The following is a 56,369-nucleotide window of genomic DNA, read 5'->3' as shown; positions in this document are numbered from 1 at the left end:
CGCGTACGGGGCGACGCTCGCGTCGCGGCTCGCGGACGTCGCGATGGTGCACACGGGGCTGACGCCCGACGCGACCCGCGACGCGATCACGACGATCGTCGGCGCGATGGATTCGCGCTCGCACCTGTATTTCTGCGGACCGGCGCCGTTCATGGCGGCCGTCGACGCGATCGCGCGCCCGGCGCTCGGCGATGCGCGGCTTCATCACGAGTATTTTTCCGCGCCAGCCGCGCAGCCTGCCGACGGCGAGGCGGACGCGTTCCGGATCGAGCTCGTGCGCTCGCAGCGCACGCTGCTCGTGCCGCCGGGGCAGTCGATCACCGATGTGCTGTACGAGCACGGCATCGCGGTCGCCACGTCGTGCGAGGCGGGCGTGTGCGGCGCATGCCGGACGACCGTGCTCGAGGGCACGCCCGATCATCGGGACGCGTTCCTGAGTGCGGCGGAAAAGGCCCGCAACGATTGCATGATGCCGTGCGTGTCGCGATGCTGCGGCGAACGGCTGGTGCTGGATCTCTGAGCCGTCGCGGGGGCTGGGTGAGGCCGGTGGCTCGTCGATCCCGATCAAGACGCTGGCAAACTGGGTTGGCGCGACGCGATCGGGCCCGCGCAACGCATGCAGGCGTGCGCGCCGGGGTTCCCGATCATGCCGAGGAATTACCATCGTGCGGGCGATCTACGTGCTCAAGATCACGGGCTCGGCCTCACAATGGCACCGCCCCTGCTGGATGCGGTTGCGGGCGGCGCCGCGCGCCGCGTCGATCAGCGATTCACGACCGAGTACACGAGCGTGCCGGAGAACATCAACAGCACGAGCGACGCGACGCGCAGCAGCGTCGACGTGCGGGCGCCCCAGACGCGTTGCGAAGTGACGAGCCCGCCGAGGGACGACCAGCCCACACCGATCGGCGCGAGCACGACCAGAAATACGAGGAGCGCCCAGGCGAAATAGTGCGCTGACCGGAACGCCTCCAACGGAAACAGCGTGCTCGAGAACAGCAGCGCCTTCGGGTTCATCATCGTCGCGACGAACACATCGCGAAAGCTCACCGGCGCGCTCGATACGTCCTGCAGTACGCGGCTGCGCGTCCACATCTTCAGCGCGAGGAAAAAGATGTAGACGGAACTCGCGAGCTTGACCACGTCATAAAGCCAGGGCCGGCCGGCAGCGAACGCGGACAGGAAGAATCCCCATACGGAAATCGCGATCGCGTAGCCGAGCGCCTCGGCGACGACAAGCGGCCAGGTGCCGCGCAGGCCGACCTTCAACCCGGACGACAGCAGCAGCGTATTGGTCGGCCCCGGCACGATCAGCACCAGCGAGACATACATCGACATCTTCAGCAAGGCTTCCTGGATGGGCACGCGGCCTCCTCGATTCGTCCGTGTCGCGGTCGCGTCCGGTCAAAGCCGGCGCGCCGCTGAAATGCTTCGGTACAAAAGCGATCCGATTTTCCGCGAACTTGCCCGTCTTCATCGCATGGCCTTGGTGTCCGCCTGGGCACATGATGACGAATTTCTCCGCTGACGAGTCGGATTATTTTTGGGTCGATATCACGATCGTCGAAATGTGAAAAGGTCGACATCTTTGTTTTTGAAGTGATGAATTCTTTGTTTCTTTCATGTGAATTCTGTCTGCCATTTCAAATATTGTTGAGCGGAAGAATCATCAGTTTGTGCGCTTCAAATGAAATAATCAATTTTGTTGTTTAAAAAAATCAAATCGTCCGTTGTGGGATATTTCGTCGATATTCTCCGGGATTTAGAATTTCTCTGAATCGCCTGGGATCGATATGAAATTTTTTTGAGATATGTCATCGCGAACACTGCTAAGGTGTGTCGGAGAGGTCAGGCGCACGGTATGCCAATCCTGGAAACAATGAGTGAAATCGAACATATCAATGAGCTAATAGCGATAATCGAATCGTAAATTCAATTTATCGACGTGGAATCCATTGCGCGGTGTGCCGCCGCGTGCGATGGGGACTTCGCATTGTTGCTTGACTTCGCTGCGATTCACTACGCCTTGCCGGTGTCATTTTCGTGATGAACCAAACACGTGATGACGCGTTACCGGACGAGTTGCCGCTTCAAATCGACAAGGCGGCACTATTCATTCAGGTTTTAAATCCCATGGGAAGCGTTCATGAGTAATCCGATCAAGAATATTGTCATCGTGGGCGGCGGCACGGCGGGCTGGATGTCCGCCTCGTACCTCGTCCGGGCGCTCCAGCAGCAGGCGAACATCACGCTCGTCGAATCCGCGGCGATTCCCCGGATCGGCGTGGGCGAGGCGACCATTCCGAGTTTGCAGAAGGTGTTCTTCGATTTCCTCGGGATCCCGGAGCGGGAGTGGATGCCCCAGGTGAACGGCGCGTTCAAATCCGCCATCCGGTTCGTGAACTGGAGGAAGTCTCCCGACGGTTCGCGCGGCGATCACTTTTACCATTTGTTCGGCAACGTGCCGAACTGCGACGGCGTGCCGCTGACCCACTACTGGCTGCGCAAGCGTGAACAGGGCTTCCAGCAGCCAATGGCGTACGCGTGCTACCCGCAGACGGAGGCGCTCGACGCCAAGCTGGCGCCGTGCCTGCCCGACGGCACCCGCCAGATGTCCCACGCGTGGCACTTCGACGCGCACCTGGTGGCCGACTTCCTGAAGCGCTGGGCCACCGAACGCGGGGTGAAGCGCGTGGTCGACGAGGTCGAGCAGGTTCACCTGAACGACCGCGGCTACATCTCCAGCCTGTCCACCAAGGAAGGGCGCACGCTCGAAGCGGACCTGTTCATCGATTGCTCCGGCATGCGCGGGCTTTTGATCAACCAGGCGCTGAAGGAGCCCTTCATCGACATGTCCGACTATCTGCTGTGCGACAGCGCGGTCGCCAGCGCCGTGCCCGCCGACGACGCGCGCGACGGGATCGAGCCGTACACGTCGGCGATCGCGATGAACGCGGGGTGGACCTGGAAGATCCCGATGCTGGGCCGGTTCGGCAGCGGCTATGTGTTCTCGAGCAAGTTCACGTCGCGCGACCAGGCCACCGCCGACTTCCTCGACCTCTGGGGGCTGTCGGACAAGCAGCCGCTCAACCAGATCAAGTTTCGCGTCGGGCGCAACAAGCGGGCGTGGGTCAACAACTGCGTCGCGATCGGGCTGTCGTCGTGCTTTCTGGAGCCGCTGGAATCGACGGGCATCTACTTCATCTACGCGGCGCTGTACCAGCTCGTGAAGCACTTCCCCGATACGTCGTTCGACCCGCGCTTGAGCGACGCATTCAACGCCGAAATCGTCTACATGTTCGACGACTGCCGGGATTTCGTGCAGGCGCACTATTTCACCACGTCGCGCGACGACACGCCGTTCTGGCGCGCGAACCGGCACGACCTGCGGCTGTCGGACGCCATCAAGGAGAAGGTCGAACGTTACAAGGCGGGGCTGCCGCTGACCACCACGTCGTTCGACGATTCCACGTACTACGACACCTTCGACTACGAATTCAAGAACTTCTGGTTGAACGGAAACTACTATTGCATTTTTGCCGGCCTGGGGCTGCTGCCCGACCGGTCGCTGCCGCTCTTGCGGCACCGGCCGGAGTCGATCGACAAGGCCGAGGCGATGTTCGCGCGGATCCGGCGCGAGGCCGAGCGTCTGCGGACGACGCTGCCGACGAACCATGATTACCTGCGCTCGCTGCGTGACGGTGACGCGGAGCTGTCTCGCAGCCAGCCCGGGCCGACGCTCGCGACGCCGGAGATCCTGTAGTGGAGCGCGCCCCGGACCGGGTACGCGCGATCGCGGGCACGCACGCCGCCGTGGCGGCCTGCGATCCGCTGCAGGCGCGCGCGCTCGTCCTGCAACTGCCGGGCCTGAATCGTCAACGGGATGTGCCCGGCATCGTCGGCCTGTTGCGCAAGTTCCTCCCGGCGCGCGGCGTGCCCTCGGGCTGGGGCTTCGTCGAAGCTGCCGCCGCGATGCGGGACATCGGGTTCTTCCTCGGGTCGCTCAAGCGGCACGGACACGAGCCCGTCGACGCGGTGCCCGGGCTCGAGCCGGTGCTGCTCGACCTGGCGCGCGCGACCGGCCTGCCGCCGCGCGAGACGCTGCTGCATGTGACGGTCTGGAACCCCGCGGCGGCCGACGCGCAGCGCAGCTACACCGGGCTGTGCGACGAGGTGCACCTGCTCGAGAGCGTGCGCATCTCGATGGCGGCCCTCGAGGCGGCCATCGCGTTGACCGTCGAGCTGACCGACGTGCCGCTGCGCTCGCCCGCGTTCGCGCAAGGGTGCGATGCGCTGGCGGACTATCTGCAGAAAATGGTCGACTCGATCGTCTACGCGTATCGCTTCATCTCGGTGCAGGTGTTCTACGACGAGCTTCGTCCGTTCTACGAACCGATTCGAGTCGACGGCCAGAACTACCTCGGTCCCGGTGCGGTCGAAATGCCCCTTTTCGTGCTGGAGCACGTGCTGTGGGGCGCGCAATCGGACCACCAGGGTTATGTGGAATTCAAGGAGACGTACCTGCCCTACGTGCTTCCCGCGTTCAGGGCGATCTACGCGCGGTTCGCCGGGCGGCCGGCGCTCGTCGACCGCGTGCTCGGCGAAGCGCAAGCGGCGCGCGCGCGGGGCGAGCCCGTCAAGGCCGGATTGGCGGCACTCGACCGCGTATTCGAGGTTCTGCTGCGCTTTCGCGCGCCGCACGGCAAATTGGCCGAGCGCGCGTACGAAGTCGGGCGAAGCGGCCCCACGATCGGCAGCGGCGGGTACGCGCCCAGCATGCTCGGCGATCTGCTCACGCTCACGCGTGCGGTACGGTTCCGCGTTCGCGCCGCGCTCGACGCGCGCTAACGGCTTGGCGCGGGCGGCCATGTGTTCCATCTCACCAGGAGAGTTTGCCCCATGACTCAGCAGAGCCCCGAGAACGGGCGCGACAACAACCACTACGATGTGATCATCCTCGGCTCGGGTATGTCGGGCACCCAGATGGGGGCCATCCTGGCCAAGCAACGGTTTCGCGTGCTGATCATCGAGGAATCGTCGCACCCGCGCTTCACGATCGGCGAATCGTCGATCCCCGAGACGTCGCTGATGAATCGCATCATCGCCGATCGCTACGGCATTCCCGAGCTCGACCACATCACGTCGTTCTATGCGACGCAGCGTTACGTCGCGTCGAGCACGGGCATCAAGCGCAACTTCGGGTTCGTGTTCCACAAGCCCGGCGAGGAACACGACCCGAAGGAGTTCACGCAGTGCGTGATTCCCGAGCTGCCGTGGGGGCCGGAGAGCCACTACTACCGGCAGGACGTCGACGCGTACCTGTTGCAAGCCGCCATCAAGTACGGCTGCACGGTCCGCCAGAAGACGAGCGTGACCGAATACCACGCCGACAAGGATGGCGTCGCGGTGGTCACCGCCCAGGGCGAACGCTTCACTGGCCGCTACATGATCGACTGCGGAGGCCCGCGCGCGCCGCTCGCGACCAAGTTCGGGCTGCGCGAAGAGCCGTGCCGCTTCAAGACGCACTCGCGCAGCCTCTACACGCACATGCTCGGGGTCAAGCCGTTCGACGACATCTTCAAGGTCAAGGGGCAGCGCTGGCGTTGGCACGAGGGGACCCTGCACCACATGTTCGAGGGCGGCTGGCTCTGGGTGATTCCGTTCAACAATCACCCGAGGTCGACCAACAACCTGGTGAGCGTCGGCCTGCAGCTCGACCCGCGCGTCTACCCGAAGACGGACATCTCCGCGCAGCAGGAATTCGACGCATTCCTCGCGCGGTTCCCGAGCATCGCGGCGCAGTTCCGGGACGCCGTGCCGGTGCGCGACTGGGTCAAGACCGACCGCCTGCAGTTCTCGTCGAGTGCCTGCGTCGGCGACCGCTACTGCCTGATGCTGCACGCGAACGGGTTCATCGATCCGCTTTTCTCCCGTGGGCTCGAGAACACCGCGGTGACCATCCACGCGCTTGCGGCGCGCCTGATCAAGGCGCTGCGCGACGACGACTTCTCCCCCGAGCGCTTCGAGTACATCGAGCGCCTGCAGCAGAAGCTGCTGGACCACAACGACGACTTCGTCAGTTGCTGCTACACGGCGTTCTCGGACTTCCGCCTGTGGGACGCGTTCCACAGGCTGTGGGCGGTCGGCACGATTCTCGGGCAGTTCCGGCTCGTGCAAGCACACGCGCGGTTCCGCGCATCGCGCAACGAGCGCGACCTCGATCACCTCGACGACAACGCCCCGTACCTCGGGTTCCTGTGCGCGGACATGGAGGGGTACTACCAGTTGTTCAACGATGCCAAAGCCGAGGTCGAGGCCGTGAGCGCCGGGCACAAGTCGGCCGAGGAGGCCGCGGCGCGGATTCACGTCCTCATCAACGAACGGGAATTCGCGAAGCCGATGTTCGGCTTCGGGTACTGCATCACCGGCGCCAGACCGGAGCTCAACAACTCGAAGTACAGCCTGCTGCCGGCGATGAAGCTGCTGCACTGGACGCAGACCAGCGCGCCGGCGGAGGTGAAAAGGTACTTCGACTACAACCCGATGTTCGCGCTGCTCAGGGCGTACGTCACGACCCGCATCGGCCTGGCGCTGAAGTAGTCGACCGACCCCGGAATGAAAATGATAGATGACGTTCAATTGAATCAGGTGCATGCCAATGCGCATCCGTCGGCGGCGTACGACGCGACCACGCGCGTGGCCGCGAGCTGGTACGTCGCGATGCGCTCGGACGCCCTCAAGGACAAGCCGGCCGCGTTGACGCTCTTCGGCCGGCCGTGCGTCGCGTGGCGCGGCGCGACGGGGCGGGCCGTGGTGATGGACCGCCACTGCGCGCACCTCGGCGCGAACCTGGCCGATGGCCAGGTCGAGGACGGGTGCATCCAGTGCCCGTTTCACCACTGGCGGTACGACGAGCACGGCCAGTGCGTGCATATCCCCGGCCACAGCCAGGCGGTGTGCCGGCTCGAGCCCGTCCCGCGCGGGGCGCGCCAGCCGACGTGGGTCGCCGCCGAGCGGTACGGCTACGTGTGGGTCTGGTACGGCTCCCCGCAGCCGCTGCACCCGCTGCCTGAAATCGCCGCGGCCGACGTCGACAACGGCGACTTCATGCACCTGCACTTCGCGTTCGAGACGACGACGGCGGTCTTGCGGATCGTCGAGAACTTCTACGACGCGCAGCACGCGACCCCGGTCCACGCGCTCCCGATATCGGCCTTCGAGCTCAAGCTCTTCGACGACTGGCGCGAGTGGCCGGAGGTCGAGTCGCTGGCACGGGCGGGCGCGTGGTTCGGTGCGGGGATCGACTTCACCGTGAACCGGTACTTCGGACCCCTCGGCATGCTGTCGCGCGCGCTGGGCCTGAACATGTCGCAGATGAACCTGCACTTCGACGGCTACCCTGGCGGGTGCGTGATGACCGTCGCCCTGGACGGAGACGTCAAATACAAGCTGCTCCAGTGCGTGACGCCGGTGAGCGACGGCAAGAACGTCATGCACATGCTTATCTCGATCAAGAAGGTGGGCGGCGTCCTGCGCCGCGCGACCGACTACGTGCTGTTCGGGCTCCAGACCCGGCAGGCCGCGGGGTACGACGTCAAGATCTGGAACGGGATGAAGCCGGACGGCGGCGGCGCGTACAGCAAGTACGACAAGCTCGTGCTCAAGTACCGCGCGTTTTACCGCAGCTGGGTCGACCGCGTCGGCTCGAGCGAGCGGTAACGCGTGAGTCGGCAGCCCTGGCCGGCTCGGTGTCGGCCGCGTCGTTTCGTCCGGCGCTCGCGGCGCACTGAGCAACCGCGTGTCACTTTCGCGTGCTGCGGGTGGGCCGGACCAGCCGGGCTATTGCTTGCTTGATTGGCAGCGTCGGCCATGTCGCCTGGAGTGGAATCGGATGGCCGATCGCGTTGTCCATCGTATCCACCGGTCGCCATGGCCGAGACCGCGCGTCGATTGCCGCAATGATCGAATCAAACGGCCGGGGGAGTTCGATCGCAAACCTCGTTGCCGGTTCTCGTTTCCCGTTTCCCACAGGCGATGGCGTAGCAGGCAACCACGCTGCGCGAGGCAGTCGGGGTATTCAGGATCGGTCGCGCGCTCGCGCACTGACGGGCGCGGCCTCGGTGCTTCGCCGGAAGCCGACGCGAGCGGGCGCCGAGCCGCTCGCGCGGCGATGCTTTCGCCGCTCTTCAGGCGCGGATGACTGTTGACGCAAGTCTTCTACAGATTGCCGGCAGCGCGGCAGCAGGAGTGACGACGCGCCCGGACACGCGTGTCCGGAAATCCGACGCGGGCCGATGTCGAGGTTCGCCATGCGCGTGTACAGGGACTGGCGGCTGATGCCGAGCCGCTTCGCTGCTTCCGCGCGATTGTCGCCGGTGAGTTCCAGCATGCGCAGGAAACGGCCGCCTGGCTCAGCCGCTATATGGCGATCTGCGTCGAAGAAAAAACCTGTTTGAGCACCATGAAAGTCCGAATCTGACGCACGCCGGGCAGATAAAGAAGTTGCTCGGCATGGAGTCGGTTGAAGCTTTCGCTATCGCGGGTGCGCAGCATCATGAAGTAGTCGAACTCGCCGGTCACCACGTGGCATTCCATGCATCCGGATACGTTCTGGGCCGCTTTTTCAAACGCGGCAAAGGATTCGGGGGTCGATCGATCCAGCACGACCCCGATGATCACGACCATGCCCGCGTCGAGGGCAGGCGCGTTGAGCAACGCGACGATTCCTCGGATCAAACCCAGGCTCTTGAGCCGTTCGACGCGGCGCAAACAGGCCGGCGCACTCAAATTCACCTTCGCCGCCAGCGCGACGTTCGAGATCGATGCGTCCTTCTGAAGGGCTCGCAGGATCGCTTTGTCCGTACGGTCAAGTTCGACGTGGCTCGCGTCATCCGGGCGCGATTTGCCGAGAAATTTTGTTGTCGATTTCATCGATTCGAAAAAATATACATTCGTGGGGATGGTGAAGATTGTATTTCAAAGCGCGGCGATGCACAGATGTTTGCAACCACGTTTCGTCGGTATTTAACTAGAATTTCTTCGTACCCGGTCGCCCTGACGACATCAGGCGTCCGACCTACCGCCCACCTTTCGGAGAACTTCCGTGAACCTCGATCGCTTTCCTCGCCACAAGCTGACCTTCGGACCCACCCCCATCCATGAGTTGCCCCGCCTCAGCAAGGAACTGGGCGGCAAAGTTCACCTCTATGCGAAACGAGAAGACTGCAACAGCGGCCTCGCGTTCGGCGGCAACAAGACCCGGAAGCTCGAGTACATCGTTCCGGACGTTCTGGCGAGCGGAGCCGACACGCTGGTATCGATTGGCGGCATCCAGTCGAACCAGACGCGTCAGGTCGCAGCAGTCGCGGCTCATCTTGGCCTGAAATGCGTGCTGGTTCAAGAAAATTGGGTCAACTACTCGGACGCAGTGTATGACCGCGTCGGCAACATTCAGATGTCCCGCATGATGGGCGCCGACGTTCGGCTGGTCAGCGACGGCTTCGACATCGGCATTCGTCCGAGCTGGGAACAGGCAATGGAGAGTGTTCGCAACGCGGGAGGGACGCCGTATCCGATCCCCGCCGGTTGTTCCGAGCATCGGCTTGGCGGCCTGGGGTTCGTCGGTTTCGCGGAGGAAGTTCGCGCCCAGGAAGCTGAACTCGGATTCAAGTTCGACTACATCGTTGTTTGTTCGGTGACCGGAAGCACGCAGGCCGGCATGGTCGTCGGGTTCGCAGCGGACGGCCGCGCGGATCGCGTGATCGGTATCGATGCGTCGGCCAAGCCCGAGCAGACGCGTGAGCAGATTCTCCGCATCGCACGCCAAACCGCCGACCTCGTGGAACTCGATCGGCCGATCGAGGACGCGGATGTGGTGCTGGACACGCGTTACGGGGGCCCTGAATACGGCCTTCCGTCGGAAGGTACGCTCGAAGCGATTCGACTGAGCGCGAAGACCGAGGGAATGTTGACCGACCCGGTTTATGAAGGCAAGTCGATGCACGGAATGATCGATATGGTGCGCCGGGGCGAGTTTCCGGAAGGGTCCCGGGTTTTGTATGCGCACCTGGGCGGTGTCCCCGCATTGAATGCATACAGCTTCTTGTTCAAGAACGGTTAAGGCCTGGCCGCGTTCCGACTGCAAGGTGGAGTCGGAACCGGCGGGGCACGTGGCCAATTCGGAGTGCAAAGAATGGAAATGCCGAATCGACTTCCGATCAGCACGATGACGGATCCCGACCCGGAGGAGCTCTGGGAGTGGTGCGACGCGCTCGATGGCCTGTTGCATGCGTGGGGCGGCGATCAAGGCAAGGCACGTGCACGCCGTCTTCTCGACTCGTTGCTGGCGCATGCACAGGCCCGTCGCGTCGCGTGGAGGCCGCCCTTGGTCACGCCGTACGTCAATACCGTGGCGCCCGAGGAGCAGCCGGCCTATCCGGGCGATCTGCAAATCGAGCGACGGGTCGCGGCGTTGATACGGTGGAACGCCCTCGCGATGGTAGTCCGCGCCAACCGTGCGCAGGGTGAACTGGGCGGACACATTGCAAGCTATGCTTCCGCCGCGGACCTGTTCGAGGTCGGTTTCCAGCATTTTTTTCGCGGCCCGGATGCGGTGCACGGCGGCGATCTGGTGTTTTTCCAGGCGCATTCCGCGCCGGGCGTCTACGCTCGGGCGTTTCTCGAGGGACGACTGTCGGAAGAATCGCTGTCCCATTATCGTCAGGAGATTGTGGCGGAGGCTGGCGGCATCCCGGGATTGAGTTCATATCCTCATCCCTTTTTGATGCCGGACTTTTGGCAGTTTCCGACCGGATCGATGGGGCTGGGGCCGCTCAACGCCATTTATCAGGCGCGGTTCATGCGGTACATGGAAAATCGCGGCTTGAAGGAGCACGGCGACCGTCGCGTTTGGGGTTTTTTCGGCGATGGAGAAATGGACGAGCCCGAGTCGATCGCTGCGTTGACGCTTGCGGCTCGCGAGCGGCTCGACAATTGCATATTCGTCATCAACTGCAATCTCCAGCGACTGGATGGCCCCGTCCGCGGAAACGGCCGGGTCATCGACGAACTCGAGGCGTTGTTCGCCGGCGCCGGATGGAACATCATCAAATGCATCTGGGGCTCCGAGTGGGATGCGTTGCTCGGCCGTGATCATGAGGGTGTGCTCGAGCGCGCTTTCGCGAACACCGTCGATGGCGATTTTCAGACATTGTCGGCCAATGACGGCGCATTCAATCGCGAGACGTTCTTCAGTCGGACGCCGGAACTGCGAGCGCTGGTGGATTCGTTGTCCGACGACGACATCGCGATGCTTCGGCGCGGCGGGCACGATCCCGTGAAAATCCATGCCGCTTTTGCCGCGGCGACGGCCAGGAATGGTCGACCGTCGGTTGTGCTTGCCAAGACCATGAAGGGCTATGGCATGGGCACGATTGCGCAAGGGCGCATGACGACGCATCAGCAGAAAAAGCTGGAGAGGGACGACCTGATTGCATTTCGGGATCGATTCGCGCTCCCGCTTTCTGATGAAGAGGCATCGGAAGCGCGGTTTTATCGGCCGCCGCACGATAGCGATGAACTGCGGTACTTGCGCAAGCGTCGCGAGACGCTCGGCGGCTATCTCCCTCAGCGACGCGCGGCATCCGAGCGACTGGTGGTGCCCGAACTGGCGAGCGTCGCGAGCTTCTCCCTGAATGCGGACGGAAAGGTCATGAGTTCGACGACCGCCTTCGTCAGGCAGCTCGGTGCATTGCTCAAGGACGCCAACCTTGGCCCGCGATTGGTTCCGATCGTTGCAGACGAGGCCAGGACGTTCGGCATGGCGAATCTTTTCCGCCAGGTCGGAATCTATGCGCCGTTCGGTCAGTTGTACGATCCGGAAGACAATTCATCGATGCTCTCGTATCGTGAAGCGTCCGATGGTCAAATTCTCGAGGAAGGTATCACGGAGGCGGGGGCGATCTCGTCGTGGACGGCCGCTGCGACGAGTTACGCAGTGCACGGTATTCCGATGATGCCGTTCTATATTTACTACAGCATGTTCGGCTTTCAGCGTATCGGCGACTTGATCTGGGCGGCTGCAGATCAGCGAGCCAGAGGTTTCCTCGTCGGCGCCACGTCAGGTCGCACGACGCTGGGAGGAGAAGGATTGCAGCATCAGGATGGCTCGAGTCATCTTCTCGCGTCGACGATACCGACGTGTCGAGCGTACGATCCATCCTTTGCCGGCGAACTGGCGGTCCTGGTCGACTACGGGCTGCGGCGCATGCTGAGCGACGCGCACGACGAGTTCTATTACGTTACCGTGACCAATGAGAACGTCGCGCAACCGAGTATCGCCGACGCGTCGCATGAAGGTATCGTGAAAGGCATGTATCTGTTCCGACAAGGAGGCCGCTTTCGGCGGCGGATTCAGTTGTTCGGCAGCGGCGCGATCATGGGGGAGGTTCTCAAGGCGGCGGACGAACTCGAGCGGTTACATGAGGTGTCTGCGGACGTCTGGAGTATTACCAGCTATGTCGAGCTGGGCCGGGATGGCGCGCGATGCGAGCGGGAATGGCGGCTTGGTTCCGGGGACATCGGGGAATCGTGGATTTCTACCCAGCTGCGCACGACGGTTGGCCCGATTGTCGCTGCGTCGGACTATGTGAAGGCGCTTCCGGAAATGGTTCGTGCATATATTCCGGACGGACGGCGGTATATCACGCTTGGGACTGACGGCTTTGGTCGAAGCGATTCGCGGGCGCAGTTGCGGCGGTACTTTGAGGTGGATTCCCAAGCCATTGTGCAGGCAGGCTTGCGGGCCCTCGAGGGGCAGGAGACGGTCGATGAGGCCCGCGGACAGTCGGGGGCGTTCAATGTCATCGGGTTGGTGGCGCGCTAACGTGGATCATCCGGTCGAATAAGTTGCTGGGTCATTGTTTTGGGTGGTTCTCCACGCCTTTGTCGTTGAACCTGTTGTGCTAACGGTCTATTAGCGTCGCCCCTGCGCGGGGCGGCGGTCACTTTTCTTTGTCTTCCAAAGAAAAGTAACCAAAAGAAAGGCGCGTCCTTGGGCGGACGGCAAAGGTGGTTCTGCTCAGGTTCGTGGTCTCGTTGCTGCCGCAGGTCGTGGTATGTCGGGACTGGGGGGTGACAACAGGGACGAAGCCGCCGTGCATCTACTCGGCCGTATGCAACTGCTTGACCAATTCGGCAACGAAGTCGACCAATACGGTGGACAACACTCGGCCGGACAGGGTCTGGATCTGGATCGCGCGTAACGACATGCCCGGATGATCGATCGGTATTGCTACCAGGCCGTCCGTCGCCAGACGCGCCTGCACCGTCAGGCGGCTAGTCAGGGACACTACCCCCGACATTTGAGTGAATGCATACAGTGTGCTCGAGTTGTTGCAGGTCAGAACGGGTTCGAAGAGAAGATTCTCGAGGCTGGCCGTCGTATCGAAAAGTTGGCGGATCGTCGTGCCGCGGTCAAGCAGGGCAATCGGGAAATTCCGCAACTCGGCCATCGACACCGTCGCGTGCCCGGCCAGCGCGTGAGAGCGGGGCATGACGGCGCAAATGGGCGCGCTTTGCGTGTACTCGACGTTGATCTCCGGCGCTCGTACGACGCCGAAGGTCAGACCGATATCCGCTTCGCCACTCCGTACGTGTGCCGTCACCTCTCCAGGCGCAGTCACTGCCACCTCGAAACAGGTACCGGGCGACTTTTCCAGAAATTGCGTGATGGCGCGAGGGAGAACATCCCGGGCAAACGCTTCCGACGTCGAGACGCGGATAGTGCTTCGATCGAATGAGTTCAGCGCCTTGATCTCCTCGATCACCTGCTGACCTTCGAGCAGGGTTCTCCGGACATGCGCAGCCAACAGCTCCCCGGCCTTGTTGGGGACCATGCCACGCGCCTGACGCTCGAAAAGCGGGCAGCCGATCTCCTCCTCGAGCTTCGTAATCTGACGGCTGATCGCGGAGATCGAAACGTGCAGCTTCTCGGACGCCTCGCTCAACGAACCGGTGTTTGCAACGGCAAGGAAGTATCGGAGTGCAGCGTTGTGCATGACGGGCCGCCAAGTTTGCGTTATTGGAAAGCAGGGCACGCAAAAAAGTCAATTGTAGTGCGCGTTTTGGCTCCGTACGCTTGATCCATCAGGGTTGAACAAACCGCTCTTCCACGATACACGCGAGGATCACCATGACGCGCCACCAAGCGATCGACTCTGCCACAAACTATTTCGACTCGGGTGGATTTCTGAAAGATCTCGCGCGACGCGTTCAAATGATGACGGAAAGTCAGGATTCCGGACGAGCAAGCGAGCTTCGAGAATACCTCGTCGCCGAGATCGCTCCGTCGATTGACCGTATCGGTTTTGAGTCTCGTCTTGTCGAGAACCCCGTCGAGGGGAGCGCGCCGTTTTTGATTGCGACGCGTATCGAGGATCCCTCGCTTCCGACGATCCTGATGTACGGGCACGGTGATGTCGTCCGTGGCTATGACGGACAGTGGAAGGACCAGATGTCGCCATGGAACATTACGGTCGAAGGAGACCGATGGTTTGGGCGGGGCACCGCGGATAACAAAGGGCAACACACCATCAACCTGGCCGCGTTGGAGCAAGTCATCGAGGCCAGGAATCGACGTCTGGGTTTCAATGCGACGCTGCTGCTCGAGATGGGGGAAGAGACAGGATCGCCCGGGCTACGCACGGTCTGCGAGCAGAACAAGGCCCTTCTCGCCGCCGACATTCTGATCGCTTCAGATGGCCCGCGGGCCAGATCGCATGTCCCCTGTGTTTTTCTCGGGTCTCGCGGATTCGTCAACTTCACGCTTTCTGTTCGGCTCCGGTCAGGCGCACATCATTCCGGAAATTGGGGAGGGGCGCTCAGCAATGCCGGAACCGTACTCGCCAACGCGATTTCATCGCTCGTTGACGGGCGTGGGCGGATCCTCGTCGACGCGCTGTTACCGACGCATATTCCGGCTGCGGTACGAACGGCGCTGAAGAATATTAGCGTCGGTGGCGGTCCCAACGATCCTCACGTCGATGGCAATTGGGGCGAACCTGGCTTAACGGCCCAAGAGCGTGTCTATGCATGGAACGCGCTGGAAGTACTGGCCTTTACCACCGGTAACCCGAGCAGCCCGATCGGGGCGATTCCTCCCGTTGCGCACGCGCATTGCCAACTCAGATACGTCGTCGGTACGGATTGCGAGCGTATCGAAGAAGTTCTACGGCATCGCCTCGACGCATGCGGGTTCGATATGGTCGAGGTTGCAATCGGCGAGCGGATGGGTGCTACGCGCCTGCCGCCGGAAGATCCGTGGGTCGCATGGGCGCTCGATTCAATCGAGCAGACGACCGGAAAGCATCCGGATTTGCTTCCCAACCTTGGCGGGTCGCTGCCAAACGACGTCTTTTCCGAGGTTTTGGGCCTTCCGACGATCTGGATTCCGCACTCATACGGAGCCTGCTCCCAGCATGCGCCGAACGAACACCTGCTTGGAAGTGTCGCGCGTGAGGCGCTGCAGATCATGGCCGGCATATTTTGGGATCTCGGGGAGTCGGCATCTGCCGTCCGGGATCGACGCAAGGAAGGAGCGCTTGCCGTCCGAGCATAAGACGCCCGTTTTTAGTGCACTTGTTATCGTAAGTTAACGGAGAATGAGATGCGTACTATGGAAATGGTGGATGCCGCGCCGACAAGGGAACGAGCTCCAAACGTTTTGCGATTGGTGTCCGCCGCAACCGTCGGCAATGCTTTGGAGTGGTTCGACATACTGATTTACGGATTCTTCGCAATCTCGATTTCAAAGGCTTTCTTTCCGGCGTCGAGCAGCGGGGTATCCCTTCTTCTGACCTTCGGGACGTTCGCGATCTCGTATTTGGCCAGACCGATCGGAGCGCTCGTGCTCGGTTCGTATGCGGATCGTCGCGGTCGCAAGGCATCGATGATGGTTTCGATTGTCACGATGATGGTCGGCACGACGACGATCGCACTGACGCCGAGTTACGAGTCGATCGGCGTAACCGCGCCGATTCTGGTCATCTGCGCTCGACTGCTTCAGGGCTTTTCCGCGGGCGGCGAGTTCGGCAGTACGACTGCCTTTCTGGTGGAACAGTGTCCCGAACGCAAGGGATTGTTCGCCAGCTTCCAGTTCGCGAGTCAGGGATTGAGCTATATGCTCGCGGCCGGTTTTGGTGTTCTCCTCACCTTGACCCTCGATGGAGATGCCATCGACTCATGGGGTTGGCGCGTGCCGTTTCTCTTTGGTGTGTTGATCGGTCCCGTCGGCCTGTACTTGCGAAAGCACGTGCATGAAGCCGACGGCGCAACGCATGAACGGCGCGAATCGTTCCCGGTAAGGGAGGTGTTCGGCAATCAGAAAACCAGAATGTTGTTGGCGATCGGTACGCTCGTCCTTTCTACCGGCGCCAGTTACGTCATTCTTTATATTCCGACCTACGCGGTACGCGAGCTTCATCTGCCTGCCAGTTTCGGCTTCATTGCAACGATGCTGACCGGCGCCATCCTGACGTTCGTTACGCCGTTCGTTGGCTATCTCTCGGACAAGATCGGCCGCATCAGGCTGATGAGCTGGGCCGGGATAGCATTCATTCTGACCATTTATCCGGTTTTCAAATTGCTTGGAGCGCATCCCGATCTGGGAAGGCTCATTGTGATGATGGCCTGGATCGGGACGCTGAAGGCGGTCTATTTTGGCGCACTGCCGGCGCTGATGGCGGAAGTCTTCCCGACAGAAACCAGAGCGACCGGTATGGCTATCAGCTACAACATCGGCGTCACGCTTTTCGGCGGTTTCGCGCCGCTGATCGTCGCATCGTTGATCCATCAGACAGGCAATTTGGCATCGCCGGCGCTTTACCTAATGCTGCTCGGTGTGCTGAGTTTGATTGCATTGCGTGGATGTCGATCAATGTTGAATCTCCGATAAGGCAGCGCATCGAGAGAATTCCGCACAGCCGAGCGATTGCTTCGCCGGGTGCGGTCCGAGACTGTTTCGACGAAATACGAGGCGAGGTCGGAATGAGTGCAAGGAAATTGGACACGGTATCGTCGGGGGCCTCGACGTGGAATTGGCTATTACCGCCTTCGGAGAGGGCCCGCGTGTGTGTCGTCGTTGATCGAAGCCCTGGTGTGGCCGCGATTTCAGCGACCGTAGCCAGCTTCACGGCGGTGCCGGAAGTCGCGCTTCTCCAGATTGACGATCCCGGCGATGCGCACCGTGCATGGAGCGAGTCGCTCATGCCGGATAACCTTCCCGATGCGTCGAAGACGGGCGCGGATTGCCGATTGAGTCAATTGCCGAGAGGCGTGCCGTTGCTATTGTGGTCGACACGCCCGCAAGACCTCGACTGGCTCGGCGGCATCGAAGGGAACAGGGTGAGTGCCCTCGTTAGCTTCGAGGGCGACGAGGTCGAAATGCAGGTATCTCGTCTTCTCACGCTTGTTCTGAAGGAGTTGAAGCATGCGATCGCCGAGAATATATTGATCTATTAATACCCAAAAAATGGGCGTGCTTCGGCGGTGGAAGCAGCGGAGAGTGCGCTCAGGATCAGCGGCGTTTCCGCTTCCGGAATGTCGCGCTTGATGCCGCTGCCCGGGTAAGAAGGAAACGCGTAAGCGAGGAATCCACCGGCATGCTCCGACGCACTCGCCGGCGGCGCGGAATGCGACGCGCCAGCCCGTCTGAGCCCTCCCTCGATACCGGCGGATACGGGAAGGGCCGTGTTGAGCACGTCGCGCGTTGCTTGGCGGATGCGATCCGGTTTGCGCGCGGTGCGCGATCAATAAAAGCAATGCGGCCCCGCGCCCGCACCGTCACGCCGCGAGCGTGAAAGTTCCACCCCGGCGTGTTTTGACGTGGGGCTCAAGCAGGCTCGATGCACGCGCTAGGCAGCGGTAGTTCCAGCGGAGTTTGCATCCTGCCCCAGGCATTCGACCAGCAGTTCGGTCAGCGCCCGCACTTTTCGCGCCGGATGCTGGCCAGACGGGCGAACGACATAGATACCTGCTGGGGGAGGCGGATGGCGCTTCATGACAGGCACGAGCGCGCCGGACGCGATGTGCTCGTCGACAAGGTACTCGGGGAGCACCGCCACCCCGAGGCCGGCTACCGCGGCGCCGACGAGCGCCACGCCGCTGTCGGCCTTGAAGCGCCCCTGTGGACGGACGGTGACGACTTTGTCGCCATCCAGAAGTTGCCAGGATTCGGTGCCCTGCATGAGGGCCTGGTGGGTGAGCAGTTCCTGGGGTGTTTCCGGCGATCCATGCGTTCCGACATAGTTCGGACTGGCGACGAACTTGCCGAACAGCGGCCCCACACGCCTTGCGACCAGGTTCGAGTCCTGCAGCGTGCCGACCCTGATCGCGCAATCGAACCCCTCGGCGATCAGATCGACGAAGCGATCGCTGTAGGAGGCGTGAATATGAAGCCGCGGGTGGCGTCGTGCCAACTCCGCGAGTATCGGCGCGAAGTGAGTCGGGCCGAGGGACATCGGTGCGGCAACCCGCAAGCGGCCGCACAGGTCGCCGGTGGGCAGGATCGTCTCCTTGGCCAGGTCGATCTCGGCGCATGCCCTGGCCGCATAGTCCCGGAACGTGGCGCCGGCCTCTGTCAACGCAACCCTGCGGGTGGAGCGCGCAATCAACTGCACGCCGAGTTCCGCTTCGAGCCCGGCGAGCCGTCGACTGACGATCGACTTGGACAAGCCCTGTCGAAGCGCGGCAGGCGAAACGCCTCCCGCATCGGCAACTTCCACGAATGTCCGTAGCGCTTCGATATCCATTCGGTGTTCCTTTCTCCGCAACGTTGAGGGTCCCGGAATGGTACCGCCGTATCGGGCAGAAACAGAAGACGGTTCGTTGACGTTCGCCGTCGGCGTTCCAGTTTCCGCGACACAGCTCATCGAGAAACGGCACTATCGAACCGAAGAGGCGGACAGCACAATGCGGGTTCAGGGGATGAACGTGACAAGCGCTCGTTTCCTGAAAACGCGTCCTTCTTCCAACCGGCAACCAAGGAAATGTGCATGACTTTTCGAAATGGCGTCGATTCGCTTCTTCGTCCCGAAGATTCCGTACTCGTTCTGATCGATCACCAGCCTTACCAGCTTGCCAACCTCAACAGCCACGACCCGCAGATGGTCGTCAACAATACGACCGGCCTCGCCAAGGCGGCCAAGGTGTTCGGTGTCCCCACCGTTCTGACCAGCGTGATCGCGGCGCGCGGCGGCCTGCTGTTCCCGCAGATCACCGAGGTGTTCCCGGACCAGGAGGTGATCGACCGTACCTTCATCAACACCTGGGAGGACAGGAAGGTCGTGGACGCAGTCAAGGCGACCGGCCGCAAGCAACTGATCATCGCGGGCCTCTGGACCGAGATCTGCGTCGCGATGCCGGTCATTCAGGCGTTGGGCGAGGGCTGGGACGTGACCGTGGTTACCGATGCGTCGGGCGGCACCTCGCTCGAGGCGCACCAGGTCGCCATCCAGCGCATGATCGCTGCCGGCGCGAACGTGATGACCTGGGTGGCGGTGGCGGCCGAGTGGCAACGCGACTGGGCCCGCGCCGAGACGGCCGAGAAGCTCAATAAGGTGATCGGGCCGCATTCGGCCGGCAGCGGCATCGCCTATTTCTGGGAGCAGCAGCTTCTCAACACGCCGGTGGCTGGCTGATCCTGACGGATGAAGGGGGCCGCGCGATGGACTGCTATCGAACAGACAGGCTGCTGGCCCCATCATCTCCGTTCGCCATGCGCCACGGAATGATCTCGCACATCGACCGCTGAGTTGCCGAGTTCGCCGTTGTCGCCGACCTCTATCGAGCAGGCTGCGAGCTTCCTTGCGCTTGCTCTGCCATAACGGCCATGGCGGCCTTTCCAGTCTCGGCCTGGTAGAAAGGACAATTGAATGATCGATCTGAATGGCAAGCGTGCATTGGTTACCGGCGGGTCTCGAGGCATAGGCGCCGCGATCGCGTTGGCGCTGGCCGAAAACGGCGCCGATGTCGCGTTTACGTACCAACGCTCGACCGACAAAGCCGACGCGGTGGCCAAATCCATCGAGAACACCGGGCGTCGCGCAGCCGCCATCCTAGCCGATAGTGCCGATCCGGAAGCGATCACGCGTGCCGTCAGCGATGCCGTCGCGGCGCTTGGCGGCCTCGATATTCTCGTCAACAGCGCGGCGATCGGCCACGCCGGAACGATCGCCGACCTTGATGTGCACGACTATCAAACGTTGATGGACGTGAACGTCCGAGCGCCAGTGCTGTTCGCGAAGGCCGTCATTCCGCATCTTTCCGCAGGGGGGCGCATCGTCTCGATCGGATCGGGTCTGGGGGAACGGGTCCCGTTCCCCGGCATGACAGCTTATGCGATGTCCAAGGCGGCACTGATCGCATTTACCCGCGGACTGTCGCGCGAACTCGGTCCGAACGGCATTACGGTCAACCTCGTGCAGCCCGGATCGGTGAATACCGACGCCAATCCGGCGGACGGTGCGGCTGCCGACTTCCAGCGGAGCCTGACGTCGCTGGGGCGCTTCGGCGAACCGCGAGAAATCGCGAACGCCGTGGTTTTCCTGGCAAGTCCCGCAGCGAGCGTGATCACCGGCGCGATCCTGACCGCGGACGGTGGCGCAATCGCCTGACACGAACCCGGCCGTGCACGCTTGCCGTCCCGCCGGCTTCCGGGCCGTCCGCTGGCTGGCGGTTGACGGCGTCGATCGATCCAGCAAGAGGAGCAGGACAATGTCGCTCGATCACTTCCCGGTCGGACAGCAGATGCAGGTGGTCTATCCGGTATTCACCGTGCACCTGACGCTGCACTCCACCGAACGAATGACCTTCGAGATCAAGGACGGGCCGTACGCTTCGGTCGAAACCGTCGACATCGAGGTCGCGCCGCTGGGCCACGGCACCTTCGCGGTGAGCTGGAAGGAGTCGAACGGTGCGGCGGTCGTGAACATCCAGAATTACGACCTCGGCATCTTCCACTCGTTCGTCGCGTTGCCGGATGGAAATTTCTGGCGCATGAAAGGCCAAATGACGATGACGCATCCGGCTGCTCGTCAGGCGCGCGCGCATCAGGGCTGACGGGACGGGAATTCGTCGGCTGGCTCCGCAACCGCACGCCACGCTGACAGGCCGATTACCGTTTTGTCATCTACGCCGTTCGCGCCTGCACGGAGCGAAGCCGTGTCGCCGTTTCCGGGTAACATCGCCGGATGTCCCCACGAAAGCGACGGAGCCGGCGATGCGCATCCTGATAGTCGAAGACGAACCGAAGACGGGCGCGTACCTGAAGAAGGGGCTCGAGGAATCGGGCTTCAGCGTCGATCTCGCGAAGGACGGCGGCGAAGGGCTGACGCTCGCGCAGGAAGAGCGTTACGACGTGATCGTGCTCGACGTGATGCTGCCCGTGCTCGACGGCTGGGGCGTGCTCAAGCGGCTGCGCGACACGCACACGACGCCGGTGCTGTTCCTGACCGCGCGCGACGACGTGCAGGATCGCGTGCACGGCCTCGAACTCGGCGCCGACGACTACCTCGTGAAGCCGTTCGCGTTCGTCGAACTGCTCGCCCGCATCCGCACGCTCGCGCGTCGCGGGCCGCCGCGCGAGACCGAGCATCTGGCAGTCGGCGATCTGGAAATCGACGTGGTGCGCCGCCGCGTGAAGCGCGGCGCCACGCGGATCGACCTCACGCCGCGCGAATTCTCGCTGCTGCAACTGCTCGCGCGCCGGCAGGGCGAGGTGCTGAGCCGCACGCAGATCGCATCGTACGTGTGGGACATGAATTTCGACAGCGATACCAACGTGGTCGAGGTCGCGATCCGGCGCCTGCGCGCGAAGATCGACGACGCGTTTCCGGTCAAGCTGATCCATACCGTGCGCGGCGTCGGCTACGTGCTCGAACCGAAGGACGACGCATGACGCGCCCGCGCTCGCTGGCCGCGACGCTCGCGCTGGCCTTCGCCGCGACCACGCTGGCCGCGTTCGCGCTCGTCGGCACGTATGTGTATGCGGGCCTCGAGCGGCAGGTGAACACGCAGGACGATCTCGACATCGTGCTGGCCGCGCGCCACACGCGCCGGCTCGCGGGCGAGCTCGAGTCGCTCGATGCGGCTCGCGCGCACGCGGAGCGGCTGACGAGCCAGGTGCTGGGCAACGAGGCGCTGTCGATGGCCGCCGTCGATGCGCGGGGCGACGTGCTCGCGCGCCACAACGTCCGGCTCGCCGCGCTCGACGACGCGCCGGCGGCCGCCTCGGTTCCGCTGGCCGACGCGCAGCTGTTCGCGCCGCACGCGGTGCCGGTTCCCGCGAACGACCGGATCACGGCCGACCGGCTCGTCACGTGGCGCACCGGCGGCGGCACGCCGATGCGCGGCGTCGTGATCGAGGCCGCGCTCGGCGACCGCACGCCGATCCGTATCGCGATCGCGCGCAACATGCGCGACCGCGCCGATCTGCTCGACGGCTACCGCGACCGGCTCGAGATCGCCGGCGGGCTCGGCGCGCTATTCGCGCTGCTGCTCGGCTACTGGCTGATCCGCACGGCGCTCGCACCGCTGCGCGAGATCGTCGACAACACCGGCCGGATCACGGTCGACAAGCTCGACACGCGGCTCGATGCGTCGCGCGCCCCGCCCGAGCTGCGCACGCTCGTCGATGCGCAGAATGCGATGCTCGGCCGCCTGCAGCAGGCATTCGCGCATCTGTCGCAATTCAGCGCCGATCTCGCGCACGACCTGCGCACGCCGCTGAACAACATGCGCGGCGCCACCGAAGTCGCGCTCGCGCGGCCGCGTTCGGCCGACGAGTACCAGGCGCTGCTCGAATCGAATCTCGAGGAATACGATCGTCTCGCGCGGATGATCGAGAACGTGCTGTTTCTCGCGCGCGCCGAGCACCCGAGCTTCGTCACGCGGCAGCGTGCGTTCGACGTGCGCGACGAACTCGAGCGCATCGCGGAGTATTTCGAGGGGCTCGCCGACGAAGCGGGCTCGACGCTGCGTGTCGACGGGCACGGGCAACTGACCGCCGACGTCGAGCTGTTCCGCCGCGCCGTCGGCAACCTGCTCGCGAACGCGCTGCGTTACACGCCCGCCGGCGGTGTCATCACGCTGAGTGTCGACGAAACGGCCGATGCGGTACGCGTCGTCGTCGCGAATCCGGGCGAGCCGATCGATCCCGCGCTGCTGCCGCGAATCTTCGACCGGTTCGTGCGCGGCGACCCCGCGCGCAGCGGCGGCGCGCCGGGCGGCACGGCCGGGCTCGGCCTCGCGATCGTGCGCTCGGTGATGGAGCTGCACGGCGGCACCGCGCAGGTCGAAAGCGACGCGCGCGGCACGCGTTTCGTGCTCACGTTCAACCGGCTGCCGGCTGCGTGACGGCGGGGTCGGGCCGCACGGCGGCCGCGGGTTGCTTCGCGCCGGTGTTCGATTCCGCGTCTGAGCCTGCGTTCGCGCTCGCCTGCCAGCCGCCGCCCAGCGCCTTCAGCAACCCCACTTCGGCCCCGATCCTCGCGGGTCGAGCCGTCAGGCCTCCTCTCCAGGCCACCACGGTTTCGCCGCACGCTCGATCAGGTAATCGCCGAGATTCTTGCCTTCCAGCCATTTCGGTCCCGGCCCGAATCCAGACCATTGCTTATCAGAAGAGGGGGCGCAGTATTTCGCTTGCGCATGCGGTTTGCGCGATTTCCAGAAACCAGCCGCGCGCAGCAGTTCGTTCTCGGTGATGCCGTAGAGCGCCACGCGCTCCTGGACACCAGCCACATACGTCTGCTTCTCGTCCTTCTTCACGTCCGCGAGTCGAATATTCAGTTCGCGGAGCTGAGCCTGTAGGTCTTGTAGTTCAATCGTCAAGATCGTTGCCGAGTTATTGCAATAGGACGGAATGGTAATGGATGATCGGCGTGGCGCCGAATTTTCCGAGGAGTTGAAGGTTTGCTGGGCATCTGATTGCGATTAGCGGCGCTTGCCGCCATAATTCCTCGTAACACGATACGGAATGGGTGGCGTTACAGGATGGCAAAAGCACCTGTTATTGAGCTGCATCAGATTCGACGCGCACTCAAAGTTGCCGCCGTCACGGGGCAAGCGCCGCTGCGCGACGTGGCACTACTCTCGGTGCTCGACTCGACCGGTGTTACGCCGAACGAAGCCGCGAAACTGTTCGCCTCCGACTATCTTGCAGTGGATGGCTCCGTGCGCGTCGATTCGACGCGTAGGCCCGAAATAGCGTTCAACGGTAAGAGCCGTCCGCTCGTGTGGGCGAACGCCAAGGCTCGCGAAGCCGTGGACGACTACCTGCGCTATCGCCGTGAAGCAGGTCACGGCATCAGCACCGCACGCGCGGCGTACAGAGGCCTAGACTTGTAGAGCCCGCTGTTCCTGACCAGCGACGGTGCGTCGTTCACTTTTACGCGACCCATCACGCGTACAGGGGCGGCCAGTTACTCTTGCGAAACGCTGAACGAAATCATCCGCCGACTGCACACGCAAGCGGGCATCGAAAGCGGCAACGCCAATGCGACCCGGCGAACCTTCGCAGTGAACCTCCATCGTCAAGGCCGCTCGCCCAAACTCATCCAACAATTGATTGGAGTTTCCAGTCTCGCGGCCGTTAAACGTCTCGTGGACGGCGATCCAGTAACGCCCGCGTCTGTCGTGCGAGGGGTGATCTGATGACGAATGTGAGCGAACCTGGACCAAACCTAACAGAAGCAATGAAGAACTTGAACTACATGTAACGGGGGTTGCTTGTCATCACTTTTTCCCAGGCCCGGCATCGCAGCCGCGTTAGCCGACAAGATGGAGGGCTGTCTGAATTGGCTGCTGAACAGACAGGTCACGTTGTTTCCCACGCAAGGCGTCAGGCTGCGCGCTGACCGGATGCTGAACTGGAGCGCGGTCCTCGCGCCGCGCCTGGAGCGTCGGCTCCAGGCCGTGCGGCGACGGGCGCATCAGAAAGGATTCTGAGAAAATCTGTACGTCCGTGTGGACCCCGAGCACCGCGTCGTTTCGCTGTTTCTCGGCGTACATCCGGTCGGCATTTCGTTAAAGCATCAGTATCCCAAGACCACCGCTTCCGAAGGCGGTGCTGCGCTGGTCTTCTCCCAAGCGGTGACCGGCAACGTCGCCGTGTTCCTGTATCCGTACGACTCCGAGTTTATGCACCAGCCCGAAAAACTCATTGTCTGGCGCGTGTTCCGAAGCCCGACCGAGGTCACGCGGCGCACTATTGACGCGGCGCTGGTAGACGCGTTTCGCTACTGGCGCGTGTCTAGCGTGGTTGACGGCGGGTCATGGTGGGATCGCAGGCGCATCGGCATGTTGCGACGTCGCGACCGCTATGGGTCGGAAGACAAGGCGCTATCGACGAGGCCGAGCGTCATGCAAGAGTTCGTGAGCGAAATCCTCGCGTGGTGGCCGGTCGCCGCGATTATCGGCTTCAGCGCTATCGTGACGATCGTGACGGGCTGGCACGACTTTACCGACAAGGTAGGCCAGACGCTGCACTCACCCCCTACCGGAACTGGGCAAGTACCTGCAAGCGTATCGATCGTACAGCCTGCGCCGGTGGTCCAGACCAGGGATGTCTCGCGTGATCGGGCCAAAAACGGTTCATAATCGGTAGGAAAGCAAGGAAAACCAACTTGCACAAATTTTTCCCACATCTGATGCAACGCAAGCCTTTCTTCATTTGCGTCGCAGTTTCGGCAGTCTTCCTGTCCGCGTGCGGCGACAAGGAGAGCCATGCGACGGGACAAACCCCGGCGCAGGCGACCACCGCACCGGCCAAGGCTAAGGAATTGACTCCCGATATAGCTGCGGCATGGGCGCAGAACGTGAACAGCCACAAGACCGCAGACGGTTCGACGGTTTCGCAAGTTCTGGCCTATGTGCAGGCCAAACGGCCGGCGAAGTTCAAATACCGGGCACTCGAGGGCGGAGACGACATCGGGTATGACGGAGTCACGGGCGAGCCCCGCGCAGTGAGCATTACCTACTGGATTGGGACGAAGCGTCGGGAGGACGAAAACTATGTCGATATTGGCTATGACATGACGCCGCAAGGACAAGTGATTGCTCCTTCCGAGAAGGACGTGCCCGCGATGTTGGCACTCGAAGGCGGGAAGCAGTCGTTATTGAAGTGGCTTGACCGCGCCTACGAGGAAGATTGCCGCGACGTGGAAACACACAAATTTACTTGCTAGTTTGAGTCTGAAAACAATCTGCGCGCAAGGGCACTTACCAGCTGGATGCCGGGCTAAATCGAGAACGGATCCTATATGAAACTTGACGAAGTACGCACTCAACTGCCGGAGTTTGAGCGCGTGGTCGCGATTGTGGCGAAGGAGATGGGAGATCACAAGCCGAGTGAGATGATTTTCATGGAGGTCTTGCGCGAGATCGTCTGCTCTCAGGCTCGTGGGGCCTGTCACAAATTCTCAGCAGTGTTATATCTGCTTCTTGCAGAATTTGAGGCCCAATTGCCCGCCGATGAGGCACAGGAAGTCTGCTTGCGGATCGGTGTCGTCGCGTCTCGTTATGACTACAAGTTCGATCATTCATGGGTGCAATATGGCCCCGGCGTATATGACCCTACCGTCTGCCTACCGGGAGACGAGGGAGGCAAGACCGACGGTCCGGTCTTCGCCTCGCACGATTTACTTTCCGGAAAATTTGTACATCGGCTATATACGGAACTGGCGGCTGAACCACTCAGTGAGGTTGCGCAGCGTGTCTCCGAATGGTCTCTGGAGGAATATTCCGAGCACATCGCGGTGGATGGCATCCCGAGCCTGTGGGAAATTGCCGAGGAGATCGGCGCTCGGATTGGTTTTCCGCTCAACGCCGAGGCGCTGCGTGCAAGGTATGGAGCGATCCGCCGGATGCCCGCAGAGGTCTCATAGGAAAAATCAGGGAGAGTATGCAATGATGAGCGGGCGACCACTACCGCTGGTCGGTTCTACCGTCCATGTTCGAAAGACGGGCGAGCCGACTGGAATTTACGAGGTTGTGGGAAACAACAAATACAGGGATTCGAATGGAACGGTTTATGGACTGGACATCTTCCGGCCTGTGTACGAGAGCATATCGGTCATCGATCCCGTAACGGGCGCGGTTACCACGTACTGATCGGGAAACAACGAGAGAAGCAGATGAACGCGATCATCGAATGCCTCCGACTCGTACGTAGCTCACAGCTACGAGGGCTCCGAGCAAACGGTCCTCGATGTCATCGCTGATTGTCAGGGAGGAATGGAAGAAGAGCGCGAGGGGGCAATCGGTGCGTAGGAGCAACGCGAGCTCGATTACGCGCGAGTTGCAATCCGTGACGGCTTCCTCCGACTCGTGCTAGTCGCAGTCGAGAAGGCGCTGATCGCCAGTCAGTTACCGCGAGACGAATACGAGTACGGTCTGAACTACGGCCGGCCTCAATGACGCGGAAAGCCCCACCGGTGTTTGTACGAGGACAACATGAAAGTGGTCACGCCGCTTGATCGGGTATCGCTAGCTGCGATTCCGTCTGCTTTGCCGGGCAAGTTCTACAAAGGCGGCCCATACGAACTCGATGAATTGCTTCGGGAGCCGGAGGAATATGGCGACGAAGAGATCGATTGGCGCTCAATCCAAATCGCAGACGCACACAACGTCCCGATGCGTATCGCGCACGTTGAGATTGCGTGTAGTCAACACCAGGCGAACACGTGCGGCTCACCCGGGCTAGGAACCCGAGTTGAGTATGTACTGAGATACCTATATCGGGAGGACGCCAAGTCAGCGATCACGGGCGTGGTTCAGCTGAAAATTAGCCACAGAATTCTTGGACGGAAAAGGCTTTTCGAGGTTGATTGTGAAAAAGTCATCCAGACAGTGTATGTGGAACGTAGCAGCCGCGGAAGAGGTATAGCGCGCGTCTTGCTTGCGGAGGTCTTGGATGATGCGCCAGACGTTCGCGTTCACCCCCAGTTCTCAGATGACGGTGCGAAGCTCTTTGGTTTCGACAAGACCGGCAGGCGGAGTTCATACGAGAAGGTATAGGAAAAGGGAAATCATCGAATGCCACTTGCCGATCTTGCACGAGACGGATGGGAGCTCGACGATGCAGAACCAATTGCTCGCGAGCATCCAGCGACATTTTGGTTGCCTGAGCGTGAGCGGCGCGAGTCTCTTGTTCCAGGCGATATAGTAAAGTTGATTTTTCGCATACGGACCATCGATGATTTCGGTAACGAAGCCATCAACGTCGAGCGCATGTGGGTAACGACGGAGCGGGTCGAGGGAAGCTTCTACTATGGCAAGCTCGATAACGATCCGCTATGCACGCCTGACATTCGCGCGGGCTTTCGTGTAACGTTCGAGGCTCGCCACGTTATCGGCATTTGGGATTGAAAGAGGTAGGGAAGCGATATGAAAACGGGCCTGGGGTGGCTGGTGTTCTGCCTGCCGGTACAGGGATTCGCAAACCCTGTATGTACCGAGATACCTGAAGGAGCGCGGTTGCAACCCTACGTGATCGAAGACGTGGAATATAAGCCCCCCGGCTACCCTCGGGCAATCTATGCCGTGACGGACGGTGAGGTCCTATGGGTTCGGTTTGATACGCCCCCTCCATGGCCACGCCCCTACACGCCTGGACCGAAGGACGGGTCAGATCTTATTTTGAATTGGCATGCGTCGAAAGAATGTCTTATGGTCATGAAAGAAGGCCACTATGCGAATGGGAAGCGCGACGCGTTTACAACCTTTCCAGATGAGGTGTATCTCGCCCAGGATGGTCGCAGGACCCGCTTAGCCACCACGCCGTTTGAGATGCCGACGCCGAACTGGGCGACGCCCAACAAATCAAAATAGCCTCGGCAAACGAGGGGATGTGCGGCAGGGAATTTTGCGCTCTGTATCAGGTCGCCGACATCTATGGTAATGACGTCTGGACCGAGTTACTCGACGTGAGAGAGATCGGCAGCAGCACAAATAACTCATAGATCAGCGGAAAACGGGGAAGGGGCTATGAAGAGAGATTGGGATCTGCTACGAAAGCAACTGACGGACATGGAAGCAGGACATGATGTCCTCGCGGACATTCCAGATGTGCCGAAATGGACCGATGACCTGACGTGGGAAGCCTACGATGATCTCGCGAAAGGCCAAAGGGCCGTGGAAGAACGAATTGCTGGCCACTTGGAGCTTCTCATCGACAGTGGCTACGTGGAAGGCCTACAAGTACTCCGAGGTGCCGATAATCACTTCTCGTACGGCGTGTCTGCGCCGCGCCTCACCATGGCCGGACACGACCTGCTCGATACCATGCGATCTGCCACGATCTGGGAATCGATCAAGTCCACCGCGCGGACTAAGGGCATCGAACTGACGTTCGACGCCATCAAGGCACTCGCCGGTTACGCTTTGAAGCATGCGTTGGGCGCATAGGAAAACGACCGATGGGCGAGAACAAGGTGCGCAGGGTCCAGAGCGATCTGGTCGCTCACCCGTCCTCCGGATTGGCTGGTGGATGTATGGCACAGCACGGGGCAGTGTGGATGCTGTCGGGAAGAGATCTTCGAAACGATTTTCCATTTTTCGGCACAATCGGCTTTATCTTCGGCCTGATGCAATGGTTCGGTTACCGCTACTTCAACAAATCCAACGTTGGTACCGAACTCTTGATGGAGCACATCGCCTTTAACTCCCTACTAATGACCGTGATGGTCCTCTGGTTCGCCAAGTGGGGTGTTGAGCGGCTTTGCATCACGCGGGATAGACCGCTTCTCCGTGCACTAATAGCGCACGTCAGTACTCGCGCCGTAGCCTTGGCCTCGGTCGCGGCTACGACCGTCATCGGTTTCGGGGCGGCCGCCGCTGTATGCCGCAATATTGGCCCGGCCCTATGGACCTGGTATTTTTCGCTTTACCTCGTTGCGATGGCCGAGATCGCCGCGAATCCGTTCTTCGGGCCGAACCACTCCAGGCTGTATCGCTGCGCGATGGTCATCGTCATTGTTTCGCCCGTCGCCGCTTCATTCATGCGTTGAGGCGAGCCGTCGCCGAAGTGTTGGGCGACATCTGTAACGCGTGGCGCATCGACACCACGCTAGACCGTGGTGAGCGAGCCAATTGTGACAAGCGGCGGCGAAGCCATTCGCCTCGGACTTGAAGCAGTTGCTCCACTTTTCGGGATCGAAGGCACGTAGGAAAACAGGAGCATATCGGTGAAACGGATTCTTGTCATTGTCGGCACGACGTGTGGCATCGCTGGACTAGCGTTGGCGTACAACCCGATGACCGGAGTGGTGGATAACCCCTTTTTGGCGCTGTTGTTGCCCGCACTGATCCTCAATTTGTGGGGGATGTTCTACCCGGATTAACAACTCGGAAACCGCGATGCAAATCACTCGTGGCACCGCTAAGGTGGTCTACTGCAAGGCAATCGACCCGGGCGCAAGTGATGGAGAAGACATGGTTCGCGTGACTGACGGTGACATGTTGTGGGGTGACGTCAACGAGCCGTATTACCGACGTGCAGCCTTTCGTTCGCCGATCGAAGAGTTGGAATGGCGCTACGGCTGCGCGTCTCTCACGTTCAACCGGCCGCCGGCTGAGTGACGCCGGGCTCGGGCCGCACGGCCGCTGCGGGTTCCCTCTTGCCGGTGTTCGATTCCGCATCTGAGTCCGCGCTCGCGTTCGCCTGCCAGCCGCCGCCCAGCGCCTTCAGCAACCCGACTTCGGCCTCGATCCGGCGCGCGTCGATCTGATCGGCCGTGCGCCGGTTCGTCAGCGCGATCGTTTGCGCGGTCACCACGTCCAGATAGCTGACGGCGCCGGCGTTGAAGCGATTCGTCGTCAGCCGCAGCGACAGGTCGGCCGCGTCGGTCGCGCGCTGCTGGCTGCCGGCTTCGGACGCGAGCGCATCGAGCGCGGACAACTGATCCTCGACCTGCTGGAACGCGACGAGCACGGTTTGCCGGTAATCGGCGACCGCGCCGTCGTATTGCGCATGCGCGCCGCGCAGCGACGCGCTGCGGCGGCCACCGTCGAACAGCGTGCCGGCGAGTTGCGGGCCGAGCGACCAGAACAGGCTCGGCGCGGCGAGCCACGGCGCGAAGAACGAACTCTCGAGGCCGGCGCTCGCCGACAGCACCAGATCCGGGAAGAACGCGGCGCGCGCCTCGCCGATCTGCGCGTTCGCGGCCGCCACGCGACGCTCGGCCGCCGCGATGTCGGGCCGCCGCTCGAGCAGTTGCGACGGCACGCCGGCCGGAATGGCCGGCACGTGGAACGCCTGCACGCGCGGCGGCAGCGCGAACGTCGACGCGCTCTCGCCGACGAGCGTCGCGATTGCGTGCTGCAACTGCGCACGCGATGCATCGATGTCGGTGTCCTGCGTGCGCGTCGATTCGAGTTGCGTCTCGGCTTGCGCAACCGCCGACGCGTCGATCGCGCCGGCCGCGAGCTGCTGCTTGAGCAGCGTCAGCGCGTCCGCGTACGCGTGCACCGAGTCGTCGAGCAGTTGCTTCTGCGTATCGAGCGAGCGCAGCGCGAAATAGTCGGTCGCGAGTTCGGCCGTGACCGACAGTTTCACGGCCTGCAGGTCGGCCGCACTCGCGGCGGCGTTCGCCTGCGCGCCGATCACCGCGTCGCGCACGCGGCCGAACACGTCGGGTTCCCAGCTCGCGGCCACGCCGGCCTGGTAGTCGGGCGTCGTCTTGCCGGCGAGCGACGAACCGAGCCGGTTTTGCGACACGCGCGCGCGGCTCTGCGCGACGCCCGCCGTGATCGTCGGCAGGAACCCGGCGTGCTGATAGTCGACCATCGCGCGCGCCTGTTGCAGATCGGCGACGGCTTTCTTCACCGTCTGGTTCGACACGTCGACGCGCGCTTCGAGCGCGTTCAGATCGGCGTCGCCGAAGACGGTCCACCAGGCGCCGCGAGCGGCGGCGTCGGCTGGCATTGCGGCGCGCCAGCCGGCCTGTGCGGCCGGCGCGCCAGCGTAGTGCGCGGGCACCGCGACAGCGGGCGGCGAATAGGGCGGCAGCGTCGAGCAGGCGGTCAGTGCGGCGGCGGCGCCGAGCGCGACGATGCGGCGGGCGAACGGGAGCGGATGAGGAAGGCGCATGGTAGATATCTCGTGAGTCGTCGTCGATGGGTCAGCCGCGCGCGGGCGCAGGAGCGGGCGTTGATGTAGCCGGCGCGGCGCCGGCCGCAGACGCCGGTTGCACGGCCTGCGCGGACGAAGCGGCCTGCGCAGACGTAGTAGACGAAGCGGACGAAGCGGACGAAGCGGACGAAGCAGCAACCGGCGCCGCGGCGCGCTCGGTCGACACGATCTTCACGGCTTCGCCGGCCGTGATCGCATCGCCCGGGTTGTCGATCACGCGATCGCTTGCCGCGAGCCCCGCGACGATCTCGACGCGCGTGCCGAAATCACGCCCGATCTGCACGGTCTTCAGCGCGGTTTGGCCGTTCGCGCCGACGGTGGCGACCGTCACGCCGTTCGGGCGGAACAGCAGCGCGCTGACCGGCAGGTCGAGCGCCGGCGCCGCGCTCGGCACGACGAGATGCGCCTGCGCATACGCACCGGGCATCAGCGCGCCGTCGCGGTTGTCGACGTCGATCTCGACGCGCAGCGTGCGCGTGACGGGGTCGATCGCGCCCGCGCTGCGCGCGACACGCGCGGCAACGCGCCGCCCCGGATACTGCGGCGTCGTCAGGTAGACGGACGTGCCGGCCGATACGCCGGCCGCGCTGTCCTGCGGCACGTCGACGAACACGCGCAGCGTGTCCGTCTGTTCGAGATGGAACAGCTCCCCGGACAAGCCCGGGCTGCCCGGCGTGCCGCCCGCGGTGACCAGCGTGCCGACGTCGACGTTGCGTGCGGTGATCACGCCGTCGAACGGCGCGGTGACGGACTCGTACGACACGAGTTCGGCAAGATGCGCGACGTTCGCCTGCGCGGAGGCAAGCATCGCGCGCTTCGCGTTCATGTCCGCGACCTTCGTGTCGGTGTCCTGCTGCGACACCGATTGCGTTTTCAGCATGTCCTGCCAGCGCTGTGCGGTCGATTTCGCATAGTCGTAGTTCGCCTGCGCGCTCGCTTCGTCGGCGCGTGCCTGGCGTAACTGCGCATCGAGATCGGGCGCCGAGATCTGCGCGAGCGTCTGGCCGGCTTTCACGTGCGTGCCGAGATCGACGTTCCAGTGCGCGATATAGCCGCTCGTGCGCGCATAGATCGACGCGTCCGCATAGGGCGCGACCGAGCCGGGCAACGTCAGCGTCTGGTCGGCCGGCGCCGCGCCGGGCACGACGATGGACACTGGCAGCGCCCGCTGCGCGGCCACCTGCGCCCGCTGCGCGGCGCGGGCATCGATACGCGGCACGATGCCGAGCGCGAGCAGCGCGGCGGCGAGCGCGACGGCCGCGAGCGGCACGGCGAGCTTGCGGCCGCGGCGGGCCGGCGGGGTGTCGAGGGCGGCGCCGCGCGCGACGGGCGGCGCGGCTGCGGCCGTGGTGGCCGCTTCGGCGGCGGGCGGCGGAGCGACGGGTTCGATCGAGTCGTTCATGATGGTTCCGGGTTCGGGCGAATCGAAGGATGAGAAAGGGCGGGCGTCCGCGCTCAACGCAGCGCCGGCGTATCGGGCGCGTGCTGCGTGCGCCGGGCGGCCGCGGCGTCGCGACGCCGCGCGAGCCACGCGTGGACGAAGCCGAATAGCACCGGCACGAACAGCAGCGTCGAGAACGTGCCGAATGCGAGGCCGCCGATCACCGCGCGGCCGAGCGGCGCGTTTTGCTCGCCGCCGTCGCCGAGGCCGAGCGCCATCGGCAACATGCCGATCAGCATCGCGAGCGCGGTCATCACGACGGGCCGGAAGCGGCTGAAGCCGGCGTCGAGCGCGGCCTGCCACGGCGGCTCGCCGGCCGCGAGCAGCTCGCGCGCCGAATTCACGACGAGAATGCTGTTCGCGGTTGCGATGCCGATGCACAGGATCGTGCCGGTCAGCGCGGGCACCGACAGCGTGGTGCGCGTGACGAACAGCATCCACGCGATGCCGGCGAGCGACGCCGGCAGGCCGCCCACGATCACGAGCGGATCGAGCCACGACTGGAAATTCACGACCATCAGCAGGTAGACCAGCGAGATTGCGAGCGCGAGGCCGCCGAGCAGGCCCGTGAACGATTCGTGCATCGCCTGCACCTGGCCGCGCAGCACGATCGACGAGCCGGGCGGCAGTTGCGCGCGCGCGGCGTCGACGAGCTTCGTCACGTCGCCCGTGACGCCGCCGAGGTCGCGCCCCTGCACCGACGCGAAGATGTCGAGCACCGGCTGCACGTTGTAGTGCGACACCACGGCCTGCTGCGTCGCGCGCGAGAACGTGCCGAGCGCACCGAGCAGGTTCTGCGCGGGTGCGCCCGCGGCCGGGCCGCCGGCCGGCGTCTGCGGCGCGCGCGCGGTGCCGGCGGGCAGCGGCACGTTCGCGAGCGACTGCAGCGAATTCACCGTGTATTGCGGCGTCTGCACGAGCACCGGGTAGCTGACGCCGTTGCGCGGATCGAGCCAGAAGTTCGGCGTCGTCTGCGAGCTGCCGGACAGCGCGATCAGCAGGTTCTGCGCGACGTCGCGCTGCTCGAGGCCCGCCTGGATCGCCTTCGTGCGGTCGACGTTCACGTTGATCGCCGGTTCGTCGCCGGGCTGCTGGATGCGCGCGTCGACGAGGCCGCGCACGCCGCGCAGCTTCGCGAGCAGCGCATTCGCGACCGCGCGGTTCTGGTCGAGCTTGTTGCCGACGATCTGGATGTCGATCGGCGCGGGCAGCCCGAAATTGAGGATCTGGCTGACGATGTCGGCCGGCAGGAACGCGAACGTCACGCCGGGGAACGACTGCGCGAGCACGTTGCGCAGCTTGGCGACGTACGCGGCGGTCGACGCATGATTCGGCTTCAGCGTGACGAGCACGTCGGCGTCCTCGGTGCCGATCGGATCCGACGAGTCGTACGTGAGGTTGATCCCGCTCACCGGCACGCCGATGTTGTCCAGTACACCCGCGAGCTGGCTGGCCGGAATCACGCCGCGGATCTTCGCTTCGACTTCGTCGGTCAGCCGCGCGGTTTCCTCGATTCGCGTGCCGGTCGGCGCGCGCAGATGCAGGCGGATCTCGCCGGTATCGACCGACGGGAAGAAGTCCTGCCCGGCGAACGCGTAGAGGCCCGTCGATGCGACGCAGGCGAGCAGGAACGCGGCTGCGAAGCGGCGGCGCCGCGCGATCGCCGCGGACAGCAGCGCGCGATAGCGCAGCCGCACGGCCTCGAAGCGATGCTCGAACGTGGCCTGGAAACGCGCGATGCGCGCGAATACGCCGCGCGGCGGCCGGCCGCTCCCTTTGGCGCGCATCAGCGCCATCGCGAGCGTCGGCACCAGCGTGCGCGAGAAGAAGTACGACGCGATCATCGCGAAGATCACGGCCTCGGCCAGCGGCACGAACAGATAGCGCGCGACGCCCGTCAGCAGGAACATCGGTACGAATACGATGCAGATCGACAGCGTCGACACGAAGGTCGGCACCGCGATTTCGCCCGCGCCGGTCAGAATGGCCTCCTCGAGCGGCGCGCCGAGCTCGAGATGATGCGTGATGTTCTCGATCGCGACGGTCGCGTCGTCGACGAGGATCCCGACCGCGAGCGCGAGCCCGCCGAGCGTCATGATGTTGATGGTCTGGCCGAGCGCGGACAGCGCGAGCAGCGACGTGAGCACCGCGAGCGGGATCGTGATCGCGATGATCAGCGTCGCGCGCCAGCTGCCGAGAAACAGCAGGATCATCAGCGCGGTCAGGCACGCGGCGATCAGCGCTTCGCGCACGACGCCCTGGACCGCTGCCTTCACGAACACGGACTGATCGTCGAGCGGCGCAATGTGCAGCGCCTTCGGTAGCCCGGCCGCGATCTTCGGCAGCATCGCCTTCACCTGGTCGATGATCGTCAGCGTCGACGCGCTGCCGGTTTTCTCGACCGTCAGCAGCGCCGCGCGCTTGCCGTCCACCCGCACGATGTTGGTCTGCGGCGCGTAGCCGTCGCGAACGTGCGCGACGTCGTGCACATAGACGACGTTGCCGCCGATCGTCTTCACCGGCAGGTCGTTCAGCGCGGCGACCGTCTGCGTGCTGCCGTTCATCTGCACGTTGTATTCGTGCGTGCCGATCTTCGCGGTGCCGCCCGGCAGGATCAGGTTCTGCGCGTTGATCGCGTTGACGACGTCGATCGGCGCGAGCCCCTTCGCCTGCAGCGCGCGCGTATCGAGATCGACGACGATCTGGCGGATCTTGCCGCCGAACGGCAGCGGCACGGCCGCGCCCTGGACGGTCGCGAGCTGCGTGCGGATGAAGCTGTTGCCGAGGTCGTACAGCTGCTGCTCGGCGAGCGTGTCGCTCGACAGCCCGAGCTGCAGGATCGGCACGGTCGACGCGTTGTACGTGATGATGTTCGGCGGCAGCGTGCCGGGCGGCAGGATGCGCAGGATCGATGCGGCGTTGCTCGCGGCTTCCGCGATCGCGCGATTGATGTCGGCGCCCGGGTGGAAGAAGATCTTCACGACCGACACGCCGTTCAGCGACTGCGACTCGATGTGCTCGATGTCGTCGACGTCGGACGTGAGCGCGCGTTCGTAGTTCGACGTGATCCGCTTGGCCATGTCCTCCGCGGAGAAGCCGTTGTACGACCAGACGATGCTGACGACCGGAATGTCGATGCTCGGGAAAATGTCGGTCGGCGTGCGCAGCAGCGCGAGCGGTCCCGCGATGAAGATCAGCAGTGCGAGTACGACGAACGTGTAGGGCCTGCGTAACGCCAGCCGGACGATCCACATGATGGTGCTCCTCGAAGCAGGGCTCGGATGCGCATTCGATGCGATGAGCGTGCAGTCTGCCGGCGCGGCGTTGACCCGACCCTGACTCGAGGATTACGAAACCGTTATCTGTGCGGGCGGCGGCATCGGCGGCGTTTGGTCGCCGGCGGCCCACCCTTGCTTTTTCATATGCCTTACCATAAAGCAAGGAATATTGGAGGTGTCCCAATGACAGCAGCCACTATCACTTCAAAGGGCCGGGTCACGATCCCGACGGACGTACGCAAACAACTTGGCCTGGAGTCGGGAGACCGGATCGAATTCAGCTTCAACGAGGCAACGGGCCGGTATGAGATCTACCCGGCCACGCACTCGCTCGCATCGCTGAAGGGCGTCGTGAAGAAGCCCAAGAAGCCGGTGTCAATCGAGGACATGCGTCGGGCCATCGCCGAACAGGGAGCGTCCGCGTGATGATCGGACTGGATTTCGCATGAACTCGACGATCAACCGGCATACGGATCGCGGTGCGGGCCTGCGATGTGTCCGGCGAACCGGGGCGGCCCGCACACGACGGGCGCGGGCGATCAGATAACAAAACCGTAATCGAAGCCTCACCTTCAGGAAAGCGCGCGAATCGCAGAATGAATCCAACTCTTCATCACATCGATGGGGAGCGGATGTCCGGCCTGATCTGCGGACGCGAATATGCCATCTTTGAGAGGTGAACATCATGAACAACCTGATTCGTGCAGTACTGCTTTCCTGTGCGCTGAGCGCACCGCTCGTCGCATTTGCACAAACCACCGACCATACGGTCTCACGCGCCGACGTGCGCGCCGATCTCGTCAGGGTCGAACAGGCCGGTTATCGGCCGATCGGCACCGACCCGTACTATCCCGAAGACATCCAGGCCGCCGAGGCGAAGGTCGCCGCGCAGCAAGCGCAATCGGCCGCCGCACGGCCGACCGACGCGGCAAAGACGGCTACGTCGTCGCTCGCATCGCTCGACGCGCAGTCGTTGTACGAGCATCACTGAACGCGGTTGTCGACCGCCGTCGGCAGCCCGGCGGCGGATCGTTCAACGGCGTGCATGCCCCCGTGCGTCAGTGCTCACCCTTCTCGAGCACGTTCTGTGTGAGGGTGACCGACGGAATCGTCGGCTTGAGCAACGTGCGGCGCGCGCGACGGCTCAGCCACTTCCAGCCGGCCACGAGCAGCAGCGCGACCAGCGGGATCGATGTAATCGTCCACGTCCCGTTCGGGTAGTCGAATGCCATCAGCACCAGCACGCCGAGCAGGAACAGCAGCGTGAGCCACGATGTCACCGGCGCGCCCGGCATCCTGAACGACACGTCGTCCACCTCGCCGCGCCTGACCGCCGCGCGGAACTTCATCTGGCACACGACGATGAAGCCCCAGGTGCTGATGATGCCGAGCGACGCGATGTTCAGCACGATCTCGAACACGCTCGACGGCACGAGATAGTTGAGCAGCACGCCGACCACATAGATCGCGACGGTCACCAGAATGCCCGCGTACGGGACGGATTGCCCGCTCATCCGCGCGAGGAAAGCGGGGGCCGAGCCGCCCATCGACAGCGAACGCAACACGCGCCCGGTCGAATACAGGCCGGAATTGAGGCTCGACAGCGCGGCCGTCAGCACCACCAGGTTCATCACCGAGCCGATGCCCGGCACGCCGAGCGCGCCGAAGAACGTGACGAACGGGCTCTGGCCCGCCTTGTACGCACTCCACGGCAGCAGGCAGACCAGCAGAACGACCGACGCGACGTAGAAAATCGCGATGCGCCAGATCACGTTGTTGATCGCGCGCGGCAGCACCTTGCGCGCATCCTTGCATTCGCCGGCGGCCGTGCCCACCAGTTCGACGCCCGCGAACGCGAACACCACGCCCTGCACCAGCACCAGCGCCGGCATCAGTCCATGCGGAAAGAACCCGCCGTTGTCGGTGATCAGATGCATGCCGGTGCCATGGCCGGCGACCGGCATGCCCGTGCCGAGGATCGCCGCACCGATCACGAGAAACAGCACGATCGCGGCGACCTTGATCAGCGCGAACCAGAACTCCATCTCGGCGAACCACTTCACGCCGATCAGGTTCATCGTCGCGACGATGCAGAGCGCGACGAGCGCGAAGATCCACTGCGGCACGGCCGCGAACGGCGCCCAGTAATGCATGTAGAGCGCGACGGCGGTGATGTCGACGATGCCGGTCATCGCCCAGTTCAGGAAATACATCCAGCCGGCGACGAACGACGCCTTCTCGCCGAGGAATTCGCGCGCGTACGACACGAAGCTGCCGCTGCTGGGGCGATGCATCACGAGCTCGCCGAGCGCGCGCAGGATCAGGAACGAAAACGCGCCGCACACCAGATAGACGATCGCGAGCGCCGGGCCGGCGGCCTGCAGCCGGGCGCCGGCGCCGAGAAACAGCCCGGTGCCGATGGCCCCGCCAATCGCGATCATCTGCACCTGTCGATTGCCGAGGGTCTTGTGATAGCCGGCTTCGTGCGATTCGAGCCAGCTGCGTTTGTCGGTTTCGCCGGTTGTCGACGGTTCGGGAATCGATGCCATGACGGTATCCTCGCGTACGGATGGGATTGGATTCATCCCGATCGCGGGACGATCGGGACACCGGTATCGGAGGAGCCGCGCGCGGAATCGAGCGCGCGCCTCCTGCTTGCGATTCGCCGGGCGTGGCGAACGGCACGGTACGTCGCGAACGTATTCAGCCGTAATTCCCGTCACAAACAGAATGCAAATTTGGACTGAGCCTGTTCGAATCCGTGCATAGGGCCTCGGCGACGGGTGAACCAGATAGGTAATTTGGTGCGCCGGCGCGCTCTGCGGGGGCAACCGTTACCGACGGTGCCGGCTCATGCACCGAAATGAGGAATCCAGTTCACCGAAATTTCCGCCTCATGCCGGTGCGGCAGGCGTTTCACGGCAATGGCCCGGTTTTTGCTGGAGAGGTGTTGGCCGCGCAACGGTTGCGCGCTGCCCGACGACATACCAGACAAGGAAGATTCACCGTGAGCCCGACGACCCGACCGTTCCCCCGACGCACCTGGCTGGCTGCGCTGCTCGCCGCGCCCGTGATGGCGCTGTTCGCCGCCGCGCCGGCCCATGCCGATGCGCTCGACACCATCGCGAAAAACGGCGCGCTGCGCGTCGCGGTGCCCGAGGACTATCCGCCGTTCGGTTCGGTCGGCACGGACATGCAGCCGCAGGGCTACGACATCGACATGGCAGGACTCCTCGCCAAGGCGCTCGGCGTCAAGCTGAAGCTGGTGCCCGTGAACAGTGCGAACCGGATTCCGTACCTGACGACCAACAAGGTCGACATGGTGATCTCGTCGCTCGGCAAGACCCCGGAGCGCGAGAAGGTCATCGATTTCTCGAGTGCGTACGCCCCGTATTTCCAGGGCGTGTTCGGGCCGTCCGACGTGAAGGTGAGCGCGCCCGCCGACCTGTCCGGCAAGACGGTCGGCGCGACGCGCGGCGCGCTCGAGGAGATCGCGCTGTCGCAGCTCGCGCCGGGCGCGACGATCAAGCGCTTCGAGGACAACAACGCGACGATCCAGGCGTTCCTGTCGGGGCAAGTCCAACTGATCGCGGCCGGCAACATCGTCGCGGCGGCGATTCTCGCGAAGAATCCGCCGCGCCGCCCCGAGGTCAAGTTCGTGATCAAGAATTCGCCGTGCTTCGTCGGCGTCAACAAGAACGAACCGCGCCTGCTCGCGAAGATCGACGATGCGATCGCGCATGCGAAGCAGGACGGCACGCTGGGCGAGATGTCGCGGAAGTGGCTCGGCCAGCCGTTGCCGGTCGGACTGTGACGAATCGCCGTGTCGCCTGACACGGCGCCGCGGCCGGCATGGCCGGCGCGGCGCGTGTCGTTGTCCGAACCCGAATTGACCCACTTCCCATGAGCTACCAGCTTCAATTCGGCGAACTCGCCGAGTACGCCGGCGTGTTCGCGAGCGGCGCGGCGATCACGCTCGCGCTGACCGCGGTCGCGACCGTGCTCGGCGTGGCGGTCGGCGTGCTCGGCGCGGCCGCGTACAGCGCCGACGCGCGTGCGGCCGTGCGATTGCGCCCGCTGATCGGCGCGTACGTCGAGGCGATCCGCAATACGCCGTTCGTCGTCCAGCTGTTCTTCATCTTCTTCGGCTTGCCGGCGCTTGGCGTGCACATCGACGAATACACGGCCGCGATCCTCGCGATGACGCTCAATCTCGGCGCGTACTCGGTCGAGATCGTGCGCGCGGGCGTGGCCGCCGTGCCGAAAGGGCATCTGGAGGCAGCGTCCGCACTGGCGATGTCGCGCGCGCAGATGCTGCGCCACGTCGTGCTGCCGCAGGCGCTCGCCAAGGTGTTTCCCGCGCTGTCGAGCCAGATCGTGATCACGATGCTCGGTTCGGCGGTCGTGTCGCAGATCTCGGTGGCCGACCTGACCTATGCGGCCAGCTACATCCAGTCGCGCAACTTCCGCGCATTCGAGACGTACTTCGTGATTACGCTCGCGTATCTGGCGATGGCGCTGCTGTTGCGCGCCACGCTCGGCGCGATGGGCCGCCGCCTGTTCTCACGCCGTGTGCGAGGTGCGCGATGACCGATTTCACGTTCGGGCAGATTCTCGCGAACCTGCTGCTGGCCGCGCGCTGGACGATCGTGCTGTCGATCGTGTCGTTCGTGTCCGGCGGCCTCGTCGGCCTCGGGCTGCTCGTGATGCGCGTGTCGGGTTCGACGCTGCTGCGCGGCGTCGCGAAGCTCTATATCGAGGTGTTTCAGGGCACGCCGTTGCTGATGCAGCTGTTCATCGTGTTCTTCGGCCTGCCGCTCGTCGGGCTCGACGTTCCGCCGTGGGTCGCGGCCACGGCGGGGCTCACGTTCTTCACCAGCGCGTATCTGGCCGAGATCTGGCGCGGCTGCGTCGAGGCGGTGCCGAAAGGGCAATGGGAGGCGTCGGCGAGCCTGGCGATGAGTTACGTCGAGCAGTTGCGTCACGTGATCCTGCCGCAGGCCGCGCGCATCGCGATCGCGCCGACGGTCGGCTTCGGCGTGCAGGCCGTGAAGGATACGGCGCTGGTGTCGATCATCGGCTTCACCGAGCTGACGAAGGTCGGCATCGCGATCTCGAACGCGACGTTCCGGCCGTTCGTCGTGTATGGCCTCGTCGCGCTGATCTATTTCGCGCTCTGCTATCCGCTTACCCGTTATGCGCGCACGTTGCAAAGGAGATGGCATGCCGCTCGTTGAAACCCGGGGTGTCGAAAAGAACTTCGGCACCCATCATGTGCTCAAGGGCATCGACCTGTCGGTCGAGCGTGGGCAGGTCGTGTCGATCATCGGCCGCAGCGGTTCGGGCAAGAGCACGCTGCTGCGCACGCTCAACGGGCTCGAGAGTATCGACGCGGGCACGATTTCGGTCGACGGCGAACGCGTCGATGCACGGCACGCGGACCTGCGTGCGCTGCGGCTGAAGGTCGGCATGGTGTTCCAGCAATACAACCTGTTTCCGCACCTGAGCGCTGGACAGAACGTGATGCTCGCGCAGTCGGTGGTGAAGAAGTCGCACCGCCAGCAGGCGCGCGCGATCGCGGAACTGATGCTCGAGCGCGTCGGCCTCGGCGACAAGTTCGACGCGTTTCCGGAACACCTGTCGGGCGGCCAGCAGCAGCGCGTCGCGATCGCGCGGGCGCTCGCGATGAAGCCGAGAGTGCTGCTGTGCGACGAGATCACGTCCGCGCTCGATCCCGAGCTCGTCGGCGAGGTGCTGGGCGTCATCGAGCAACTCGCGCGCGAGGACATGACGCTGATCATGGTGACCCACGAGATGAACTTCGCGCGGGCGGTGAGCGACAGGATCGTGTTCATGCACCAGGGGCGCGTGTGGGAGAGCGGGACGGCCGACGAGATCTTCGAGCGGCCGCAGACGGTGGAGTTGACGCGGTTTCTGGGCAGCGTCCGGAACACGGAAACCGTTCCGCGCTGACTGACACTGCCGTGCGGCCGGCCCGCGATCAGATGACAAGACCGTAATCAAAGCCTCACCTTCCGGAAAGCGCGTGAATCGCAGAATGGATACCACTCCTCATCGCATCGATGCGGAGCGGATGTCCGGCCTGATCTGCGGACGCGAACACGCCATATCGAGAGGTGAACATCATGAACGACCTGATTCGTGCAGTCCTGCTGTCCTGTGCGCTGAGCGCACCGCTCGTCGCATTTGCGCAAACCACCGACCATACGGTCACGCGCGCCGACGTGCGCGCCGATCTGATTCAGGCGGAGCGTGACGGCACGCTGCCGACGTCGAATTGGGACTATCCGCCGAGCACGCAGACGATCGCGCGCAATCGCGAACTGTATGCGATCGCGCATGGCGACCGGCACACGGCAATGGCCGCGACGTCGGCCGCCGTATCGACGGCGAGCGCGCAATGAAGCGGGGCGCCGTATCGACACGCGTGACGGGGCTGGCGATCGCCGCATGGCTTGCGGCGGCCGCGGTGCCGGCTTTCGCGCGAGGGCAGCCGCAACTGCCCGACGACGACGGCGGGCGCGCGAGCGTGCTGCGTGCGCTGGATCCCGGGTTCGATCCGCACCGCGCGGCAGTCGACACCCGACCGGCGAACCGTCACGCCGCGCCCATCAGCCGTGCGCCGAGCGCGATCCCGCGCGCGGACAGCAGCGCGCTGGCCGCGCGCTGACGGGCGTCCCAGCCTGCCAGCGCGGCGTCGAACGCGGCGTCGCGTGCGACGTCGCGCAATGCTTCGGCGAGACCGACCGCGTTGTCCGCCGCTTTCGCGACGCCCGCCGCCGTGTGCGGGCGCGCGATGCAGGCGGCGTCGCCGAGCAGCACCGCGCGGCCGAAAGCCATCCGCTCGGCCGCGAGATCGACGATCGCCTGTGCGAACGGTGCGGGTGTTGCATCGACCAGCGCGGCGAGCGTCGGCGCGAGCATCCGGTCGGCGGCGTCGACGAGTTCCGCGCGGTTGTCGTCGCGCATCGTACCGGGCGGCAGCGACCCGTCGCGCTGCGTGCCGTCGCGCGCAACGAACAGCGACGGCAGCCGGTCGGACGCCAGACGCCGGTACCACACCCAGTTCACGCGCCGTTTGCCCGGTTCGATCGCGCCGTCGGCGCCGGGCACCAGATAGGTCAGGAACAGGTGCCGGTCGCCTTGCTGGAACGTGAAGCGTTCGCGCAGCAGAACCAGCACCTGCTCGGGCAGCGCGCGTTCGTCGACGAGCCCGCGCCACGCGACATAGCCCGCATACGTCGGCCGCACGTCCGGCAGCAACTGCGCGCGCACGGTCGAGCGGCCGCCGTCCGCGCCGATCAGCAGGTCGGCCGTCTCGGCGCGGCCGCTCGCGAAGTGCGCGACGATCCGCTCGCCGTCCTGCTCGAACCGCTCGAACGCGTCGCCGGCGTGGATGATCCCGGCCGGCAGCGCACGCTTGAGCGCCGTGTAGATCACGTTCCACGCGGTCTGCGTTTGCGGCATTGCGAAGCGTTGCACGATGCGGTCCTGCGCATCGACGTAGATCCGGTCGATCGAATCGACGCCTGCTTCGCGCGGCAGCGCAACGCCGCCGAACGCGAACGCGCGCTCGATCGGCGGCTGCAGCACGATGCCGCCGCCGCGGCTGTCGAGTTCGTGCGGCGATTGCTCGAATACGCGGACGTCCCAGCCGGCCGCGCGCAGCGCAGTCGCGGCGAACAGCCCGCCGACCGATCCGCCGGCGATGACGGCCTTGCGGCCCGATCCGTGTTCCATCTGACGTTCTCCCGATGATCGGCGTGCAGCGCGCGTCGCGTCAGCCGGCCCAGCCGCGCAGGAAATCGAGCAGCAGCGCGTTCACGCGCTCGGGCTGCTCCTCGTGCGGCAGATGCCCGCACTGCGCGATCGGCTCGGCCCGCAGGTTCGTCGCCATGCCTTCCCATACGGCCTTCATGTCGAACATCTTGCCGACCGCGTAGAAATCCTCGCCCCAGATCGCCATGGTCGGGCACGCGATCCTGATGTCCGCATCGACGAGATCCTGCTGCACGTCTTCCGCGTTCGCGCGATAGTCGGCCAGCGCGCCGCGCACGGCCCCCGGGCGCCGATACGCGCGCACGTACGTGTCGAACGCATCGCCCGAGATCGCGTGCGGGTTGTAGCACCAGTCGGCGAAAAAATAGCTGAGCCATTCGGCTTCCTTGCCGGCGATCAGCGCCTCCGGCAGGTCGGGCACCTGGTGGAACAGGAAGAACCAGTACGCGCGCGCCGTTTGCGCGGTCATGTTCTGCGCGACGATGCGCGTCGGCACGTTGTCCATCACGACGAGCCGCTCGACGCGTTCGGGGAAGTCCTTCGCGAAACGCGTCGCGACGCGTGCGCCGCGATCGTGCCCGACGAGCGCGATGCGCTCGATGCCGAGCGCGTCGAGCAGCGCGGCGAGATCGCGCGCCATGTTGCGCTTGTCGTAGCCGGCCGCGGGCTTGTCGGTTTCACCATAGCCGCGCAGGTCGGGCACGATCACGCGATAGTGCCGCGCGAGCGCCGGAATCTGGAAGCGCCACGCGAAGCTGGTTTCGGGGAAGCCGTGCAGCAGCACGACGACGGGCCCCGCGCCGGCATCGATGAGGTGCTGGCGGATGCCGTTCGCGGTGACGGTGTGATGGGTGAGGGCAAGCGTGTCGGTCGTCATGGGGGAATCCCGGTTCTGCGGGCGGTGCGCGAGACGGCACGCGTCCGATGCTGTCCGAGCATAGGCCAAGCGACGAACGTCGCGGCTGAATCGTTCTGAATCAGTCCGAGCGCGGCGCCGCTGCATCACCTGCGGCGCGGGCGCTTCGCGGATGCGCCGGACGCGACCCGCTTCAGCGCGGCCGGCGTGCCGTTGAGGAACGCGTCGATCTGCCGTTCGATTTCCGCGTCGAGATCGTCGGGCACCGGCAGTCCATATACCCACTTGCGCACGCCGAGATAGAAGATGCTCGCGTGCAGGCTCCATACGAGCTCGATTTCCGCGTTGCGCTGTGCTTCAGACGCCGACGTCGCGATGTCGTACTCGTGCCGCAGCTCGCGCAGCACCGGCAGGAACACGCGTTCGCGCAGCCGCGACAGGTAGCGCGTATTGAAGCCTTCGCGGCTGAGGCCCGCGAAGATGAACGTGCGGATCCACTCGCGCCGCAGGATCGTCTGCGCATACGAGCGGTAGAACATGACGAGCCGTTGCTGCAGCGGGATCGCGCGATCGGCGATCAGTTTTTCCCAGTCGGGATTCCACGTGTAGACCTCGTCGTACACGCGATCGATCAGCGCCTCCTTGCTCGGAAAATACCGGTAGAGCAGGGGTTGCGTGACGCCGATCTGTCGCGCGAGTTCGCGCGTGCTGCCGGAAAACCCATGCGTCGCGAAGTGCTCGACCGCCTTTTCGACGATCTGGCGCTCGCGTGCTTCCGGCGTGAGGCGGCGGCCCGATGGGCTGGCGGTGGCGTCCACGGTCGTCCCGCGCGTGCGGGGCGCGGCATTGCGCTTGGCTTTGGTCATGCATCGGCTCCTGAATGCGGCCATTCTGCCCTTGTCGATCGAAAGATGGCAACGCGCGCCCCGGCGCGGCCGGCCATGCAGGTGGGCGCCGTGCCGAGCCGTGCGCCGTTCGGCGCTTTCAGAAAAATTCAGCTCGCCGCCATGACTTTCGGGCCGACGTTCCCTAGTCTTGCTTCAGAACCGCCGCACGGGCTGGGCGCCATCCTGTCGTCCCGGCCCGCGGCGCAACCGGAACGGACCATGCCTCATCTGATCTCGCCGGGAGCCAGCATCGCAGTCGGCTTCCTGCACCCCCTCGGGCGCGTGCAATCGCCCGCAGCGCCGCTGATCGCGCTAGCGCGCCTGCTCGGCATCGTCGCCGACGAGCAGGCGGTCCCGCGCGCCGCGCAGTTCCACGATGCGGACACCGCCGACACAACCGCGGAAGCCACGACATGCAGCCCGCGCAAGTAACGGCAGCGGGCGCGGCGGCCCCCGATCACCTGCGCGGCGAGGATGTGTTCCTCGCATCGATCGCCGGCTACGTCGATACGCTCGGCTTCGTCGCGCTGTTCGGGCTCTTTACCGCGCACGTCACCGGCAACTTCATCCTGATCGGCTCGGGCCTCGCCGGTGTCGGCCAGGGCCTCATGATCAAATGGCTCGCGTTTCCGGCATTCATCGCAGGAATCGTGGCCGCTCGCCTGCTCGATCACCGGATGCGCGTGCGCGGGCATGGCCCGCGGGCGCGCTCGCTGTACGCGCTGCAGACGATCCTGCTGGCCGGATTCATGCTCGCGGGCGTCGCGGCGTCGCCGATCGGCAACGCCGATGCGCCCGCGACGATCGTCTGCGGGCTGCTGGGTGCGGCAGCAATGGGCGTGCAGAACGCGCACGGCCGGCTGACCGCGCGCACCGTCGTCGCGAACACCGTGATGACCGGCAACGTCACGCAGGCGGTCATCGATGCATTCGACTGGCTCGTGCCGATCGCCGCGCCGGCCGAACGGGAAGCCGCACGCGCGCGGCTGCGACGCACGCTGCCGCCGGTTGTCGGTTTCGCGCTCGGCGCGGGCGCCGGGGCGAGCGCCTACCTGTACGCCGGGTTCTGGGCACTGGCGCTGCCGCTCGCGGCGCTCGGTTTCCTCACCTGGCGATCCGGCCGGACCGGCGAGCCTTCCGCGTCGCGCTGAACGCCGATTCCCCGCGTGGCGTCGGCTGCGCGCGCGACCGGGGCGGCGGCGAAGCCGCCCCGCGTTTCTTCATTTCCTTCAACGCCGATTTCGAGAACGGCTTGATGCAGGTCGGTAAGCGCGAGACCGCTCGACCGTTCGCAGAAAGAGCAGCGTCACACGAGCGCGGTGAACCGGTCGACGAGGTCGTGGTGACCGAGCTGTTCGACCCACCAGCGTAATGCGCGCCCGGCTTCGTCGGCACGCCACGCGATATAGCAATGGGTCGTGTCGCGCATGCCGGTGACTTCCCGCGCGACAAGCCTGCCTTGCGCGATCGCGGGCGCCGCGATGCAGTCCGGGAGCGTACCCACCGCGAGTCCTTCGCATTGCGCGGCCAGTTTCGCAGCGAGCGTCGGCACCGCGAGATACGGTTGGCCAGCGTCAACCGCGACCGACTGCGGCGGAAAGATCACCGCGCCGCGATACTCGACGATCGACGCCATCGACAGCGGTTCGGGCAGCGCAGCGAGCGGATGGGTAGGGGCGACCGCGAACACGTGCCGGAGCGTGCCAATGGGCTGCGCCACGATGTCCGGCAGTTCAGGCGGCTCGCCTGCCGCGCCGACGATCAGATCGGCCCGCCGCGAAATCAGCGCATCCCAGGTGCCGCCGAGCACTTCGGTGGAGAGTCGCAGCCGCGTGTCCATTTCAAGTTCGTAGAACGCGTGGACGTATGGTCGTCATCCGACGTGCCGAGACACGCACGCATGCGCGCCGACGGTCGGGCCGCCGCCGCATTCGCTCGACATCTGCCTGTCACGTCGGTGTCGATTCGCGGCGCTTCACGGCAGCGTCGGCGTGTGCGCCGGGCAGCGCGCCGAACATGTGCTGGCTGCACTTCGCGTCGCGCCACGCGGTTCCCAGTCGGATGCCGTCGAACATCCGGCGCACCACGGGAAGAATCTGTTCGCCGCCCAGAATGCCAAGCAGGCCGGCCAGGGCGACGGCGGGCGGCGCCGGCGATTGCACGCCGATCAGCGCGTAAACGACGCCGGCGAGGATGCCGGCGAGAAGCGAAGCAATGTACGGTTTCATAGATGTGGAATGGAATGACGGCCGTTAAAAATGCGGATAACTACCGGGCTGGCGTCGATCCGAAAGTCTTGGGCCAGCCTATCAGGTCTGCGTGTTCGTCGTTAGCGCATTCCATGAAATTCAGATCTTTTCAGTCTGAATTTAGGGCGTGGTGAGAATCAGAACAATTAATTGGTGCGGTCGCAAATTCGCGTATTGAATGATGCAGGCCGACTGTCGACGCATCCGGCACAGCGCATTGGACGCCTCGCGGATTCGTCGGCCAGGCGAGCCTCATTTTTCTCCGCGTCAAAGGACATCACCATCATGAGCAATCCGAAGCTTGAAGTACTTACTCCGCACAACAGCCAGCTGATCTTCATCGACCAGCAGCCGCAGATGGCGTTCGGCGTGCAGTCGATCGATCGCCAGACGCTGAAGAACAACGTGGTCGGGCTCGCGAAGGCCGCGAAGGTCTTCAACATCCCCACCACGATCACGACGGTCGAAAGCGAGAGCTTTTCGGGCCACACCTATCCCGAACTGCTCGACGTGTTCCCGAACCAGAAGACGCTCGAACGCACGTCGATGAACTCGTGGGACGACCAGAAGGTGCGCGACGCGCTGGCCGCGAACGGCCGCAAGAAGGTGGTCGTGGCGGGCCTGTGGACCGAAGTCTGCAACACGACGTTCGCGCTGTGCGCGATGCTGGAAGGCGACTACGAGATCTACATGGTCGCCGACGCATCGGGCGGCACGACCCAGGCTGCGCACGACTTCGCGATGCAGCGCATGGTGCAGGCCGGCGTGGTGCCGGTCACGTGGCAGCAGGTGCTGCTCGAATGGCAGCGCGACTGGGCGCACCGCGAGACGTACGACGCGGTGATGGCGATCGCGAAGGAGCATTCGGGCGCATACGGGATGGGCGTGGACTACGCGTACACGATGCTCCACAAGGCACCGCAGCGCACCGCGACGCCGCACGAGTCGATTCCGGCCGTTCCGGCGAAGTAAGCGCAGACGGCCTGTAACGGCTGATGCCGGTGCGGCGGGTTCGATGCGAACGCGCCGCATTGGCGCCATTGCCGCGGGCGGCGGACGTGACCGAAACACGAATGCCGCCCGCGGCATGCTGGTCGGAACACTGCGCCTGCATTTGAATTTGTCCGGGAGATTTATTGCATGGAACCTTATCTGGTTTCCCTTGGTGCGGGCGTGCTGATCGGTGTGATTTACAGCGCCATCAAGGTTCGCTCTCCCGCACCGCCGTTGATTGCGCTGGTCGGGTTGCTCGGCATGCTGATCGGCGTGCAGGCTTTACCCACCGTCAAACAACTCTTTGGCTTCTGATCAACAAGAGGTGATGCATATGACCGCAACCGTGACCCAACCGGATCTGATCCTGCATAACGGACGATTCACGACGCTCGACCGCGCGAACCCCGTCGCGACGGCGGTCGCGATTGCCGCCGGGCGCTTCGTCGCCGTCGGCAGCGAAGCGGACGTGATGCCGCTCGCGGGCCGCGCGACAAAGGTGGTCGATCTCGGCGGCCGCGGCGTGCTGCCGGGTCTGATCGACAACCACTGCCACGTGATTCGTGGCGGACTGAACTACAACATGGAACTGCGCTGGGACGGCGTGCCGTCGCTTGCGCTCGCGATGGAGATGCTCAAGCAGCAGGTCGCGATCACGCCGGCGCCGCAGTGGGTGCGCGTGGTCGGCGGCTTCACCGAACATCAGTTCGTGGAGAAACGGCTGCCGACGATCGCCGAACTCAATGCGGTCGCGCCCGATACGCCGGTGTTCATCCTGCACCTGTACGATCGCGCGTTGCTGAACGCGGCGGCGCTGCGGGTGGTCGGCTATACGAAGGACACGCCGGAGCCGCCGGGCGGCACGATCCTGCGCGATGCCGCAGGCAACCCGACCGGCCTGCTGCTCGCGAACCCGAACGCGACGATCCTTTACGCGACGCTCGCGAAAGGCCCGAAGCTGCCGTTCGAGTATCAGTACAACTCGACGCGCCATTTCATGCGCGAGCTGAACCGGCTGGGCGTGACGGGCGTGATCGACGCGGGCGGCGGTTCGCAGAATTATCCCGACGATTATGAAGTGATCCGCAAGCTGCACGACGCGGGCGAGATGACGATCCGGATCGCGTACAACCTGTTCACGCAGAAGCCGAACGCGGAGAAGGAAGACTTCGTGAACTGGACGAAGAGCGTCAAGTACCACGATGGAACCGACTACTTCCGCAATAACGGCGCCGGCGAGATGCTGGCGTTCTCGGCGGCCGACTTCGAAGACTTCCGCGTGGCGCGTCCGGACCTGCCCGCGCAGATGGAAGACGATCTCGAAGGCGTCGTGCGCGTGCTCGCGGAAAACCGTTGGCCGTGGCGCATGCACGCGACCTATGACGAAACCATCAGCCGCGCGCTGGACGTGTTCGAGAAGGTCAACGAAGACATCCCGCTCGAAGGGCTGAACTGGTTCTTCGATCACGCGGAAACGATCACCGAGAAATCGATGGACCGAATCGCCGCGCTCGGCGGCGGTATCGCGGTGCAGCACCGGATGGCGTACCAGGGCGAATACTTCGTCGAGCGTTACGGCGCGCAAGCCGCGGAGGCGACGCCGCCTGTCGCGAAGATGCTCGCCAAGGGGCTCAAGGTGTCGGCGGGCACCGACGCGACCCGCGTCGCATCGTATAACCCGTGGGTGTCGCTCTCGTGGCTCGTGACCGGCAAGACGGTCGGCGGCATGCGCATGTATCCGCAGCGCAACCTGCTCGATCGCGAAACCGCGCTGCGGATGTGGACCGAGTACGTGACGTGGTTCTCGAACGAAGAGGGCAAGAAAGGACGCATCGCGGTGGGGCAGCTTGCCGACCTGGTGGTCCCGGATCGCGATTTCTTTGCGTGCGCGGAGGACGATATCGCCGGCACGACCGCGTTGCTGACGGTGGTCGACGGGAAGATCGTGTGGGGCGCGGGGCCGTTCGCATCGCACGACGCGCCGATTCCGCCGGCGATGCCGGACTGGTCGCCGGTGCGCGAGTTCGGCGGCTATGGCGGCTGGGGCGCGACGCAGCGCAACGGCGCGCCGTTGCAGCGCGCGGCGGCCGCTGCGATGTGCGGTTGCGCGAATGAATGCAACGTTCACCAGCATGCGCACGCGAGCGCATGGGGAAGTGCGTTGCCGACGGCTGACGCGAAGGGCTTCTGGGGCGCGTTCGGGTGCTCCTGCTGGGCAGTCTGATATGGCGACGCATACGACTTACGACTCCCCGGCGTGGATCCGCGCGCTGCTTTCGCAGCCATGGGTGCTGCCGGTCGCGCGGCTCATCCTGGTGTCCGCGTATCTGATCGCGGGCGTGTACAAGCTGCTGGATTTCAATGCCGCCGCCGCGGAGCAGGCGCACTTCGGTCTGCACCCCGGGTCCGTATGGGCGGCGATGGCGATCGTGGTCGAGATCGGCGGGCCACTGTGCGTGTTGTCCCGGCGTTTCACGTGGCTCGGCGCAGGTGGCCTCGGTGTGCTGACACTCGTCGCGATGCTGGTGGCCGCCGACTTCTGGAACATGACGGGCACTGCGCGCTTCATGGCGCTCAACGCGTTTTTCGAACATCTGGGACTGATCGGTGGGCTCGTCCTCGTCACCGTGCTCAACGATATGCGAAACCAGGCTGGCAGCGTTCCCGCAATTGGGTGATGTTGCGACGACCGCGCTGAAACGACGAGTCTGCTCCGTCTCTCGACGAGCGGGACGCCGCGCGCGTCCGGTTGCGGCGCACGCCGCCGCTCGCGGTGCGCGTGTTTCTCGCGTGTCGTCCAGGCCGCCCGGATGAGCGGCCTGTATCCCGCTGAATCCGAATCCGCGCGCGGCGCCAGGCCGCGCGCGTCACCATCAAGGAGAAAAAACCAATGAGTTCATTGAACCTGCGCAACATGCTGCGCATCACCGCCGCATCGTCGGCCGTGCTCGCCGCGCTGCTGGTCGGCGCGCCGGCACTCGCCGATGAAACCCACCTCGACGACATCGCGTCGCCGGCCGCCGCGGCGCGGTTCCCCGCCATTGCGGTCGGCCCGCAGTACGACACGACCCACGTGTGCGTCGCACCCGAAGACTTCGACCGCTTCACCGACAGCTTCGTCGCGACGTTCGGCGGCAAGAAGTCGAAGCAGGGCGTGTTCCAGGTCACGCCGACGCCGAGCCAGACGATGTCGCAGCTCGTGCTGACGCCGGTCGGCACGATCTCGGTGTTCGGCTTCAAGACGCCGATCCCGTATCCGTTCTGCGAGGAACGCACCGGCTATCTCGTCACCGACATGGACGTCGCGGTGAAGTCGGCGCGCGCGCATGGCGCGGACATCGTCGTGACGACGTTCCCCGACCCGATCGGCCGCGATGCGATCGTCCGCTGGCCGGGCGGCGTGAACATGCAGCTGTACTGGCATACGCAGGCGCCGAACTACGACGCGCTGCAGACGGTGCCGGAGAACCGCGCGTACGTGTCGCCGGAAAGCGCGAGCAAGCTGGCGCGCAACTTCGTCGCGTTCTCGCACGGCAAGATCGTGTCGGACGTGCGCCATGCGCCGGGCATCGAGATCGGCCGGCCGAACGATACCTACCGCCGCATTCGCATCGAGTCGGGCTTCGGCAAGATGACCGTGCTCGCGACGGACGGCCAGCTGCCCTACCCGTTCGGGCGCGAGATGACCGGCTACGAAGTGGCCGATCTCGCCGCGACGCTGAAGCAGGCCGAAGCCGCGGGCGTGACCGTGCTCGTGCCGCCGTTCAAGTCGGACGGCCGCGACGCGGCGCTCGTGCAGTTCCCGGGCGGCTACGTCGCCGAAATCCACGCGCGGTCGAAATGACGGTGCGCCGGCCGATGAAGCGATCGTGGCGCGGCGCGCTGCCGTGCGTCGTGCTGGCGGGCGGCGCCGCGTTGCATGCGGGGTTGGCCGTCGGCGCCGATGCCGCTGCCGATGCCAATGTGGCGGCGGGCGGCGCGGCCGCGTCGCCGGCTGCCGCCGCCACGGCGTCGTGCACCGCGAAACGCCCGACGGTGTCGTTCAACCGCTGGCAGGAGGACTGGTCGGTGCTCGCGAATCCGTGCGTGCCGCGCAAGCCGTTCGACGCGCTGAAATACATACCGCTCGGCGACGATCCGTCGACCTACCTGTCGCTCGGCGCGAACCTGCGCGAGCGCTTCGAACTGAACAACGCGCCGCTGTTCGGCCTCGGCGCCGCGCACGACGACAACTACGTGATCCAGCGCGCGAACGTGCATGCGGACCTGCGCTATCGCGGGCACTTCCAGGCGTTCGTGCAGTTCGTCGATGCGCGGCCGTTCGGCAAGGACACGGTCGGCCCGGTCGACAAGGATCAGCTCGACCTCGAGCAGGCGTTCGTCGCGTACGTCGATCAACTGGGGCCGGGCACGTTCAAGACGCGGATCGGCCGGCAGGAGATGGCGTTCGACTTGCAGCGTTTCGTGTCGGTGCGCGATGGCCCGAACGTGCGGCAGGCATACGACGGACTGTGGACCGATTACGAAATCGGCAAATGGCGCTTGATCGGCTATGTGACGCGCCCGGTGCAGTATCGCAATGCGGCCGTGTTCGACGACGTGTCGAACCGGCACCTGCGATTCGACGGCGTGCGCGTCGAGCGCAACGGCACGGGGCCCGGCGATCTGTCCGCGTACTGGTCGCGCTATACGCGCGACAACGCGCGCTATCCGGATGCGTCCGGCACCGAACGGCGCGACGTGTTCGACATGCGTTACGCGGGCAAGGCCGACGGGCTCGACTGGGACGTCGAGGCGATGCTGCAGACCGGCCACGTCGGGCAGGACACGGTCGGCGCGTGGGCGTTCGGCGCGCTGGGCGGCTACACGTTCGCGAAGACGCCCGGCACGCCGCGCATCGGCATCCAGGTCGACGGTGCGTCGGGCGACGCGCATCCGGGCGACCGGCGCGTCGGCACGTTCAACCCGATGTTTCCGAACGGCTATTACTTCACGCTCGCCGGTTATACCGGATACAGCAACCTGATCCATGTAAAGCCGTCGCTGACGTTCAAGCCGACCAGCACCGTGACGGTGCTGACCGCGCTCGGCTTCCAGTGGCGCCAGACCACGGCCGACTCGATCTATGGGCAGGGGATGTCGGCAGTGCCGGGCACGGCGGGCAAGGGTAGCGCGTGGACGGGGATGTACGCGCAGGCGCGCGTCGACTGGCTCGTGAACGCGAACGTCGCGCTCGCGCTCGAGGCCGTGCACTTCCAGCTCGGCTCGTCGATTCGCGCACTCGGCGCGCGCAACGCCGACTATGTCGGGATGGAAGCGAAGTTCGGCTGGTGACGCGTCGCCCCGCGCCGCACGTTTCAGGGCTGCGCGCGGGCGAGCGATTCGACGAAATCGATGAACGCGGTCACGCGTTTCGAGCCGCGCTGGTTCGGCAGGTACAGCGCGGTGATCACCGCGCGCGCCGAGCCCGGCGTCACGTCGTACGGGTCGAACAGCCGCTGCAGGCGGCCCGCTTCGATGTCCGCATCGACCAGCCAGTCGGGCAGCAGCGCGATGCCGGCGCCGTCGAGCGCGGCCTCGCGCAGCACCTCGCTGTGATTCGATTTCAGCCGCCCGGTGACGACGACCTGCGTCGTGCGTTGCGCGCCGGCGAACGTCCACGCCTGCTGGTCGACGCCGAAATGAAAGCGCAGGCACGCGTGATCGACCAGCTCGCCCGGCGTCGCGGGCGTGCCGTGCGCGTCGAGGTAAGCGCGGCTCGCGACCACGTAGCGCCGGAACGTGCCGAGCGGCCGCGCGACGACTTCCGCGGTCGGGGCGGCGTCGCCGAGCCGGATCGCGACGTCGATCCGGGCGGACACGAGATCGACGCGTTCGTCGGTGAGCTGCAGGTCGAGATCGAGCTTCGGATGGCGCGCGACGAACGCGGCGACGTGCGGCGCGAGGCGGCGCAGCCCGTAGGCGACCGGGACCGACACGCGCAGCGGGCCGGACGGCTCGTCGCCGCGGTCGGCCACCAGCGCGTCGGCATCGGCGAGCTCCCCGAGCACGCGTTTCGCCCGTGCATAGTAGACGGCGCCCGCGTCGGACAGCGTGACCTGCCGCGTCGTGCGGTTCAGCAGCACGGTGCCGAGCGACGCCTCGAGCGCGTCCACCGCGCGCACGACCGACGAAGCGGCGAGATCGAGCCGGCGTCCCGCGCTCGAGAAACCGCCGGCTTCCGCGACTTCGACGAATGCGCGCAGCGCGGAGAATTTGTCCATGGGGTTGCTAGGGCCTGTTCACGCTAATAACGGGCTTGCGCTGGCCCCCAGAAGGGCCGAGCGCAAGGATTGCGACGAAGCGAATACTCGACGTATTCGCGAGGAGCATGACGCGGCGATCGGCCCTTCTGGGGGCCAGCACCACGAATGCATTTTTCCAAACAGGGGAACGTGCCTTTCCGCCCACATTGCGGCGTCGTGCGTCGCTTGTTTGGCACGGCCAAACGGCGCTCCTTACTTCTTGCACGCGCCCAAAGGAAGTCCCCTTGGGGGACGGGCGGAAAGGCACGTTCGCAAGCCCGTTATTAGCGTGAACAGGCCCTTGTGCGTGTCGCAACGTCGCGTTGCATGCGGTTCGCATTCTAGCGCCGGCCGGCGCGGCGGCCGCGCGCGCGTGCCGGGTCTTCAGGACAATTCAGG

The 56,369-nt window shown here is 64.5% G+C and carries 57 protein-coding genes and 3 pseudogenes (1 of these 60 only partly in view); 42 read left to right on the top strand and 18 right to left on the bottom strand.

The features are described from left to right. Positions 1–520, top strand: partial view of a PDR/VanB family oxidoreductase gene (locus HWX03_RS29370; protein ID WP_175873685.1) — the 3' portion only. The gene continues 452 nt to the left of window position 1, outside the view; 520 of the gene's 972 nt are visible here — the last part of the coding sequence; its start codon lies beyond the left edge, outside the window; it ends in the stop codon at positions 518–520. 242 nt (positions 521–762) lie between these two features. Here the strand turns inward: HWX03_RS29370 and HWX03_RS29365 are convergent, their stop codons facing one another. After that, complete coding sequence (locus HWX03_RS29365; protein WP_175873684.1) at positions 763–1,365, bottom strand: LysE family translocator; 603 nt, start codon at positions 1,363–1,365, stop codon at positions 763–765. 781 nt (positions 1,366–2,146) lie between these two features. Between HWX03_RS29365 and HWX03_RS29360 the strand changes: the two genes are divergently transcribed. From HWX03_RS29360 to HWX03_RS29345, 4 genes are read left to right on the top strand one after another with little or no spacing between them, the layout of a single operon-like run. After that, the gene (locus HWX03_RS29360) at positions 2,147–3,763 is read left to right on the top strand and encodes a tryptophan halogenase family protein (RefSeq protein ID WP_175873683.1); all 1,617 of its coding nucleotides are present in this window, start codon (positions 2,147–2,149) and stop codon (positions 3,761–3,763) included. A gap of 50 nt (positions 3,764–3,813) precedes the next feature. Continuing rightward, the gene (locus HWX03_RS29355; protein WP_175873745.1) at positions 3,814–4,848 is read left to right on the top strand and encodes a monodechloroaminopyrrolnitrin synthase PrnB family protein; all 1,035 of its coding nucleotides are present in this window, start codon (positions 3,814–3,816) and stop codon (positions 4,846–4,848) included. A gap of 51 nt (positions 4,849–4,899) precedes the next feature. Continuing rightward, positions 4,900–6,600 carry a tryptophan 7-halogenase gene (locus HWX03_RS29350; RefSeq protein ID WP_175873682.1) on the top strand — a complete coding sequence of 567 codons (1,701 nt, stop codon included), beginning with the start codon at positions 4,900–4,902 and terminating at the stop codon, positions 6,598–6,600. Between the two features lie 24 nt (positions 6,601–6,624). Next, positions 6,625–7,719, top strand: coding sequence for a Rieske 2Fe-2S domain-containing protein (locus tag HWX03_RS29345; RefSeq protein ID WP_175873744.1), 1,095 nt, complete (start codon positions 6,625–6,627; stop codon positions 7,717–7,719). Between the two features lie 574 nt (positions 7,720–8,293). Here HWX03_RS29345 and HWX03_RS29340 read toward each other — a convergent pair. Beyond that, a pseudogene (locus tag HWX03_RS29340) lies at positions 8,294–8,377 on the bottom strand (helix-turn-helix domain-containing protein); the annotation flags it as partial. 41 nt (positions 8,378–8,418) lie between these two features. Then, on the bottom strand, positions 8,419–8,931 hold the full coding sequence (locus HWX03_RS29335; protein WP_060314422.1) for an Lrp/AsnC ligand binding domain-containing protein: 513 nt from the start codon (positions 8,929–8,931) through the stop codon (positions 8,419–8,421). A 172-nt stretch (positions 8,932–9,103) separates the two neighbouring features. On the opposite strand from HWX03_RS29335, the gene HWX03_RS29330 reads away from it, so the two are divergent. Beyond that, positions 9,104–10,120, top strand: coding sequence for a 1-aminocyclopropane-1-carboxylate deaminase (locus tag HWX03_RS29330; protein WP_175873681.1), 1,017 nt, complete (start codon positions 9,104–9,106; stop codon positions 10,118–10,120). Positions 10,121–10,192: 72 nt separating this feature from the next. Then, positions 10,193–12,883 (top strand): alpha-ketoglutarate dehydrogenase, encoded by a 2,691-nt coding sequence (gene mdeB, locus HWX03_RS29325; RefSeq protein ID WP_244132814.1) that lies wholly within the window; start codon positions 10,193–10,195, stop codon positions 12,881–12,883. Positions 12,884–13,160: 277 nt separating this feature from the next. Here the strand turns inward: mdeB and HWX03_RS29320 are convergent, their stop codons facing one another. Next, the gene (locus tag HWX03_RS29320) at positions 13,161–14,057 is read right to left on the bottom strand and encodes a LysR family transcriptional regulator (RefSeq protein ID WP_174432178.1); all 897 of its coding nucleotides are present in this window, start codon (positions 14,055–14,057) and stop codon (positions 13,161–13,163) included. A 134-nt stretch (positions 14,058–14,191) separates the two neighbouring features. Here HWX03_RS29320 and HWX03_RS29315 point away from each other — a divergent pair, with 134 nt between their 5' ends. The 3 genes from HWX03_RS29315 to HWX03_RS29305 all read left to right on the top strand — a co-directional run bounded on the left by HWX03_RS29315 (position 14,192) and on the right by HWX03_RS29305 (position 17,517). After that, positions 14,192–15,616, top strand: coding sequence for a M20 family metallopeptidase (locus tag HWX03_RS29315; protein ID WP_175873680.1), 1,425 nt, complete (start codon positions 14,192–14,194; stop codon positions 15,614–15,616). A 48-nt stretch (positions 15,617–15,664) separates the two neighbouring features. After that, positions 15,665–16,951 carry an MFS transporter gene (locus tag HWX03_RS29310; RefSeq protein WP_175873679.1) on the top strand — a complete coding sequence of 429 codons (1,287 nt, stop codon included), beginning with the start codon at positions 15,665–15,667 and terminating at the stop codon, positions 16,949–16,951. 173 nt (positions 16,952–17,124) lie between these two features. Further along, a complete protein-coding gene (locus HWX03_RS29305) occupies positions 17,125–17,517 on the top strand; it encodes a hypothetical protein (RefSeq protein WP_175873678.1) in 393 nt (130 codons plus the stop codon). A 29-nt stretch (positions 17,518–17,546) separates the two neighbouring features. Here the strand turns inward: HWX03_RS29305 and HWX03_RS37090 are convergent. Next, a pseudogene (locus HWX03_RS37090) lies at positions 17,547–17,756 on the bottom strand (sensor histidine kinase); the annotation flags it as partial. Positions 17,757–17,909: 153 nt separating this feature from the next. Beyond that, positions 17,910–18,806: a LysR family transcriptional regulator gene (locus tag HWX03_RS29300; protein ID WP_175873677.1), complete on the bottom strand. Its 897-nt coding sequence runs from the start codon at positions 18,804–18,806 to the stop codon at positions 17,910–17,912. A 243-nt stretch (positions 18,807–19,049) separates the two neighbouring features. Between HWX03_RS29300 and HWX03_RS29295 the strand changes: the two genes are divergently transcribed. From HWX03_RS29295 to HWX03_RS29275, 5 genes are all read left to right on the top strand, one after another. After that, a complete protein-coding gene (locus HWX03_RS29295) occupies positions 19,050–19,694 on the top strand; it encodes a hydrolase (protein ID WP_175822651.1) in 645 nt (214 codons plus the stop codon). A 234-nt stretch (positions 19,695–19,928) separates the two neighbouring features. Further along, positions 19,929–20,669, top strand: coding sequence for an SDR family oxidoreductase (locus HWX03_RS29290; protein ID WP_175873676.1), 741 nt, complete (start codon positions 19,929–19,931; stop codon positions 20,667–20,669). Between the two features lie 13 nt (positions 20,670–20,682). Continuing rightward, positions 20,683–21,114 (top strand): hypothetical protein, encoded by a 432-nt coding sequence (locus HWX03_RS29285; protein WP_175873675.1) that lies wholly within the window; start codon positions 20,683–20,685, stop codon positions 21,112–21,114. A 160-nt stretch (positions 21,115–21,274) separates the two neighbouring features. Continuing rightward, positions 21,275–21,952 (top strand): heavy metal response regulator transcription factor, encoded by a 678-nt coding sequence (locus HWX03_RS29280; protein ID WP_027786146.1) that lies wholly within the window; start codon positions 21,275–21,277, stop codon positions 21,950–21,952. Next, positions 21,949–23,409 carry a heavy metal sensor histidine kinase gene (locus HWX03_RS29275; RefSeq protein ID WP_175873674.1) on the top strand — a complete coding sequence of 487 codons (1,461 nt, stop codon included), beginning with the start codon at positions 21,949–21,951 and terminating at the stop codon, positions 23,407–23,409. Before HWX03_RS29280 ends, HWX03_RS29275 begins: the two co-directional genes overlap by 4 nt. Here the strand turns inward: HWX03_RS29275 and HWX03_RS29270 are convergent. Beyond that, complete coding sequence (locus HWX03_RS29270) at positions 23,387–23,527, bottom strand: hypothetical protein (protein ID WP_175873607.1); 141 nt, start codon at positions 23,525–23,527, stop codon at positions 23,387–23,389. The two genes, HWX03_RS29275 and HWX03_RS29270, sit on opposite strands and share 23 nt — an antisense overlap. A 29-nt stretch (positions 23,528–23,556) precedes the next feature. Beyond that, positions 23,557–23,883 (bottom strand): H-NS histone family protein, encoded by a 327-nt coding sequence (locus HWX03_RS29265; protein ID WP_175873673.1) that lies wholly within the window; start codon positions 23,881–23,883, stop codon positions 23,557–23,559. Between the two features lie 162 nt (positions 23,884–24,045). Here HWX03_RS29265 and HWX03_RS29260 point away from each other — a divergent pair, with 162 nt between their 5' ends. The 11 genes from HWX03_RS29260 (at position 24,046) to HWX03_RS29205 (ending at position 30,630) form a co-directional block, all read left to right on the top strand. After that, entirely contained in the window at positions 24,046–24,399 is a 354-nt protein-coding gene (locus tag HWX03_RS29260) for a hypothetical protein (protein WP_175873672.1), read from the top strand. Positions 24,400–25,017: 618 nt separating this feature from the next. Further along, positions 25,018–25,650, top strand: a complete 633-nt coding sequence (locus HWX03_RS29250) for a hypothetical protein (RefSeq protein WP_175873671.1) — start codon at positions 25,018–25,020, stop codon at positions 25,648–25,650. A 26-nt stretch (positions 25,651–25,676) separates the two neighbouring features. Further along, positions 25,677–26,237, top strand: coding sequence for a hypothetical protein (locus tag HWX03_RS29245; protein WP_175873670.1), 561 nt, complete (start codon positions 25,677–25,679; stop codon positions 26,235–26,237). 75 nt (positions 26,238–26,312) lie between these two features. Next, positions 26,313–26,936 carry a transposase gene (locus HWX03_RS29240; protein WP_175873669.1) on the top strand — a complete coding sequence of 208 codons (624 nt, stop codon included), beginning with the start codon at positions 26,313–26,315 and terminating at the stop codon, positions 26,934–26,936. 568 nt (positions 26,937–27,504) lie between these two features. After that, positions 27,505–28,068: a GNAT family N-acetyltransferase gene (locus tag HWX03_RS29235; RefSeq protein WP_175873668.1), complete on the top strand. Its 564-nt coding sequence runs from the start codon at positions 27,505–27,507 to the stop codon at positions 28,066–28,068. A gap of 18 nt (positions 28,069–28,086) precedes the next feature. Then, on the top strand, positions 28,087–28,419 hold the full coding sequence (locus HWX03_RS29230; RefSeq protein ID WP_175873667.1) for a DUF2314 domain-containing protein: 333 nt from the start codon (positions 28,087–28,089) through the stop codon (positions 28,417–28,419). Positions 28,420–28,437: 18 nt separating this feature from the next. After that, entirely contained in the window at positions 28,438–28,881 is a 444-nt protein-coding gene (locus tag HWX03_RS29225; RefSeq protein ID WP_175873666.1) for a hypothetical protein, read from the top strand. Between the two features lie 156 nt (positions 28,882–29,037). Beyond that, positions 29,038–29,457 (top strand): DUF2513 domain-containing protein, encoded by a 420-nt coding sequence (locus tag HWX03_RS29220; protein WP_175873665.1) that lies wholly within the window; start codon positions 29,038–29,040, stop codon positions 29,455–29,457. 11 nt (positions 29,458–29,468) lie between these two features. Then, positions 29,469–30,059, top strand: a complete 591-nt coding sequence (locus HWX03_RS29215; protein ID WP_175873664.1) for a hypothetical protein — start codon at positions 29,469–29,471, stop codon at positions 30,057–30,059. 177 nt (positions 30,060–30,236) lie between these two features. Continuing rightward, positions 30,237–30,392 (top strand): hypothetical protein, encoded by a 156-nt coding sequence (locus tag HWX03_RS29210; RefSeq protein WP_175873663.1) that lies wholly within the window; start codon positions 30,237–30,239, stop codon positions 30,390–30,392. 16 nt (positions 30,393–30,408) lie between these two features. Further along, positions 30,409–30,630 (top strand): hypothetical protein, encoded by a 222-nt coding sequence (locus HWX03_RS29205; protein ID WP_175873662.1) that lies wholly within the window; start codon positions 30,409–30,411, stop codon positions 30,628–30,630. Here the strand turns inward: HWX03_RS29205 and HWX03_RS29200 are convergent. The 3 genes from HWX03_RS29200 to HWX03_RS29190 are packed head-to-tail and all read right to left on the bottom strand — an operon-like array spanning position 30,608 to position 36,877. Continuing rightward, positions 30,608–32,140, bottom strand: coding sequence for an efflux transporter outer membrane subunit (locus HWX03_RS29200; protein ID WP_175873661.1), 1,533 nt, complete (start codon positions 32,138–32,140; stop codon positions 30,608–30,610). The genes HWX03_RS29205 and HWX03_RS29200 overlap by 23 nt on opposite strands. A gap of 31 nt (positions 32,141–32,171) precedes the next feature. Beyond that, positions 32,172–33,584, bottom strand: coding sequence for an efflux RND transporter periplasmic adaptor subunit (locus HWX03_RS29195; protein WP_175873660.1), 1,413 nt, complete (start codon positions 33,582–33,584; stop codon positions 32,172–32,174). Positions 33,585–33,637: 53 nt separating this feature from the next. Beyond that, complete coding sequence (locus HWX03_RS29190; protein WP_175873659.1) at positions 33,638–36,877, bottom strand: efflux RND transporter permease subunit; 3,240 nt, start codon at positions 36,875–36,877, stop codon at positions 33,638–33,640. A gap of 207 nt (positions 36,878–37,084) precedes the next feature. Between HWX03_RS29190 and HWX03_RS29185 the strand changes: the two genes are divergently transcribed. Both HWX03_RS29185 and HWX03_RS29180 read left to right on the top strand, forming a co-directional pair. Further along, positions 37,085–37,327, top strand: coding sequence for an AbrB/MazE/SpoVT family DNA-binding domain-containing protein (locus HWX03_RS29185; protein ID WP_175873658.1), 243 nt, complete (start codon positions 37,085–37,087; stop codon positions 37,325–37,327). Positions 37,328–37,586: 259 nt separating this feature from the next. Beyond that, a complete protein-coding gene (locus HWX03_RS29180; protein WP_175873657.1) occupies positions 37,587–37,892 on the top strand; it encodes a DUF4148 domain-containing protein in 306 nt (101 codons plus the stop codon). Between the two features lie 67 nt (positions 37,893–37,959). On the opposite strand, the gene ansP is transcribed toward HWX03_RS29180, so the two are convergent. Further along, on the bottom strand, positions 37,960–39,450 hold the full coding sequence (gene ansP / locus HWX03_RS29175; protein ID WP_175873656.1) for an L-asparagine permease: 1,491 nt from the start codon (positions 39,448–39,450) through the stop codon (positions 37,960–37,962). Between the two features lie 458 nt (positions 39,451–39,908). Here ansP and HWX03_RS29170 point away from each other — a divergent pair, with 458 nt between their 5' ends. From HWX03_RS29170 to HWX03_RS29145, 6 genes are all read left to right on the top strand, one after another. Continuing rightward, the gene (locus tag HWX03_RS29170) at positions 39,909–40,715 is read left to right on the top strand and encodes a transporter substrate-binding domain-containing protein (protein ID WP_175873655.1); all 807 of its coding nucleotides are present in this window, start codon (positions 39,909–39,911) and stop codon (positions 40,713–40,715) included. A gap of 89 nt (positions 40,716–40,804) precedes the next feature. Next, complete coding sequence (locus HWX03_RS29165; RefSeq protein WP_174432196.1) at positions 40,805–41,491, top strand: amino acid ABC transporter permease; 687 nt, start codon at positions 40,805–40,807, stop codon at positions 41,489–41,491. After that, complete coding sequence (locus tag HWX03_RS29160; protein WP_174432197.1) at positions 41,488–42,138, top strand: amino acid ABC transporter permease; 651 nt, start codon at positions 41,488–41,490, stop codon at positions 42,136–42,138. Before HWX03_RS29165 ends, HWX03_RS29160 begins: the two co-directional genes overlap by 4 nt. Beyond that, the gene (locus HWX03_RS29155; protein WP_175873654.1) at positions 42,125–42,874 is read left to right on the top strand and encodes an amino acid ABC transporter ATP-binding protein; all 750 of its coding nucleotides are present in this window, start codon (positions 42,125–42,127) and stop codon (positions 42,872–42,874) included. The genes HWX03_RS29160 and HWX03_RS29155 overlap by 14 nt, the downstream gene beginning before the upstream one ends. Positions 42,875–43,047: 173 nt before the next feature. Beyond that, positions 43,048–43,326 carry a DUF4148 domain-containing protein gene (locus HWX03_RS29150; RefSeq protein WP_175873653.1) on the top strand — a complete coding sequence of 93 codons (279 nt, stop codon included), beginning with the start codon at positions 43,048–43,050 and terminating at the stop codon, positions 43,324–43,326. Next, complete coding sequence (locus tag HWX03_RS29145) at positions 43,323–43,592, top strand: hypothetical protein (protein WP_175873652.1); 270 nt, start codon at positions 43,323–43,325, stop codon at positions 43,590–43,592. Before HWX03_RS29150 ends, HWX03_RS29145 begins: the two co-directional genes overlap by 4 nt. Here the strand turns inward: HWX03_RS29145 and HWX03_RS29140 are convergent. From HWX03_RS29140 to HWX03_RS29130, 3 genes are all read right to left on the bottom strand, one after another. Beyond that, on the bottom strand, positions 43,520–44,662 hold the full coding sequence (locus HWX03_RS29140) for an FAD binding domain-containing protein (protein ID WP_175873651.1): 1,143 nt from the start codon (positions 44,660–44,662) through the stop codon (positions 43,520–43,522). The two genes, HWX03_RS29145 and HWX03_RS29140, sit on opposite strands and share 73 nt — an antisense overlap. Positions 44,663–44,702: 40 nt before the next feature. Further along, positions 44,703–45,578: an alpha/beta hydrolase gene (locus HWX03_RS29135; protein ID WP_175873650.1), complete on the bottom strand. Its 876-nt coding sequence runs from the start codon at positions 45,576–45,578 to the stop codon at positions 44,703–44,705. A 125-nt stretch (positions 45,579–45,703) separates the two neighbouring features. Next, entirely contained in the window at positions 45,704–46,423 is a 720-nt protein-coding gene (locus tag HWX03_RS29130) for a TetR/AcrR family transcriptional regulator (protein ID WP_175873649.1), read from the bottom strand. A gap of 240 nt (positions 46,424–46,663) precedes the next feature. Between HWX03_RS29130 and HWX03_RS29125 the strand changes: the two genes are divergently transcribed. Beyond that, complete coding sequence (locus HWX03_RS29125; protein ID WP_175822842.1) at positions 46,664–46,876, top strand: DUF1427 family protein; 213 nt, start codon at positions 46,664–46,666, stop codon at positions 46,874–46,876. Then, the gene (locus HWX03_RS29120) at positions 46,858–47,595 is read left to right on the top strand and encodes a YoaK family protein (RefSeq protein WP_175822634.1); all 738 of its coding nucleotides are present in this window, start codon (positions 46,858–46,860) and stop codon (positions 47,593–47,595) included. The genes HWX03_RS29125 and HWX03_RS29120 overlap by 19 nt, the downstream gene beginning before the upstream one ends. 155 nt (positions 47,596–47,750) lie before the next feature. On the opposite strand, the pseudogene HWX03_RS29115 reads toward HWX03_RS29120, so the two are convergent. Together HWX03_RS29115 and HWX03_RS29110 are read right to left on the bottom strand one after the other, a co-directional pair. After that, a pseudogene (locus tag HWX03_RS29115) lies at positions 47,751–48,314 on the bottom strand (LysR substrate-binding domain-containing protein); the annotation flags it as partial. Positions 48,315–48,393: 79 nt separating this feature from the next. Then, positions 48,394–48,672, bottom strand: coding sequence for a DUF1427 family protein (locus HWX03_RS29110; RefSeq protein ID WP_175873648.1), 279 nt, complete (start codon positions 48,670–48,672; stop codon positions 48,394–48,396). A gap of 306 nt (positions 48,673–48,978) precedes the next feature. Here HWX03_RS29110 and HWX03_RS29105 point away from each other — a divergent pair, with 306 nt between their 5' ends. The 6 genes from HWX03_RS29105 to HWX03_RS29080 all read left to right on the top strand — a co-directional run bounded on the left by HWX03_RS29105 (position 48,979) and on the right by HWX03_RS29080 (position 55,020). Continuing rightward, entirely contained in the window at positions 48,979–49,665 is a 687-nt protein-coding gene (locus HWX03_RS29105) for a hydrolase (RefSeq protein ID WP_175822633.1), read from the top strand. Between the two features lie 168 nt (positions 49,666–49,833). Further along, a complete protein-coding gene (locus HWX03_RS29100) occupies positions 49,834–50,001 on the top strand; it encodes a DUF1427 family protein (RefSeq protein ID WP_034185508.1) in 168 nt (55 codons plus the stop codon). Between the two features lie 19 nt (positions 50,002–50,020). Further along, a complete protein-coding gene (locus tag HWX03_RS29095; protein ID WP_175873647.1) occupies positions 50,021–51,910 on the top strand; it encodes an amidohydrolase in 1,890 nt (629 codons plus the stop codon). Between the two features lies 1 nt (position 51,911). Beyond that, positions 51,912–52,364 carry a DoxX family protein gene (locus HWX03_RS29090; protein WP_175822630.1) on the top strand — a complete coding sequence of 151 codons (453 nt, stop codon included), beginning with the start codon at positions 51,912–51,914 and terminating at the stop codon, positions 52,362–52,364. A 212-nt stretch (positions 52,365–52,576) separates the two neighbouring features. Next, positions 52,577–53,530, top strand: coding sequence for a glyoxalase (locus HWX03_RS29085; RefSeq protein WP_175873646.1), 954 nt, complete (start codon positions 52,577–52,579; stop codon positions 53,528–53,530). A 14-nt stretch (positions 53,531–53,544) separates the two neighbouring features. Continuing rightward, positions 53,545–55,020, top strand: a complete 1,476-nt coding sequence (locus HWX03_RS29080; RefSeq protein WP_175873645.1) for an alginate export family protein — start codon at positions 53,545–53,547, stop codon at positions 55,018–55,020. 23 nt (positions 55,021–55,043) lie between these two features. On the opposite strand, the gene HWX03_RS29075 is transcribed toward HWX03_RS29080, so the two are convergent. After that, positions 55,044–55,949 carry a LysR family transcriptional regulator gene (locus tag HWX03_RS29075; RefSeq protein WP_175873644.1) on the bottom strand — a complete coding sequence of 302 codons (906 nt, stop codon included), beginning with the start codon at positions 55,947–55,949 and terminating at the stop codon, positions 55,044–55,046. Positions 55,950–56,369: the final 420 nt, after the last annotated feature.

The sequence above is a fragment of the Burkholderia sp. BCC0397 genome (genome assembly GCF_902832865.1).
In the GTDB taxonomy this organism is placed as follows: Bacteria; Pseudomonadota; Gammaproteobacteria; order Burkholderiales; family Burkholderiaceae; genus Burkholderia.
Note: the sequence above shows the minus strand (reverse complement) of the source record. Positions and strands in the feature narration are given on the sequence as shown.

Coding starts and splice junctions, on each gene's coding strand:
- HWX03_RS29360 (WP_175873683.1), top strand. CDS start 2,147: ATGAGTAATCCGATCAAGAATATTGTCATCGTGGGCGGCGGCACGGCG.
- HWX03_RS29350 (WP_175873682.1), top strand. CDS start 4,900: ATGACTCAGCAGAGCCCCGAGAACGGGCGCGACAACAACCACTACGAT.
- HWX03_RS29335 (WP_060314422.1), bottom strand. CDS start 8,931: ATGAAATCGACAACAAAATTTCTCGGCAAATCGCGCCCGGATGACGCG.
- mdeB (WP_244132814.1), top strand. CDS start 10,193: ATGGAAATGCCGAATCGACTTCCGATCAGCACGATGACGGATCCCGAC.
- HWX03_RS29320 (WP_174432178.1), bottom strand. CDS start 14,057: ATGCACAACGCTGCACTCCGATACTTCCTTGCCGTTGCAAACACCGGT.
- HWX03_RS29315 (WP_175873680.1), top strand. CDS start 14,192: ATGACGCGCCACCAAGCGATCGACTCTGCCACAAACTATTTCGACTCG.
- HWX03_RS29310 (WP_175873679.1), top strand. CDS start 15,665: ATGCGTACTATGGAAATGGTGGATGCCGCGCCGACAAGGGAACGAGCT.
- HWX03_RS29300 (WP_175873677.1), bottom strand. CDS start 18,806: ATGGATATCGAAGCGCTACGGACATTCGTGGAAGTTGCCGATGCGGGA.
- HWX03_RS29295 (WP_175822651.1), top strand. CDS start 19,050: ATGACTTTTCGAAATGGCGTCGATTCGCTTCTTCGTCCCGAAGATTCC.
- HWX03_RS29290 (WP_175873676.1), top strand. CDS start 19,929: ATGATCGATCTGAATGGCAAGCGTGCATTGGTTACCGGCGGGTCTCGA.
- HWX03_RS29280 (WP_027786146.1), top strand. CDS start 21,275: ATGCGCATCCTGATAGTCGAAGACGAACCGAAGACGGGCGCGTACCTG.
- HWX03_RS29275 (WP_175873674.1), top strand. CDS start 21,949: ATGACGCGCCCGCGCTCGCTGGCCGCGACGCTCGCGCTGGCCTTCGCC.
- HWX03_RS29260 (WP_175873672.1), top strand. CDS start 24,046: ATGGCAAAAGCACCTGTTATTGAGCTGCATCAGATTCGACGCGCACTC.
- HWX03_RS29240 (WP_175873669.1), top strand. CDS start 26,313: ATGAAACTTGACGAAGTACGCACTCAACTGCCGGAGTTTGAGCGCGTG.
- HWX03_RS29235 (WP_175873668.1), top strand. CDS start 27,505: ATGAAAGTGGTCACGCCGCTTGATCGGGTATCGCTAGCTGCGATTCCG.
- HWX03_RS29230 (WP_175873667.1), top strand. CDS start 28,087: ATGCCACTTGCCGATCTTGCACGAGACGGATGGGAGCTCGACGATGCA.
- HWX03_RS29225 (WP_175873666.1), top strand. CDS start 28,438: ATGAAAACGGGCCTGGGGTGGCTGGTGTTCTGCCTGCCGGTACAGGGA.
- HWX03_RS29220 (WP_175873665.1), top strand. CDS start 29,038: ATGAAGAGAGATTGGGATCTGCTACGAAAGCAACTGACGGACATGGAA.
- HWX03_RS29215 (WP_175873664.1), top strand. CDS start 29,469: ATGGGCGAGAACAAGGTGCGCAGGGTCCAGAGCGATCTGGTCGCTCAC.
- HWX03_RS29205 (WP_175873662.1), top strand. CDS start 30,409: ATGCAAATCACTCGTGGCACCGCTAAGGTGGTCTACTGCAAGGCAATC.
- HWX03_RS29200 (WP_175873661.1), bottom strand. CDS start 32,140: ATGCGCCTTCCTCATCCGCTCCCGTTCGCCCGCCGCATCGTCGCGCTC.
- HWX03_RS29195 (WP_175873660.1), bottom strand. CDS start 33,584: ATGAACGACTCGATCGAACCCGTCGCTCCGCCGCCCGCCGCCGAAGCG.
- HWX03_RS29190 (WP_175873659.1), bottom strand. CDS start 36,877: ATGTGGATCGTCCGGCTGGCGTTACGCAGGCCCTACACGTTCGTCGTA.
- HWX03_RS29185 (WP_175873658.1), top strand. CDS start 37,085: ATGACAGCAGCCACTATCACTTCAAAGGGCCGGGTCACGATCCCGACG.
- HWX03_RS29180 (WP_175873657.1), top strand. CDS start 37,587: ATGAACAACCTGATTCGTGCAGTACTGCTTTCCTGTGCGCTGAGCGCA.
- ansP (WP_175873656.1), bottom strand. CDS start 39,450: ATGGCATCGATTCCCGAACCGTCGACAACCGGCGAAACCGACAAACGC.
- HWX03_RS29165 (WP_174432196.1), top strand. CDS start 40,805: ATGAGCTACCAGCTTCAATTCGGCGAACTCGCCGAGTACGCCGGCGTG.
- HWX03_RS29160 (WP_174432197.1), top strand. CDS start 41,488: ATGACCGATTTCACGTTCGGGCAGATTCTCGCGAACCTGCTGCTGGCC.
- HWX03_RS29155 (WP_175873654.1), top strand. CDS start 42,125: ATGCCGCTCGTTGAAACCCGGGGTGTCGAAAAGAACTTCGGCACCCAT.
- HWX03_RS29150 (WP_175873653.1), top strand. CDS start 43,048: ATGAACGACCTGATTCGTGCAGTCCTGCTGTCCTGTGCGCTGAGCGCA.
- HWX03_RS29145 (WP_175873652.1), top strand. CDS start 43,323: ATGAAGCGGGGCGCCGTATCGACACGCGTGACGGGGCTGGCGATCGCC.
- HWX03_RS29140 (WP_175873651.1), bottom strand. CDS start 44,662: ATGGAACACGGATCGGGCCGCAAGGCCGTCATCGCCGGCGGATCGGTC.
- HWX03_RS29135 (WP_175873650.1), bottom strand. CDS start 45,578: ATGACGACCGACACGCTTGCCCTCACCCATCACACCGTCACCGCGAAC.
- HWX03_RS29130 (WP_175873649.1), bottom strand. CDS start 46,423: ATGACCAAAGCCAAGCGCAATGCCGCGCCCCGCACGCGCGGGACGACC.
- HWX03_RS29125 (WP_175822842.1), top strand. CDS start 46,664: ATGCCTCATCTGATCTCGCCGGGAGCCAGCATCGCAGTCGGCTTCCTG.
- HWX03_RS29120 (WP_175822634.1), top strand. CDS start 46,858: ATGCAGCCCGCGCAAGTAACGGCAGCGGGCGCGGCGGCCCCCGATCAC.
- HWX03_RS29110 (WP_175873648.1), bottom strand. CDS start 48,672: ATGAAACCGTACATTGCTTCGCTTCTCGCCGGCATCCTCGCCGGCGTC.
- HWX03_RS29105 (WP_175822633.1), top strand. CDS start 48,979: ATGAGCAATCCGAAGCTTGAAGTACTTACTCCGCACAACAGCCAGCTG.
- HWX03_RS29100 (WP_034185508.1), top strand. CDS start 49,834: ATGGAACCTTATCTGGTTTCCCTTGGTGCGGGCGTGCTGATCGGTGTG.
- HWX03_RS29095 (WP_175873647.1), top strand. CDS start 50,021: ATGACCGCAACCGTGACCCAACCGGATCTGATCCTGCATAACGGACGA.
- HWX03_RS29090 (WP_175822630.1), top strand. CDS start 51,912: ATGGCGACGCATACGACTTACGACTCCCCGGCGTGGATCCGCGCGCTG.
- HWX03_RS29085 (WP_175873646.1), top strand. CDS start 52,577: ATGAGTTCATTGAACCTGCGCAACATGCTGCGCATCACCGCCGCATCG.
- HWX03_RS29080 (WP_175873645.1), top strand. CDS start 53,545: ATGAAGCGATCGTGGCGCGGCGCGCTGCCGTGCGTCGTGCTGGCGGGC.
- HWX03_RS29075 (WP_175873644.1), bottom strand. CDS start 55,949: ATGGACAAATTCTCCGCGCTGCGCGCATTCGTCGAAGTCGCGGAAGCC.